Below are 54293 nucleotides of genomic sequence, written 5' to 3'. Positions count from 1 at the left end.
CTTTGCTACCGTGTACGTCCCGCCCGGCAACCGCCGGGCTTTTCGTGTCGCCGTTTGCACAACAGCGACCGCCTTTGCTGACAGGAAACAAACATGGCTGGTAGTAGCCTGCTAATGCTGATTGATGACATCGCCACTATTCTGGACGACGTGGCGGTAATGACCAAAGTGGCCGCCAAGAAAACCGCCGGCGTACTGGGTGACGACCTGGCGCTGAACGCGCAACAGGTGGCCGGCGTGCAAGCCGACCGCGAGCTGCCGGTGGTCTGGGCCGTAGCGCTGGGCTCGCTGCGTAACAAGGCCATTCTGGTGCCGCTGGCGCTGGCCATCAGCGCCTTTGCACCCATCCTGATCACCCCGCTACTGATGATAGGCGGCGCCTTCCTGTGCTTTGAAGGCGTGGAAAAACTGGCGCACAAATACCTGCACGCCGCCGAGGAAGACGCCGAGCACAACGACAGGTTGGCCGCACTGACCAACCCCGACGTGGACATGGTGGCTTACGAGAAAGACAAGATCAAAGGCGCCATCACCACCGACTTCATCCTGTCCGCCGAGATCATCGCCATCACGCTGGGCACCGTCGCCACGCAGCCGTTCCTGTCGCAGCTGGTGGTGCTGACCGGCATCTCGCTGATCATGACTGTCGGCGTGTACGGCCTGGTAGCCGGCATCGTCAAGCTGGACGACATCGGCCTGTACCTGACACGCAAACCGGGCGCTGCCAGCCAGCAACTGGGCCGTGCGCTGGTAAACGCCGCCCCGCCGCTGATGCGCTTTCTGGCCGTGGCCGGCACCATCGCGATGTTCCTGGTTGGCGGTGGCATCCTTACCCACGGCCTGCCGTTCGCCCACCACGCCATCGAAGCCGCCGCTCACAGCGTGGCCGGCGTCGCCGGCATCGGCGCGCTGCTGGCGGCCATTGTACCGGCGGTGCTGGACGGGCTGTTCGGCGTGGTAGCCGGCGCACTGGTACTGGCCGTGGTGATGGCAATCGGCAAGCTGCGCGGGAAAAAAGCGCACTGACGCGCAGCCTTCTGCTCCACCAAACACAAACCCCGCCAACTGGTGTAATGCCAGTCAGTTAACGCTGACTGGCGTTTTTTTTTGGCTAGGGAGTTGTTGTGTTTGAAGAGTGCTAATGTGTCCGCGATGCGGACGATGATTAGATGCCGGTTCCGCCCGGCAGACGGGAAAGGGGGCGGATTGCCGCCCCCTTTTCATTCCCCCGCAACCCGGGGCTGCTCGAAACCCCGATCAAAACGGCACGCCCCAGGCGCCGCCGAACTCGCCCCTCGCTAACGGCTCGGAGCTCAAACAAATCGGCGTCTTAAAACCCGGGGCGCACCATTTTGCCCGGCTCGCGCCAACGGGATGGGGCGCTTTACTCACGCCCTACTGCTTAAAGGCCAAGCACATTCCCTTAACTGACTGGTATTAGCCAACTAGCGGGGTTTGCTTTTACGGCTGGCACCTGCGGCCAACCTGCTGGCGGTGCACTCAGCCAAAGCGGCGCGAAGCGTCCAAAGCCAGGCCGCTACCGATACTGCCGTAGCGGTCGCCCTCCACGGCCTGCGCGGCAGGGAACATGGCGGCAATGCGCTGGCGCAGCAGCGGCACGCCGCTGGAGCCACCGGTAAAGAACACGGTATCCACCTCGCCGGCCTGCAGCTGCGCGTCGGCCAGCAGCCGCGTGACCGTAGTTTCGATGCTGACAATCTGCTTCTCGATCGCCTCGTCGAAATCGCTGCGCAATACCTCGTGCCACAGATCGCGCTCGATCTCGCCCATGTCCAGCCGCGTGCTGGCCACGTCGGACAAGGCAATCTTGGCCGCTTCCACCTGGATGGCCAGCCAGTGGCCGGCGCGCTTGTCGATCAGCGAGAACAAGCGGTCCAGCTTGCGCTGCTCCAGCGCGTCCGGGTAAATGCCCTGCAGGTCGTTCAGGGCCTTGCGGGTGTAGGCAAAGTTGATGGTGTGCCAGGTGGCCAGGTTGAAGTAGAAACCGGACGGCACCTCGGCGTTGTTCTTCAGGCGCGTGCGGTAGCCCAGCTGCGGCATCACCGCGTGCAGGCTGAGCTGCTTGTCGAAGTCGGTGCCGCCGATATGCACACCGCCGTTGGCCAGAATGTCGGCGCGACGGTCCAGCAGATGGGCACGCTCCGGCGACAGGCGCAGCAGCGAAAAGTCGGAGGTACCGCCACCGATATCGACGATCAGCACCAGCTCCTCGCGCTGCACGCGGCTTTCGTAGTCGAACGCGGCGGCAATCGGCTCGAACTGGAACGCCACTTCCTTGAAACCGACACGGCGGGCGATGTCGCCCAGCGTGTCTTGCGCCAGGCGGTCGGCCACCGGGTCGTCGTCCACAAAGAACACCGGGCGGCCGAACACGGCCTGCTCGAAAGCGCGGCCAGCCTGACGCTCGGCACGCTGCTTGAGCTCGCCGATGAACAGCGTCAGCAAGTCCAGAAAACGCAGTGGGCGACCCTGCACTTCGGTCTGCCCGTTCATCAGGCTGGTGCCCAGAATGCTCTTCAGCGAGCGCATCAGGCGGCCTTCGTAGCCATCCAGATACTCGGCGATGGCGGCGCGGCCAACCGCCGTGCTTTCTTCCTCGGCATTGAAGAACACTACCGACGGCAGCGTGGTCTTGCCGTCTTCCAGCGCCAGCAGGCTGGGCTCACCGGGGCGGCACCAGCCCACGGTCGAATTGGACGTACCAAAGTCCACGCCACAGGCTTTTACGGTCATGCTTATCCACCCCCTCAGGCAAAAGGAGCGGGATTATAGCGAAACTTCAGTGACCTGCAGCGACTTTCTGCACGCCGCGCAGCGGGCCGGCACCGGCAGTGATGGCCGCCTGCAACGGTTGGCACAAGCCCAGCAGAAACAGCCACTCCACCACCACGAACAGCGGCCCCACCAGCAGGCCCAGCAAATCGTCGACAAACGCCGGCTTGCGGCCTTCGTACCAATGGCCGACAAACTGGATGACCCAGCCCAGCGCAAACAGCAGCAGCCCCAGCCACAGGGCACCAGGCTGCGCCGCCAGCAGCGTACCGGCCCAGCCGGTCAGCAGCATCAGTACCGTCATCAGCAGGCCCAGCGGGCGGCTTAGCGCCAGATAGAACGCACACGACGCCAGCAGCACCGGCGCCAGCAGCGTCAGCCCGCCGCCCAGCGGCACTTGCGCCAGCAACTGCGCCACCGCCAGCACAATCAGCGGAATGCCGACAAAGTGGGTGCGGATATTGCGCACGTCGCGGTGGTAGCTGGCGTAATTGACTAAATGTTGTTCTAGCGTTTTCATGGTAGCCCTCCATCAGGTTGAGGCTCCATCATGCCCTTGCGCCCGGATTCACTCTGTCAAGCAGACGACAGAAGCCACGCTTTGCAGCGACTGGCGGCCGACCCCTGGTTTGCCGGCCTGCCGGATACCATGCAGGCCGCACTGCAGGCACTGGGCCAGCCACGACGCTTGCCGGCGGGCGGCTTCCTGTTTTTGCGCGAAGACGCGCCTGACGGCCTGTACGGCATTCTGGAAGGCAGCATGGTGATCGGCAGCAGCTCGCTCACCGGCAAACACAGCGTGCTGACCCGGCTGGGCGCCGGCCACTGGTTTGGCGAGGTGGCACTGTTCGACCACGGGCCGCGCACCCACGACGCCGGCAGCGACCGCGGCTGCCTGCTATGGCACGTCCCGCAAGCCGCGCTGCTGGGCTGGCTGCAAGGTTGGCCGCACGGCTGGCTGCCGCTGGGGCAGCTGATGGCTGCCAAAACGCGCAAGCTGATGCAAGGCCTGGCCCAGCAAACGCTGCTGTCGCCAGAGGCGCGCCTGGCCCAGCGCCTGTTGCTGCTGGCGGATGGCGACGGCCGCATCCGGCTTAGCCAGGAAGCGTTGGCCAGCGCCACGGGCATCAGCCGCCAAACCTGCAATGCCATCTTGCGCCAGCTGGCGGATGGCGGCTTCTTGACTATCGGGCGTGGCCACTTGCAACTGCTGGACAAACGGGCGCTCGGCCAGCTGGGGGGCGATGGCCACTGAACAGCCCGACCCAGAATGGAAAAAGGTTGGCCGCAGCCAACCTTTTTGCTTGCTACCGCGCTTAGCCGAAGTGGCAGACGTAATGCAGGGTGTCGGTCACTTCGATCTGAAACGAGCTCTCGCCAGGCACCGAGAACGAGTCGCCACCACGGTAGGTACGGGCTTCGGTTTCGCCGGCCAGCGTGACTTTGCACTCGCCAGCGATCAGCTCCATCACCTCCGGCGCACCGGTACTGAACAGCAGCTTGGACGGCAGGATCACGCCTACCGACTTGCGGGTACCATCCTGCAGGATGACGGTGTGGCTGACGCACTTGCCGTCAAAGTAAACGTTGGCTTGCTTGACCACGCTGACATTATCGAACTGACTCATGATTTCTCCTTGTTTGGGCACGGCCGTTACACGGCTCTTGCCCAGCATCATGCCCGCAGCCGATTTGCAGCGTCAACCTAGTTGCCACATCGGGCACTAGCGCACGTGCGGCAACACCATGCCGCGCTCGATCATGTCGCGCACCACCAGGTTGAAACAATTGATCCACGCCGCATCAAACTGCGACTCGCAAGCGTTGATTTCGGCCACGGCACGCAATAGCGAGCGCACCTGGCGGCGCTGGCCGTGCTTGAGAATGACGGCTTCGAAGGTATCGATGATGGCCAGCAGCTTGGCACCTTCCATGATCAACCCGGCCGGCTTGCCCGCCGGATAGCCGGTGCCATCGATACGCTCGTGGTGGTCGCGCACGATGCTGGCTGCCTCCTCCCACCCCTTCATCCGCATCAGCATGTCGGCCGCCCAGCCCGGGTGCGCCGCCAGCTGCAGCCGCTCCTCGGCGCTGAGCTTGCCCTGTTTCAGCCACAGCTCCTCAGGCAAGTACATCATGCCCACATCGTGCATGTAGACGGCGGCCTCCAGCTGCAGCGGGTCCACCTTCCAGCCCGCCGCCTCGTTACAGGCCGCCGCCAGCACCAGATTGCGCTCGGTACGGCCCTGAAACAGCACCGAGCGCTGCTCGAACTGCAACGCCAGGCTGCGGAAATACTGCAGATCCGCCTCCTGCTGCGGGTTGCGTGCCGGCAACGGCGCCACCGGCTGCTGCGGCAGGAAACCGGTAAGGCGCTTGATGACCAGCCAGGCCTGCGCCTCCACCAGCGCCGGCGGCTGCGCGGCCAGCTGGGTCATTTCGTCCACCATGCGGTTGAAGTCGGCCAGCGAGATTTCACGCCCGGTTTCCAGCTCGCTGACCAACAGCTCCAGCCGGTCCAGCGCCAGCAACAGCAGCTGCTCCAGTGCCGCCGTAAACGGCAGCGACCCGGCGCGTACCATGCCCAGCAGGTCTTCTGCCGCGTGCACCATCGGCTCGACAAACGGCAGCCGGCACAGGCCGGCATCACCCTTGATGGTGTGAAAAAGCCGCATCAGCTCGCCCAGCATGGCGATATCCTGCGGGCTCTGCCGCAAGGCGGCCAACAGGTTGGCAATACGCGGCGCGTAGTCATCGAGCGCGTACTGGAAGTCGGAAAAACTTTCTTCATCTTCAATGCGATATCGATCCATGCCGGTCTCCGTCATTAGCCTGCGTACTATTTACTGTGCCTGTGTGAACTATAGTTTGCGCCACCACTACGCTGCGAGCTTTTCCAGCCAATACCCTGACGCATGCCAGCAAAGACCCTGATGCCAGTGGTTTTTTATCAGGGCACCACAAAAAACACTTGCCGACATTTGTAAGCGCAGGCAGACTGCGTGCTGCAGTTTTTCAAGTCGTGATCTGTCAGTTGTTGTAGTGGCGTTGCCCGTACCACAGTTTGTCATTTCCCTTGATTGACATGCGCTTTTCTCATACTCAACGCTATTCCATAAGGGAACAGAACATGGCAACCGGTACCGTTAAATGGTTCAATGACTCCAAGGGCTTCGGCTTCATCACTCCGGACAACGGCGGTGACGACGTATTCGCTCACTTCTCCCAGATCAACGCTAAAGGCTTCCGCACCCTGGCTGAAAACCAGCGTGTAAGCTTCGACATCGTGGAAGGCCCGAAAGGCAAACAGGCTTCCAACATCCAGGGTCTGTAATCCAGATACCCGGCTGTACGCCTGAAAAGAAACCCGGATGCCCGCATCCGGGTTTTTTGCATTAACCGCCCCGGAGCAAAACATGGAACTGACCCACGACGATATCATTGCCGCTACCCGCAATTGGCTGGAAAAGGCCGTGATCGGCCTCAACCTGTGCCCGTTTGCCAAGGCGGTGTACGTCAAAGACCAGGTGCGCATCATCGTCAGCGACGCCAAAGACCCGGCCGCGCTGCTGGAGCACCTGATGACCGAGCTGCGCCTGCTGGCCGACAGCGACCCGGAAGAAATCGATACCACGCTGCTGGTGCACCCGTACGTGCTGCAGCGCTTCCTGGACTTCAACGACTTCCTCGAAATTGCCGACGCAGCGCTGGCCGACATGGGCCTGGAGGGGGAATTGCAGGTGGCCGACTTCCACCCCAAATTCCAGTTTGCCGGCACCACGCTGAACGACGTCAGCAACAATACCAACCGCTCGCCATTCCCCACCCTGCACCTGATTCGCGAGAGCAGTATCGACCGCGCCGTGGAAGCCTTTCCCGACGCTGCCACTATTTATGAGCGCAATATTGCCCTGATGCAGGAACTGGGCCGCGAAGGCTGGGAAGCGCTGAATGTCGGCGCCCCGAAAGCCAAATAAGCGACCACCCGGCATTCAGTTTCCATGCCGGCTGCAACACGGCCGCAAGCCAATAAAAAAACCGGCACAGCGCCGGTTTTTTTATTGAGACATTTAAATACTACTGGTTATACGGGCATTTGCCGCGCACATCACGGTAACGCGCCCGGATTAACGGCATGTCGTGTGCAATATCGCCGGTGGGCTGAAACAGACCCATTACCCCGCCCTGTTTACGGGAAAAATCCAGATACCCCAGCGCGATGGGCACCTGTGCACCGCAGGCAATATGGTAAAAGCCGGTCTTCCATTCGCTGACCCGCGAACGGGTGCCTTCCGGCGGCACTGCGACCACCAGGCTGTCGCTGCGCTGGTAGACCTCGATCATCTGCTCTACTAACGAGTTTTTCTGCCGACGATCGACAGAAATGCCACCCAACCAACGCATCATCGGGCCGGCAGGGCCACTGAACAGGGTGTGCTTGCCCATCCAGTACAGTTTGGCACCGCCGGCAAAGCAGAACATCAGCGTAAACGGAAAATCCCAGTTACTGGTATGCGGTGCACCGATCAGCACGTATTTCTTGTCACGCGGGAAATCCCCTACCAGGCGCCAGCCCAGCAGGCGCAGCATGATCAGGGAAAACCAGCGCAACAAAGTGCGCAGCACAGGGGTATCGAAAATGGTGTAGTGCATCCAGAGCAACCGCTAGATAAAAAACGGCGCACTATAACACGTCGCGACCTGCACCAAGCCGGCATTGAAAAGAATACTCGCCGCGGCACATTCGATAGATTTTTCCAGACGAATACAACACTTAAGCAAGCGATTTGCGTCTGCGGCAGCGCAACATGCAATTGGGGCTTGCCAGCCGGCTTGCAGCGGCGTAATAAAGCAGTAATGCAAAGCGGTCAGATTGCTAGATAGAGCAGCATCCCTTACGAAGGAGAAGCCGTCATGTCCCAGTATCAGTCCAAATCTGCTTACTACGAAGTGCGCGCCGAAGTGCGCAGCAACATCCTGGCTGGCAAGCCGATGCCGCGCAGTCGCCCATGTGACATCCGCAATGCCGCCGCCCGACGCGAGATCGAGCGCCGGCGTATCGAACGCGAGTCACAAGAATAAGCGCCATCATCCATTGCGCAAAGCTGCCAGTATGCAGTTTGCGTCACGCTGGCCAGCATTATTAGCTGGCCACATGCTTCTTACGCGCAACAGCCTGCCAGCAGCCTCACCGCAGCAGGCTGCAATAGCAGTCAAGCCTGATCCTTGCCTGCATCCCAGCGGTAGTAAATATCCCACTCCTCCTCATGCGTCAGCATAAATCCGTGACGCAAATAAAACCGGTTGGCCGCGCTGCCGCGCAGCGCCCCCAGCTTGATGGGCACCCCCAGTGCCGCCGCCTCGGCCTGCATTTGCTGCAGTACCGCGCTGCCTACGCCCTGCCCTTGCTGCGCCGGCAGCAGGTAAAAGTGGTCGAGATAGTGGTGGTCGCTTTGCCGGCGACACGCCAGAAAGCCGATACGCTGCCCGGCGCGCACGATCCAGCGGGTAATGGCCGGCTGGTAACTGGCGGCCAAGCGTTCGCGGGCGCGCTGCGGGTCGAAGCGGCCGATGGCGCTGAGGCTGGGCTGCATTGCCGCCAGCCGCAGCGCCAGCAAGGCCTCGAAGTCGTCATCGACACACGGCGCCAGCTGATAGCCCGCCGCTGCCACCGTAGCAGCCAGCGGCTTGCGCATGAACACGCTCAGCGGGTGGTTGGGGTAGTCACCAAACGCTGCGCAGCGCTCAAAACCCTGCGCCGCGTAGAAGGCCAGCGCCGCCGGCTGCAGCGGGCCGGTTTCCAGCATCAACGCCGGGCAGCCTGCTGCCTGCGCGGCGGCGGTCAGCTGCTGCAGCAATAGCGCGGCAACGCCCTGCCGGCGCAACGCCGGCTGCACGTACATGCGCTTGATCTCGCCATAATCGCCGCCCAGCACCACAGCGGCGCAGCCACGCGCCACGCCGTCTGCGTCGCGCGCCACGGCAAAACGCACCTGCGGCTGGGCCAGCGCGGCGATGTCCAAGGTATAGCAGGCTTCGGGCGGGTACAGGCTGCCCTGGTAGGCGTCCAGCTCGGCAATGAGGGCAATGATGTCGGCTTGGTCCGGGTCTTCGAAGGCGATGTGCATGGCAGGCGTCCGGCTGGCGAAAGGTTGGCCGCAAAGAAAAATGGCAGGGTTTTCACCCTGCCATGCCGCAACGCCAATGGCAAGCGTCAAGCGCCCGCTTCCAGTTGGCGCACACGCTCGAACAGACAAACAGTCGCCGCCATCGCCACGTTCAGCGACTCGGCGTGGCCCGGCATCGGAATGCGCACCCGCACGTCGGCGGCGGCCAGCACGGCGGCACTGACGCCGGCGCCTTCATTACCAAAAACGAACGCCACATCGCCGGCCAGCTGCTGGCTGTACAGCGACACGCTGCCTTCCAGATGCGTGACCAGCTTGCGCCCCGGCCAGGCGGCCAGCACGGCGGGCAGATCGGCCGCTTCGTGGATATTGAGTGCAAAGTGCGCGCCCATACCGGCGCGCAATACCTTGGGCGAGTACACGTCGACGCAGCCTTTGGACAGGTAGACATCCCGCACGTTGGCCGCAGCGGCGCAGCGCAGGATGGTGCCCAGGTTGCCCGGGTCTTGCACGTCGTCCAGCATCACGCACGGCGCGCCACTGGCGGTGGCGTGCGCTGCCGGGCGCTGACAGACGGTGAGCACTTCGGACGGCGTGGCCAGCGCGGTGACTTTGGCCAGCACCGGCGTGGACACCAACACCAGGCGGCGGGTATCGAGGCGCGACAACAGCGGCAACAGCTCGCCGTGGTGCTGCGCGCTTTCGTTGACGTAGACGGTGTCGATGGCGAGGCCGGCGTCCAGTGCTGATTGCAGCAGATGGATGCCTTCCAGCACCAGCTGACCGTGTTTGCGGCGGTCGCGGGCATTGGCGAGCAGGCGGCCCAGATGTTTGAGGTCATCGTTGGCCGCCGAAGTCAGAATCTTGTGGAATGTCATGCTTTACAGGGTTATTTGCGACACCCGCGCTACGGTTTCCTTGAAGCGCTGGTAGGTGTCGTCGTCGATCGGTTTGTTGCTGCGGAAGTTGTCGACGTAGAACACCCCGGCCAGCGTATGGCCGGTAAACACCGACATGCTGGCAAAGGCGCTCTCGCCAATGTGATTGAAAAATTCGTCGCCGTATTTGCGCGCCAGCTGGATGCGGGTGGCCATCGGCGCGTGGAAGCTTTGCGGCTTGCTGGCCAGCAGGTTGAAAAAGCTGCCCGGCTCCAGCGATACCGCCAGCTTGCGCAGCGGGTCTTTGTCGTCCAGCCCCACCTGGTAGCGCAGGCGCAAGGTATGGCTGGGCTGGTCGTAACGCAGGAAGAAAATGCGCTCCAGCTTGAGGTCGTTGGCAAAGTGGCGGATGGACTCGCGCAGCGCCAGGTCCAGCTGCTCGGCGCTGCTGAGCGTGGAAACCGGGTTTTGCTGCAGCACGCTGGGGAACGGGCCTTCCATGTACATATAGGCTCGGGCGCTGTAGGTGTAGCCGGTAGCACGCGGGTTGCGCGCAATCTGCAGGATGGCCTGCTGCACCACGCGGTGCGCGTCTTCCGGGCTGCAACCCATCAGCTTGGCGGCCGCCTCGATGCCGACGTTCCACTGCGGTCGCCACCAACCCTGGTCCACGCCGTTGGCGGTGGCAATGGCCAACTTCAGCAACTGCTTGCGGCGGTTGCCCGGGCCGGTACCCAGGTTGGCCAGCAAACCGCTGGGCAGCGGCATCTTCTGGATGAACTGCTCCAGCAGCTTGGGGTATTCGGTCTTGAATACCTCGGACACTTCCTGCAGCAGCGGGCCTTGCGGGACGCGGTTGCGGTAAATCAGGTACAGGCAGGCCGGCAGGTTGTACACCAGCGCCGCCAGGAAGCAGTCTTCCACCTTGTAGTCGTCCAGCATCGCCAGCCAGCCCTTGATGGTGAAGGCGGCAATGCGGCTGCGGCCCAGCCAGTCACCCAGCGCGTCCATCACGTCTTCATCCAGCTTGCCACGGCTGACTTCCAGCACCGGGATATTGCGAAAGCGGGTATTGACCGCTTCCAGCCCCAGCATCATCAGCATCTGCTCGACGGTGGGGTTGGCCTCGCTGCGTTGCAGCGCCTTGCTGGCGCCCACTACCCGCAGCAGGTCCAGCAACAGGAAGGGGTCGGACAGCGTCAGGTTGGACAGATCGGCAAACGCGATCTGGTCGGGGTGCTGGCCCATCATCTGGCGCACCTTCTGCGCGGTGCCAGGCAGTATCGGCCAGCGGTTTTCTGCCAGGGAAGACAACCAGTTAGCAAGTTCCATGCGGATGACGCCAGATCAAGAGTTCTTTTTGCAATACGCCCTGCAGCGGCAGGCGCTGGTCGGGCTCTTGGGCATTGATGGTGAAAGTATTACTTATCAGCCAGCTATTTGCGCAGCATTTGTTTAAGAACTGCTGCCACACCCTGTCCATCGGGACAGGGGACAGAAACGCATGCACCACATCGAACGCGGCCCAGTCCTGCTGCCAAAAGTTGCCGTAACACAGGCGAGCGTTGCCGGGGCGGCCAGCCAGCACATGGCGCAGGCGGCTGTACAGCCAGGGCAGCACGGCGTTTTCCACGCCGGTTACCTGTACATCCGGCCGCAGTTGCGCCAAGCGCAGCACCACGCGACCGTCGCCGCTGCCCAGGTCCAGCACGCGGGCGCCGTGTGGCAGCCAAGCGGCCAACGCGGCCGTACTTTCACGCGACGACAGGTACAGCGGCACTTGCTCGGTTAGCGCATTGCGTGACACGGCATAGGTGAGCACGAAGGCCAACAGGTATACCCACGGTGGCAGCGCCAGCCACAAGGCCAGCATCAGCAAGGGGCCGAACGCCGCGTGTTGCCAGCGCGCCAAGCCGCGCTGACGTGCCAGTGCCGCCAACAGCAAGGCCAGCGCCGCCTGCAGCAGCGCCCAATATAACGGCTGCGCCAGCGGCGCTATAAAGTAAAACGCCAGCAAGGCGGCCAGCAGCTGGATAAGCAGCGTACGCAGAACTACGCGCAGCATTACTGGCCGCCAGCCGGGGCGACGGCAGCTGCAGCTTGTTGCGGCGTACTGACGCTAGCACCGCTTAAGTCTGCATCCTGCGAAATCAGACCATCACCGCGAATGCGGGCTTCCGCTTCCTTATTGAGGATAACAATGGCGATACGGCGGTTTTCCGGGCTGAACACGTTCTGCTTGTTAAACGGGTCGGCCGCACCCAGGCCCACCACGCGCAGCACTTTCTCGTCCAGCATGCCACCAGCCACCATTTCACGGCGCGCCGCGTTGGCACGGTCGGACGACAGTTCCCAGTTGGTGTAACCGGCGTCGCTCCCAGAGAAACGATTGGCATCGGTATGGCCGGAAATGCTGATCTTGTTATCGAGTTCGTTCAACTCGCGGCCGATCGACTGCAAAATCTCGCGGGTATGGCCCAACGGTGCAATACCGCCAGACTGGAACATCGGCCGGTTCTGCTCATCGATGATCATGATGCGCAGGCCGTCCGGCGTCATTTCCATTTTCACCTGATTCTTGAACTGCTTCATCAGCTCGGTCTTGTTCAGGCTTTCGTCCAGCTTGTTCTGCAGACGTTGCTGCAGCTTGTTAAGTTTTTGCGCCTCTTCTTCAGCCTTGGCCGGGTCGGGGTTACCCTTGCGTACCAAGCCGGCCGATTTGGTCAGGTCGGTACCGCCACCCTTGATCACAGACGTGGACGCACCGGCACCCTCACCGCCTTGCAATGCAGTCTTGAGCGGTGACTTGAAGAAATCGGAGATGCCGCTCAGGGTACCCTGCGAGGTGGAACCCAGCAGCCACATCAACAGGAAAAAGGCCATCATGGCGGTAACGAAGTCGGCATAAGCAATCTTCCATGCCCCGCCATGGTGACCATGGCCACCTTTCTTGATCTTTTTGACGACTATGGGGCGTTGTGATTCGTCAGCCATGCTTGCAGCCCTTGTTAGCTCGGTGTTTGGGGCCGGCGCCTGCGGGCACCTGCCTGTATACGGACAGGCGCCATCGGGATCACAAGCTGCAGCATAGCGTGCAGCGGGCGGCGCCAGGGTTGGCCGCACAATGGGCGCGGCCAACCCTTATCTTACTACATGACCTGCAGCTTCGGCAGGCCGGCTCGCCTGCCATCCGGCATGGCGCGGGCCGCTGCCGGCAAAGAAAAACCCCTTCCGGGCGGAAGGGGTTGGTCTTGGCGTGCCGGGCGGCAGGGTCAGGCCAGACCTTTTTCCTTCAGCTTGCGCTCGAAGGTTTCCATGCAGCGGGCGGCGGTGGCCAGCATCTGGTCGATCTCGTCCTTGCTGATCACCAGCGGCGGCGCCGACACGATGTGGTCGCCGCAGGCCCGCATGATCAGGTTGTTGGCAAAGAAGATGTCACGGCACATCAGGCCGATCTCGCCCCAGTTGTCGAACAGCTCGCGCGTTTGCTTGTTTTTCACCAAGGTGAACGCCTGGATCAGGCCCACACCGCGGATGTCGTCCACGTGATCGAACTGGCTGAAGGTTTCGCGCCAGCGCTGCTGCATGTACGGGCCGATGTCTTCCTTCACGCGCTGCACGATGCCTTCGTCGCGCAGTGCCTTCACGTTGGCGTGCGCCACGGCGGCGGCTACCGGGTGGCCGGAATAGGTAAAGCCATGGTTGAAGTCACCGCCGGCCGCCAGCGTGGCGGCCACTTCGTCGTTGACGAACACCGCGCCGATCGGCAGGTAGCCGGAAGACAGACCCTTGGCCGTGGTGTAGATGGCCGGCTGGAAGCCGAAATGGGTCTGACCGAACCACTCGCCGGTACGGCCAAAGCCGCAGATCACTTCGTCGGCCACCAGCAGGATGTCGTACTTGCGGCAGATGCGCTCCACTTCCGGCCAGTAGGTGGACGGCGGCACAATCACGCCACCAGCGCCCTGGATCGGCTCGCCGACGAAAGCGGCTACCTTGTCGGCGCCGATTTCCAGAATCTTTTCTTCGATCCAGCGCGCCGCAGCCACGCCGAATTCTTCCGGCGTCATGTCTTTGCCGTGTTTGTAGTACCACGGCTGCTCAACGTGGGCGATGCCCGGAATCGGCAGGTCGCCCTGTTCGTGCATATAGCTCATGCCACCCAGGCTGGCACCGCCGATGGTGGAGCCGTGGTAGCCGTTCCAGCGACCGATCAGGGTTTTCTTCTGCGGCTTGCCTTTGACGTCCCAGTAGCGGCGCACCATGCGGATCATGGTGTCTACCGACTCGGAGCCGGAGTTGGTGTAGAACACGTGGTCGAAACCCTGCGGCGCCACCTCGGCCAGCAGGTGCGACAACTCCACCACCGCCGGGTGGGAAGTCTTGAAGAAGGTGTTGTAGTAGGCCAGTTCGTCCATCTGGCGCTTGGCCACATCGGACAGGTCCTTGCGGCCGTAGCCGATGTTCACGCACCACAGGCCGGCCATGCCGTCCATGATCTTGTTGCCTTCGCTATCCCACAGGTAAATACCATCGGCACGGGTGATCATGCGTACACCCTGCTCGTTCAGCGAAGCGGTATCGGTAAAGGGGTGCAGGTGGTGGGCGGCATCCATGTCGCGCCAGGCTGCGGTATTGCGTTGCTGCGTCATTTCTACTCTCCAGTTGACGCCGCCTGCGGGGCCAGGGTTGGCCGCAGGCGGGTGCACATTATCGTTATGGGATTACACGTGCAGCAGCAGGAATTTGCGTTCCCACGGGCTGATCACGCGGAAGTACTCGGAGAATTCTTTCTCTTTCATACCCACATACATCTTCACGAAGCGCGGGCCAAGGATCTCGGCGATGTCGCTGCAGTTCTTCAGGCGCACCAGCGCTTCTTCGGTGCCGTGCGGGAACTGGAACGGCAGTTCGTAGGCGTCGCTGGACAGCGGGTCACGCGGCTTGATCTTGTTGACCATACCGAGGTAGCCGCAGGCCAGGGTGGCGGCCATGGCGATGTACGGGTTGACGTCCACGCCCGGTACGCGGTTTTCCACGCGGCGGGCAGCCGGCGACGAGTGCGGTACGCGCAGGCCGACGGTGCGGTTGTCGTAGCCCCACTCCACGTTGGTCGGCGCGGCGGTGTAGCGCGACAGACGGCGATAGCTGTTCACATACGGGGCAAAGAACGGCATGCACTCCGGCAGGTAGTGCTGCAAGCCGCCGATGAAGTGCAGGAAGTCGTCCGACGGGCTGCCATCGGCGTTGCTGAAGATGTTCTTGCCGGTTTCGATGCTGCACACGCTCTGGTGCACGTGCATGGCGCTGCCCGGCTCGCCTTCCATCGGCTTGGCCATGAAAGTGGCATACATGTTATGACGGAATGCAGCCTCGCGCACTGTCCGCTTGAACAGGAACACCTGGTCACATAAGTCCAGCGCATTGCCGTGCAGGAAGTTGATTTCCATCTGCGCGGTGCCGATCTCGTGAATCAGGGTGTCCACTTCCAGGTTCTGGGCGTGGCAGTAGTCATAAATGTCTTCGAACAGCGGGTCGAACTCGTTGACCGCATCGATGGCGTAGGAGCGACGGCCGAATTCGGCGCGACCGGTACGGCCTACCGGCGGTGCCAGCGGGATGTCCGGATCGGGGTTCGGCGACAGCAGGTAGAACTCCATCTCGGGTGCCACAACCGGCGCCCAGCCCTTGTCTTCGTACATTTTCAGTACGCGACGCAGCACGTTACGCGGTGCCACTTCCACCGGCTGGCCGTCGGCGCGGAAGGCGTCGTAAATCAGCTGGGCGGTAGGGTCGGTAGCCCACGGTACGTAGCGCAGGGTGTTGGGGTCGGGCAGCAGGACCATGTCTGGGTCGGTCAGGTCCAGCATGCTGTCGTCGGGGTAGTCGCCGGTAACGGTCTGGATCAGTACCGCTTCCGGCAGGCGCATTTCCGACTCGGAAACAAACTTGTCCTTCGGTACGATCTTGCCGCGTGCAACGCCGGTCATGTCCGGCACAATGCACTCCATCTCGGTAATACGGTGCTCGCGCAGCCATTCAAACATTTGGTGACTCATGATGCATTTCCTCTATTTTCCGGTCTGTGCCGGAAGGTTTTGCCGAGTACGCGTCTATTGGTTTCGACGCATACGGCGCTCCCGGCAAGCGTCGCCGAAAGCCTTCAAAATTGCCTGGGAGACTTTGTTGTCCCAGTACTTCCACTCCGGGTGCCACTGCACGGCGTAGGCAAAACCCGGCGCCTTGGCAAAGCGGTAGGCCTCCACCAAGCCATCCTCGGCGCGGGCTTCCACTTCCAGGCCGTCGGCCAGGCGCTTGATGCCCTGCTGGTGGATGGAGTTGACCATCGCGTTGTCACAGCCCAGCCAGCCGCGCAGCCAGCTGCCCTCAGCCAGCTGCACCGGGTGCGCCGGGCCGTACATGTGCTCCACGTCCTGGGTATCCGGCTCGCGATGGTCGTGCAGCCCCGGCACTTCCTGCACGTGCTGATGCAGCTCGCCCCCCATCGCCACGTTAATCTCCTGGAAGCCGCGGCAAATGCCCAGCAAGGGCACGCCTTCGGCAACCAGCATGTCGATCAGCGGCAACGTGGTAGCATCGCGCGCCTTGTCGTGCAGCGTGCCCTCACGGCTGGGCTCGCCCTGATAGTGGTGCGGTTCCACATTGGAAGGCGAGCCTGGCAGCAGCACGCCGTCGACCAGGTCGACAATGGCGCGCAGCTGGCTGGCATCGCCCAACGAAGGGATAAGGATGGCAACGCCCCCGGCCCCGCCCACCGCGGCGGTGATGTACTTCTCACCCACCGCGTGGAACGGAAACAGGCCGATCTGCTTGACGTCGCAGGGAATCCCGATAATGGGTTGCTGCATAGTGTCCTCGTTTGCTCAGCCTGCCGCCCCGGCGGCCACCAGCGGGTCTACGTACGGGTAGCCCAGGTCGCGCGCCACGGCGGCGTAAGTAATCTTGCCACGGCACACATTCAGGCCGTGACGCAGGTGCACGTTATCGGTAATGGCCTGCACCCAGCCCTTGCCTGCCAGTTCCAGCGCGTACGGCAAGGTGGCATTGGTCAGTGCCATGGTGGAGGTCCGCGCCACGCCGCCCGGCATGTTGGCCACGCAGTAGTGCACGATACCGTCCACGATGTAAGTCGGGTCCTGGTGCGTGGTAGCGCGGCTGGTTTCGAAACAGCCGCCCTGGTCGATTGCCACGTCCACCAGTACCGCACCCGGTTTCAGGTGCTTCAGCATGGCGCGGCTCACCAGCTTGGGCGCCGCCGCACCCGGGATCAGCACGGCGCCGACGATCATGTCGGCTTCGCGGATGCTGTCCTCGATGTTGGCCGCATTCGACATCAGCGTCTTGATGCGGCCACCGAATACCATGTCTATCTCTTTCAGGCGCGCCAACGACTTGTCCAGCAGCGTGACGTCGGCGCCCAGTCCCATCGCCATGCGGGCGGCATTCAACCCTACCACACCGCCCCCGATCACCACCACCCGGGCCGGTGCCACGCCAGGCACACCGCCCAGCAGCACGCCGCGGCCGCCTTGCGCTTTTTCCAGCGCGTGCGCCCCGGCCTGCACCGCCATGCGGCCGGCCACTTCGGACATCGGCGCCAGCAGCGGCAGCCCGCCGCGCTCGTCGGTAACCGTCTCGTAGGCGATGGCGACAGCACCCGATTCCACCAGCAGACGGGTCTGCTCCGGGTCCGGCGCCAGGTGCAGGTAGGTAAACAGCAGCTGGCCGGGGCGCAGCATGCGGCACTCTACCGGTTGCGGCTCTTTCACCTTGATGATCATCTCGGCCTGGGCGAACACCTCTTCGGCGTGGGCGGCAATACCGGCCCCAGCCTGCAGGTAGTGTTCGTCGGTAAAACCGATCGCCAGACCGGCCTGCGTCTGCACCATCACCTTGTGGCCAGCGGCCACCAGCTCACGCACACCGGAGGGGGTAAGGCCCACGCGGTACTCATGATTTTTGATCTCCTTCGGAACGCCGATTAACATAGCTGTCTCCTTTGGTGGTGTCGTGAATATTTAGCATCAGTTGTTTAAAAAAATCTACAACAAGCTTGCAGTCACACAGGGATTTTGACTATAACTTGCACACCTTGCAAAGAAATTTCGTTATTGCAGCGCAGCAGCTGAGCAGAAACTGGTCAAAATCCTTATCATCGCACGTCTAAAATTATTAACATTTGGATTGGACAGGAACATATGGATGTTGGTGCACGACTCAGGATGGTTCGCGAACGCATGGGGCTTTCCCAACGCGAACTCGCCAAAAGGGCCGGCGTGACAAACGGCACGATCTCGCTGATCGAGCAAAACCGCGTCAGCCCCTCCATCAGCTCGCTGCGCAAGGTACTGGAAGGCTTGCCGATGACGTTGTCGGATTTCTTTACCTTCGATACCGAGCCGCAACAGGCTCATGTGTTTTATAGCAGCGAAGAGCTTCCCAATCTGGGCAACGACCAGATCCAGCTGCTGCTGGTGGGCACCGCCCATCCACGACGCGACATTGCCATCCTGCGCGAGGTATACCAGCCCGGTGCCGACACCGGCCCTGACATGCTGGTACATGAAGGGCAGGAAGGCGGCGTGGTATTGAAAGGGAATATGGAAATCACTGTGGGCAACGAAGTACGCGTACTGGGCCCGGGCGATTCCTACTATTTCGACAGCAAGCAGCCGCACCGTTTCCGCAACGTTGGCACCGACACCTGTGAAATCGTGAGCGCGAGCTCGCCGCCAACGTTCTAAGCCGCTCCGCCAGGCGGGGCGCACCCGACACCACAAAGGAGAAACACCATGGCTCGCACCCATGCAGAATGGCAGGCTCTGGCCAGCCAGCTCACCATCGAAGGCCGCGCATTTATCGACGGCCAGTACGTCACGGCTGCAGACGGGCGCACGTTTGACTGTATCAACCCGGCAACCGGCGCCAAGCTGGCCGACATCAGCTGGGCCGGCGACGCCGAGGTGGAGCAGGCGGTCGCCGCCGCCCGCCGCGTATTCGACAGCGGCAAGTGGTCGGGCCTGGCCCCGCTGGTGCGCGGCCGCATCCTGAAGCGCTTTGCCGCCCTGATCCGCGAACACAAGGACGAGCTGTCGCTGCTGGAAACACTGGACGCCGGCAAGCCGATCGGCGACACCACCACCGTGGACGTACCGGGCGCTGCCTACTGCGTGGAATGGTTTGCCGAAGCCATCGACAAGATCGGCGGCGAAGTCGCCCCGGTGGATCCGAAACTGGTTGGCCTGGTGACCCGCGAAGCCATCGGTGTGGTGGCAGCCATCGTGCCGTGGAACTTCCCCATCCTGATGGCCAGCTGGAAGTTCGGCCCGGCGCTGGCCGCCGGCAACGCTGTCATCGTCAAGCCGTCGGAAAAATCGCCGCTCACCGCCATCAGGTTGGCCGCACTGGCCAAAGAAGCCGGCATGCCGGACGGCGTGTTCCAGGTGTTGCCGGGTGCCGGCGACGTGGGCAAGGCACTGGCCATGCACATGGATATCGACTGCGTCGCCTTTACCGGCTCCACCGGCGTGGGCAAGCTGATCGCTACCTACGCCGCGCAGTCCAACCTCAAGCGCGCCTGGCTGGAGCTGGGCGGCAAGTCGCCCAACATCATCCTGCCGGACTGCCCGGACCTGGCCCGCGCCGCCAACACCGCCGCCGGCGCCATCTTCTACAACATGGGTGAGATGTGCACCGCCGGTTCGCGCCTGCTGGTACACAAGGATATCAAGGACGCCTTCCTGGCCGAGTTCAAGAAAGCCGCTGCCGCCTACCAGCCGGCCGACCCGCTGGACCCGGCTACCAGCATGGGCGCCATTGTTGACCGCATCCAGTACGACAAGGTGCTGGGCTACATCGCCAAAGCGCGCGAGGAAAACTGCGAACTGGTGTGTGGCGGCAACGCTACCCGCACCGACGAAGGCCTGTTCATCGAACCTACTGCCTTCGTGTGCCCGCGCCCGGACATGACCATCTGCCGCGAGGAAATCTTCGGCCCGGTGCTGTCCATCATCACCTTCAGCGACGTGGAAGAAGCCATCCGCATCGCCAACGACACCGAATACGGCCTGGCCGCCGCGGTGTGGACTAGCAACGTCACCACCGCACACCAGGTGTCGCGCCGCCTGCGCGCCGGTACCGTGTGGGTGAACTGCTACGACGAAGGCGGCGACATGAACTTCCCGTTCGGCGGCTTCAAGCAGTCCGGCAATGGCCGCGACAAATCGCTGCACGCGCTGGAAAAATACACCGAGCTGAAGTCGACGCTGATCAAGCTGTAAGCCCGCGCCCTACCCAGCCAAGCCTGCCGCGTGCAGGCTTTTTTCATGTCTGGCCGGCACCCGCACACGGACAAAATGTCCCAGCACGGTGCCGGCAAGACAGAAAGTCGCACTTGGCGTGTAAGCCGGCACCCCGTTTGTGCGACTGACTCGCCAGAAGCGTAAGCCAGGCCACGCTGCGGCCAACCTTGCGGCGCCGTTGCGGGGCTGGCAAGCTGCTTGCTTGTTACCCCCTTGTCTGAACGCTAACCCGGGACCTCCCCATGCTGTCCGATCGCTTTGGCCGCACCATCGACTACCTGCGCATCTCGGTAACCGACCGCTGCGACCTGCGCTGCAGTTATTGCATCCCCAAAGGCTTCAAGGGCTTCGAGGAGCCGGCCAACTGGCTGACCTTCGACGAAATCGAACGTGTCATCGCGGCGTTTGCCCGCCTGGGCACCCGCCGCTACCGCCTTACTGGTGGCGAGCCGCTGCTGCGCCGCCACCTGCCACAGTTGGCCGCCAGGCTGGCCGCACTGCCTGGCGTGGACGACCTGTCGCTCTCCACCAACGGCACCCAGCTGGCGAGCCAGGCCGATGCGCTGTACGCCGCCGGCGTGCGCCGCTTGAATGTGAGCCTGGATTCGCTGCGCGAAGACTGCGTGCACGACATCACCGGCAGCCGCAACCTGGACCAGGTGCTGGCCGGCCTGCGCGCCGCCCGCGACGCCGGCTTTGCCAGCATCAAGATCAATATGGTGCCGCTGGCCGGCGTCAACGAAGCCGACATCGAACCGATGGTGGCCTATTGCATCGACAACGGCCTGATCCTGCGCCTGATCGAGGCCATGCCGATGGGCAGTACCGGCCAGCAAACTCGCGGTGTGGACCTGCAACCGGTGCTGGCGCGCCTGCAACAGCGCTTTGGCCTGCGGCCAACGTGCAAGACGCTGGGCGGTGGCCCGGCCCGCTACTGGGAAAGCGCCGACGGCCAGTTCACGCTAGGGCTGATCACGCCGATCTCGCAACACTTCTGCGCCACCTGCAACCGCGTGCGGCTGTCGGTGGATGGCACGCTCTACATGTGCCTGGGGCAGGAGGAGCGCTTTGAGCTGCGCCCGCTGCTGCGCGCCGGCTGCAGCGACGCCGAGCTGGAAGCCGCCATCCGCGCTGCCATCGAACTGAAACCGGAAAAGCACGAATTCATCGAGCAACCACAGCGCGTGGTGCGCTTCATGTCGATGACCGGCGGCTGAGCCACTGTTGGTGGTAAGGTAGTCAGGCATGCAGGCACCCCGGCACGGCGAGCAGCCGTGCTTACCCGGCAGCAACCGTCAACACCACGACATGAAAGGTAATCGATATGGCTGGCTGGTTTGAACTGAGTAAAAGCAGTGATGAGCAGTTCCGTTTCGTACTGAAGGCAGGTAATGCCGAAACCATTCTGACAAGCGAGTTGTACAAGACGCGAGCCTCGGCAGAAAACGGCATCGCCTCGGTGCAGACCAATAGCGGCAATGCCGAGCGTTACGACAGCAAAGAGGCAGCCAACGGCAAGTTTTACTTCAACCTGAAGGCGGCCAACCATCAGATCATCGGCAGTAGCCAGATGTACGCCAGCGCAGCATCACGCGACAAAGGCATCGCTTCGGTGATGAGTAATGGCAGCAGTACCGTGATCAAAGACCTGACCTGAGCCTGCCCTCGCCATGACAAAGCCCCGCCTGCCGTGCAAGCGGGGCTTTTCACATCAAGCCGGTACGCGCAGAAGCCAGCCACCCGCCCCTGCATCGACCACCCCGGCGTCAAACCAGCACGGCGCGAACAGGTAAGCAATCATTCCACATCAGAATCAAAACCATAAAAATGATTCATTTCACGAATGAGATGACCATCCCTATACTGTAATCACTCTCTGTGTTGTGTTGTGGCTCGTAAGCGCAATGCCCTGATTTCACTTGTCCGCCCCACCCATCGGGTGCCGCGTGGCAAGCCAAGATGAGCATCCTTATACGAGCGTTGTGCCGGCTATATGCCGGCCATTTTTTTGCCTGCTCGCCGCGCAACACGCCCCCCTCTGGCCTTGCGGCCAAGCTAGCCTGCCCGGCTCATGGCGATTTCAAGCTGTGCCAGCGCGGCGGCATCATTGGCATTGGCAAAAGCCATGTCGTCAAAATCCACCGTCACCACGTTCAACCCTGCCAGCCAGCCGCGTATGCTGCGCCCACCTGCCGCCAGATAGGCTGGCAAACCGGCCAGTGCCGTCACGCGCAGCAACAGGCACGCCGGCTGCGGCCCGTGCGCCGTCACCGGCATGGCGGCGTCGGCATCGCCCAGCGCCTGCGCCAGGCGGCTTACCAGGTCAGCGGGCAGTAGCGGCGTGTCGCACGGGGCGGTTTGCAACAGTGTCACGGCAGGCGGCAAGCTGGCCGCTGCCGTCGCCAAGGCCGCCAGCGGGCCCATGCCCTGCCAGTGCGGCGCATCCAGCCACACCGGCTGCCCGCTGGCCGCATAGTCATCGAGGTGGCGATTAGCGCTGATCGCCAGCCAACCCACTTGCGGCAACAGGGCCTGCAATACATGACGGTATAAAGGTTGGCCGCACAATCGCTGCAAGCCCTTGTCTACCCCGCCCATACGGCGGCCTTCGCCGCCCGCCAGAATCAGCGCACCGATCATGCTTGCTCCTCCGGCCAGCGCAGCTGGCGCTGGCTGCAAAAGTGGCGGGGGCGTCCATCCACCGGGTCGGTAAACGCGATGCTGCGCGCCAGCAGCGCCAATGGCTGGCTGAAGTCGTCGTCGGCCTTGTCGTGGCGGAACACCGGGTACCACGGGTCGTGCCGGATGGGCACGCCCAGCGCCGCCATATGCGCCCGCAGCTGGTGCTTCTTGCCGCTGGACGGCTGCAGCCGGTAGTGCGCCCAGCCGCCCTGCTGCCGGATCAGGCTGATGCGGGTATGGCTGTTCGACTCGCCCGGCACCACGCTCATCACGAACTCGCCGGGGCGCTCCTGCAACCGGCAGGCGTAGTCCAGCGGTAGCGGCTGCGCCGGCGGCCACGGTGCGATGGCCTCGTACTCCTTGCTAACCTGCTGCTGCTCGAACAGGCGCTGATAGGCACCACGGCAGGCCGGGTCCACGCAGAACACCAGCACGCCGGCGGTTTCGCGATCCAGCCGGTGGATGGGGCTGACGGCGGCCAGCCCCGGCTGCTGCCGCAGCCGCGTCAGCACCGTTTGCTGCAGGTGGCGTCCACCCGGCACACAGGCCAGAAAGTGCGGCTTGTCCACCACCAGCAAGCGATCGTCACGAAACAGGATGGGTGCCTCGAACGGTACCGTTACCTCGCCCGCCACCTGACGGAAGTACCAGATACGTTGCCCGGCGCGGTACGGCGCCGGCGAGGGCAACGGTTGGCCGCCATCGTCCCACAGCTGGCCAGCGGCCAGCCGCTGCGCCCAGCTGGCCGCCACATGCGGAAAGCGGGCTTGCAGGAAAGCAAGCAAATCCGGCCACGGGCCGGCGGGCAATACCAGACAGCTGGCGGCCACGCCGTCACGCGGCGGCACGGGGGAAACGGGAGCAGACATCAAAGATTGGTGTACGGGTTGCCGCAAAGCGGGCATTTTACCGGATAATGCCGGCTTTCCATGACGAAAGCCTTGTCTGCCATGAAACACGTCGCCCTTAGCGAGCAGGACTACCAGCGCCTGTCCGCCACCCTGACCCGCCTGGCCCCGCAAGGCGCGATGAGCCTGGAAAAACTGGACGGCTTCTTTGCCGCCCTGCTGTGCGGCCCGGAAGCAATCAAGCCGGTAGAGTGCCTGCCCGCCATCCTGGGCGCCGCTTTCGACGACGAAGAGGCGTTCCGCACGCCCAAGGCGATGGACCAGTTCGTGCGCCAGCTCAGCGGCCACTGGCTGGACATCGCCCACACGCTGCAGCAAGGCCTGCCGTTCCAGCCGTGGCTGGACGAAGACGAACACGGCCAGGTGCACGGCAATGCCTGGGCCGAGGGCTTCAGCGAAGGCATGCAGCTGATGCACGAAGACTGGACCTTGCTGTTCGACGATGCCGACGCCGCCCCGGCGCTGGCGCCGATCATGGCACTGGCGTTCGAGCACCACCCCGACCCCGACATGCGCCCGTTCCTGGCCGGCGTCAGCGACGCGCAGCGCGAACTGTGGCTGGGCGAAATCAGCGACGCGGTAGCGCGCATCCACGCTTTCTTTGCCCGCTTGCGCGCCGAAATTGCCGCCGCCGAGGCCGACGCGGAGGACGAAGCATGAGCAGCCAGGCCGCCCTGTTCTGGAACCCGCGCTTTGCCGGCGAACAGTACGCCTACGGCAGCGCGCCCAACGACTTCCTGAAGGCGCAGGCCAGCCGGCTGGCCGCCGGCAGCCGCGTGCTGAGCCTGGGCGAAGGCGAAGGCCGCAACGCCATCCACCTGGCCAGCCTGGGGCACGACGTCACCGCGGTTGACGCCGCCCACACCGGCCTGATCAAGCTGCTGCAGCGGGCGGCGCGCGAGAGCCTGACCGTCACCGCCACACTGGCCGACCTGGCCGATTACGCCATCCCCCCGGCGCACTGGCACGCCATCGTGTCCATCTTCTGCCACCTGCCACCCGCGCTGCGCCGTACGGTACTGCGCGACTGCGTGCGCGGCCTGGCGCCTGGCGGGCTGTTCATTCTGGAAGGCTACACCCCGCGCCAGCTGGGCTTCGGCACCGGCGGCCCCAAGGATGTGGCACTGCTGCTGGAGCCGGACGATATCCGCGCCGAACTGGACGGGCTGGAGCTGCTGCACTTTGCCGAAGTACAGCGCGAGGTGGTGGAAGGCAGCCTGCACACCGGCATGGCCGCCGTGCTGCAGGTGGTGGCGCGCAAACCGGGCCCCACCGCAGCCTGAGCGGCAGCCAAACCACAACGCCCTGCCAGGCTGGCCCGGCAGGGCGTTTGCGTGACACCGCCTTAGCTACGGCGTCGCTGCCTGGTGGCGCGCCAGTAGCGTAGCCAGTTGGCCGCTTTGTGCCAGCTGAGACAACTGCGTATCCAACTGCCGCAACAGCACCTCCGCGCCGGGATAACGCCGCGATACCATGAAATGCAGCGGCACCGGCACCAAGCCAGGCAGCAGCCGCAACTGCAAACGGCTGCCCTCCACACCCAACAAACCCAGTAGTTGCAGCCCGCGGCCAACCTCGGCGTATTCGGCAAAGCCGCGACAGCGGCCGGCCTGCAGTTTCTTCATCACCAGCAGATAGCTGGACGAGCCCTCGTCCACGTCTTCCGGCTTCAACCCGAATGGTGCGTAGTTGAAACCGGTCAGCCCGCACAATGGCAAGCTGGCGGCGGCGCCAGGCCACAGGAAAACTGCCGGACGCAGATGCAGGTATTGGCGCGAAAACAAAAACTGCCGCGCCCGCTCCGGCGAAAAGGTCGCCCCCATCACGATTTGCACCTGGCGCCCCTGCTCGGCCAGACTCAGGCAGCGGCGGAACGGCAGCAGCGCAAACTCGGGGCGGAAAGCACTGCTGGCCAGCGCGGCGTGCAGCACGTCGGGCGAATAACCCAGCACCGGGCGGGCATTGTTGTGCTGCGGCGGGCCAAAGTAGGAAGACGGCGGCCAACCGTTTTCGCCACCGCAGGCCACCACGGTTTCGGCCCTCGCTGCCGGCCACATCAGCAGCAGCGCTATCGCCAATATCAGCCGTTTCATTGCACCCTTTCTTATCGAGACCCGCAGCCTAGCAGCGCCCTTCGCACGCCACAAGCCTGACATGCCCGACCTGGGCCGGAACGCACCATTTCTATAAAACAACACAAAAACAACACCCTGCATCCGGAACGAAAATCGCGCTTGCCTTTGCTTTTGAATACGTACAAAATCAGAAGCAAGGAGATCACAGACATGACACAAGGTGGAAAACGCGAAGGCGCAGGCCGCAAATCGCGCTTCGGCGGCGACAAAACCGTGGCCATGCGCGTGCCGGAACCGCTAAAGCCGGTACTGGAAAGCTGGCTGGACGAATACCGCACGCTGCGTTCGCTGCGCAACAACGGCGCTGGCGATATCGCCCTGCTGGGCGAAGCGCTGAAAAACCTGTCGCTGCCGCTGTTTGCCAGCCGCGTGCCGGCCGGCTCGCCCGTCGCCGCCGACGACCTGAAAGAAGCCGACATCGACCTCAACGAGCACCTGGTGCGCAAACCGGCTGCTACCTTTCTGGTCACCGTCAAAGGCGACTCCATGCTCAATGCCGGCATCCACGACGGCGACCTGCTGGTAGTAGACCGCTCGCTGGAACCGCGTAACGGCAAGGTAGTGGTGGCCGTGATCAACGACGAGCTGACGGTGAAACGGCTGGAGCGCTCGGCCGGCCGCATCCGCCTGCTGCCGGAAAACCCGGACTACAAACCGATAGAAGTACCCGAAGACGCCAGCTTCTTCATCTGGGGCGTCGTCACCAATGTCATTCATGCAGTTGACTGATCAGGAGCCCGCACCATGAACAAGCAACATGACACCGTGAAAATGATGTTTCGCGACTGGAAGCGCCTGCCGCGCGCCTTCCGCGCCGTGATCGAAGGCCAGCCGCAAGTACTGCTGACCCGCACCGGCCGCAGCTACTACGCGCCGGTAGAGTTTGTCGGCTAAGCTTTTGCCCCGCGTGCACGGCCCGTACCGCTGCCACGCGGCTTACCGCGTCCGCCCCGCCCCGGCCCCTTACAGGCCCGATGTTGGCCGCCATCCAGCCCCTGCCAGCCGGCGGGGGCTTTGCCTTGGCAGTGACGACCCAATCGCATCCCCTACGGCAAAAGCAGCGCGCCGTCTGAATACCAGCCACACCCGGGCCCTGCTTTTTTAAAACATATCACATAGAATTCGTGCAATATCTGTCGTAGACAAACTGGGTGCACACGCGCCGTGCCCACCCGCCCGCCACGGAGTTGCCCCATGCTGCCCGACCACCCTGTCATCCGTCGCAACCATGTTACCGAACTGCCCGGCCCCGGCCCCACCCTGCTTTACGCGCATGGTTTTGGCTGTAACCAGACCATGTGGCAACGGGTCACGCCTGCATTCCGTCACAGCCATCGCCAGGTGCTGTTCGACTATGTCGGCAGCGGGCAGTCGGACTGGTCGGCGTTTGATGCCGGCAGGTACGCCACCCTGGCCGGCTACGCGCAGGACGTGATCGATGTCGGCGATGTGCTATCGCTGGAAGGGGCGGTGTTTGTCGGCCACTCGGTCAGCTGCAGCATCGGCATGCTGGCCAGCATTGCGCGACCAAAGCTGTTCAGCAAGATGATCCTGATCGGCCCGTCGCCTTGCTTCCTGAACCATCCGCCAGACTATCTGGGCGGGTTTGACGCCAGCGACCTGGAAGGCCTGCTCGACCTGATGGACCAGAACTACATCGGCTGGGCCAGCTACCTGGCGCCGGTCGTCATCGCGGCCAACCCGGACGCGCCGCACGACGAGGTCACCACCGAGCTCAACGACAGTTTCTGCTCCACCGACCCGCACATCGCACGGGTGTTTGCCCGCGCCACCTTCTTTGCCGACAACCGCGCCGACCTGGCACAGGTGCGTTGCCCGTCGCTGATCCTGCAACACCGCAGCGACGCGCTGGCGCCGCTGGCGGTAGGCGACTACCTGCACCACCACCTGGCCGACAGCACGCTGGAAGTGCTGGACGTACAAGGCCACTGCGCCCACATGAGCCGGCCAGACCTGGTGGTGGCCGCCATGCAGCGTTACCTATGCTGAGCACGGCCTGCCACGGGCAGACACAGCTGGACGCCACCCTGCTGCCATGCCCGGTACTGGTTACCGACCGCCACGGTACGGTGCTAGCGATCAACCACCAGGCCCTGCAGCTGGCTGGCGGCAGCGAGCACGACTGGCTGCAGCAGCCGATGGAACGGCTGTTCCCGCTGCCCAGCCGTATCTTCCTGCAAACCCACGTCTGGCCGATGCTGTGGCGTGACGGCGCAGTATTTGAGATCAGGCTGCAGCTGGCAAACCCCGATGGCCCGCCACTGCCGGTGCTGGTGAACTGCCAGCGCCACCCCGACGCCCAGCAGGACTGCTACCACTGGGTGCTGTTTGTCACCCACCAGCGCACCCGCTACGAGGCGGAACTGTTGGCCGCACGCAAGCGCGCTGACGAGCTGGCGGCCCGCTACGCCCGCGGCGAACACTTTCTGCGCGAGATCACCGACGCAGTGCCGGCGCTGATTGCCTACTGGGACCGCAGCCTGCACTGCCGCTTTTCCAACAGCCAGTACCAGGCTTGGTTCGGCCGCAACGCTACCGACATGCAAGGTATTGCAATGCCCGATCTACTGGGAGACACGCTATTCGCACTGAGCCGCCCGCACATTACCGCCGTGCTGGCCGGTGAAACGCAGGAATTCGAACGCCAACTGGCCATGCCGGACGGCAGCGTGGTGCATACACTGACGCAGTACGTGCCCGACTACAACGCAGCAGGTGATATAGAAGGCTTTTATGCGGTAACAGCCAATGTGACACGCATCAAAGAGGCCGACGAGGCCATCCAGCTCAGCGCCAGCATGTTTGACGCGGTGTCGGAAGCCATCATGCTTGTCGCTGCAGACGGCAACCTGCTATCGGTTAACCCGGCGTTCAGCCGTCTTACCGGCTACGCAGCCCAGAACGTGGCCACCCGCCAGCCCGGCTTTTTGCAAGATGAAGATGGTGTGGCCATCGACTGGCAGGCACTGCTGGCGCAAGCCAACTGGCGTGGCGACCTGTGGTGCCAACGCCGTGACGGCAGCCGCTGCCCGGTATCGCTGTCGCTCAGCCGCATTGGCGACAAGCAGCTGGCAACGCAACGCTATGTGGCGGTATTCAGCGATATTACCCACCGCCACCGGCGCGAAGCACAAATCCGTCACCAGGCCCTGCACGATGGCCTGACCGGGTTGGCTAACCGCCGCCTAATGCTGGAGCGGCTGCAGCAATTGCTGGTGCTATCGGTACGCCAGCCACAACATATTGCCGTGCTGTTTCTGGATCTGGACGGTTTCAAGGCTGTCAACGACCAGCACGGGCACGAGACTGGTGATCGCGTACTGCAAACAGTCGCCAGCCGTCTGCAGGGCCTGCTGCGCGCCGGGGATACCGTAGCCCGCATTGGCGGCGACGAGTTCGTGATCGTACTGCACCAGGCCGATAGCCCGGCAGCGGCGGCAAGCATCGCCGATCGCATCATGACAGCGGTAGCGCAGCCCATCAGCCACAAGGCAGTGAGCGTGACAGTTGGCGTGTCGATCGGCATTGCACTGCACCCGCAGCACGGTAGCCAGGCCGAGCAGTTGCTGACGCTGGCCGATCAGGCAATGTACCGCGCCAAGCATCTGGGCAAGCAGCGTTATTGCCTGGCAGACACGCCGGTGCCGGGTAAAAGCGGCTAGGCCCTGTTAACTTTCTTTTGATGCGGCGGCGCTTGGCAGGCCATGGCACCTGGCCCGAAGGGCAGGCAAGGCGCCGCCTGCCGTTTACTGCGGGCGTGGCCGGTAACCTGCGACGCCGTAGTAGAAGATGAACAGGTAACACAGCAGCGGAATGCCAAACGAAGCCAGCAGGCTGACGTGGTCCGCCACGGCCGCTTGCAGCAAGGGCAGCAAGGCACCGCCAACAATTGCCATGCACAGCACGCCAGAGCCGGCACCAGTCAGGCGCCCCAGGCCGTTCAACGCCAGCGAAAAGATGGTAGGGAACATTATCGAATTACACAGCCCCACCGCCAGCAAGCTCCACATCGCCAGTTTGCCACCCGCCAGCATGGCCAGCGAAATCAGCAACACCGACAGCAAAGCAGCACAAGCCAATACCTTGCTGGCAGCCACATGACGCATCAGCGCGCTACCAAAGAAGCGGCCAACCATGGCGCCGCCCCAATACAGCGCCAGCATTTTGCCGGCATCCACTTGGCTGAGGCCGCCAACATCCGGCTGCTCCATCAGGCTGACCAAGAAGCTGCCAATACCCACTTCGGCACCGACATACACAAAAATGCCCAGCGCCCCCAATACCAGGTGGCGATGCTGCCAGACGCTGCCATCAGCTTTGTTGGCTGCCGGTGCTTCTTCTGCAATGACCGGCAGGCGTAGTGTGGCAAACACAGCCGCAATCACGAACAGGGCGGCAGCCAGCATCAGATAGGGGCCTTGCACCGAGGCAGCTTCAGCCAGCGCCTTGTCAGCTGCGCTACCGGCGGTGACATGCTGGGCGCCGGCCAGGATCAGCATGGACCCCAGCAAAGGCGCCACCGTGGTACCCAGCGAGTTGAACGCCTGGGTGAGGTTCAGGCGGCTGGAGGCGGTTTTTACCGGGCCCAGGCGGGTCACGTAAGGGTTGGCCGCCACTTGCAAGATGGTGATACCGGAAGCCAGCACGAACAGCGCGGCCAGGAAGGCCGGGTAGGACAGCATGGCCGCCGCCGGGTAGAACAGCAGACAGCCAATACCGGCAATGCCCAAACCGGTAACGATACCGCGCTGGTAGCCCAGCACATGCACCAGGCGCCCGGCTGGCAGCGATACCACGAAATAAGCGGTAAAGAAACTGAACTGGATTAGTGCGGCCTGCACATAGCTCAGCGAAAACACCCCCTTGAGGTGCGGAATCAAGATGTCGTTCAGCGAGGTAATCAGGCCCCACATGAAAAACAAGGTGGTCAGGACGGCAAGCGGCTTGCCGTATTGCGTCTGTTCAGGCGCGTGCATGGTGTACCGGCTCCGGTTTGTGTGCGAAGGACGCGCAGTCTAATTTCAAGCGGCGTTGTACTCGACTGTTTTCACACATGCGGCGGCAACAAAGGCCAGCGGCGGCAGAACATTGCTGCAATAACAAGCACTTGCGAGCCAGGCAATGACTGAGCGTGCCAATGCCGGCGATCTGATGCTATTTTTTCATGTAAGTTTCAAGTAAGAAAACTACATGGCAACATTAGCATCCGCCAGATAGACGCCATTCTTGCCGGCCAGCTTGACCCGGTACATCGCGGCATCGGCCTGCTGCAGTACCTGCTCCAGCGTGGGTGCCGGACCAGCGGCATGAGACAGCAAACCGATACTGACCGATACCGTTGCCGCCGGCACCGTATCCGCAGACAAGCGCTCGATATCGCTCACCAGGCACTGCATGTCATGCAGCAAGCTGTCGGCATCGCCCAGCAACAATAATACGAACTCGTCGCCACCCATACGGGCAGCACAGAGCAAGGACGGCCGCAACATCACCAGCTGGCCTGCCACCGCCTGTAGCAAGGTATCGCCTACCGCGTGGCCATGGCGATCGTTTACTTGCTTGAAACCGTCCAGATCGAGATAGGCCAGGCCCCAAGCCTGTGTCGGCGGCAAAAGCAGCCAATCCTGCAACTGCTGCAGCAGCGCACGACGATTGGCCAAGCCAGTAAGCGCATCCGTGTTCGCCTGGCGCGTCAGTTGCTGTTGCACCTGCTCTTGCTCCTGCGCCAGCTGACGCAGACGGGTGTCGGTACGTACCAGCCAGCCCAGCACGGTATCTTGCCCGCCCGTAGCAACCGGCACCGGCGGTGGCGGCTGGCTGCCCAGGCGCACGATATAGCTGTACAGCTGTCGCAAACTGCAGCCCAGCACCTCACGGCTGTAACGGCGCATACGCAACAGCAACAGACACAAGCCAATGGCTACCAGCATGAAAGCCGCCCGCACCAGCCGGGATTGCTGTGCAGCCTGGGCGACTTCGAACACAGTGCGCTGCTCGATCAAGGCATATACCTCGTCGATGGGGCGCATGATGCGCGCTTTGGCCAGAAAGTAGGCCTCATCATTCAGCATCAGGCTGGCCGCTGCCCGCAGCGGTGCAGCCTCGCGCTCGGGCAAGCTGTCGGCGCGGTCTACCATCGCCATCGCTTCGCGCTCGACACCACTAAGCGAGTCAGAATGCTGTTTGGCCTTTGCCAGCCTGGCAAACTCCTGCGGGGCAAAGCCGGCTGCCTGCATCAGCGACAACAGGCTGGCGGCCTCGGCTCGAGGCTGCGGCCTTGCCTGGCGCGGGAAGACGAGGTCCCAGTAGATGCGGTTGTAATGCAGAGGCCGCGCCATGCGACCATCACGAATGGCGAGAATCTCGTCGTAGTAAGCGCGGTATTTGGGATTGCCGCTGGCAATGTAACTGCGCGCCATGCGGGTAAGGTCGTCGGACGACTGCCGCAACTCATCGGCCAGCAGGTAAGACTGATAGCGCCGTTCGTTGGCACGGTCCAGACGCCATTCGGTGTACAGCGACAAGGCAAACAGCGCCGCGAACACGGCAAACAGCAGCAAGGTAGCCACAAACAGCCAATGCAGGCGATCGAGATTCTGCTGCGGAACGTTGGCCGCCATCATCAGGCTCCGGTTAGACGTGTCGGCTGGCGCGGGCTACACAGGTGCCAACGCATTAGCGCATCGCGTGACGCAACAGTTGCACGCAGGCAAGACCCAGCGCCGTCATCAGCAGGGAGCCACCCAGATGGCTGGCCATGTGCGCCAGGCTCCAGCCCCAGCGCCCCTGCTGCAACAGGGTGACGGCCTCTGCTGAAAAAGTGGAAAACGTGGTCAGGCCACCCAGAAAGCCTGTTACCACAAACAGCCGCCATTCGGGCGCCAGCTGCGGGTTGGCCGCAAACAGCGCCAGCGCGACGCCGACCAAGTAGCCCCCGATCAGGTTGGCTAACAGCGTGCCGGGCGGTAATGCCGGAAAAAGCAGATTGAGCGACAACGACAACAGCCAGCGCAAGACCGCACCCAAGGCGGCACCCACGCTGATGGAAAGAATGGCTAACACAAACGAGATACCAACAGAATGCAAGCAGTTGCCACTTTAGCCCAGCCATAGCTGCTGCGCCAAGTGGCTGAATTGACAGTAGGTCTACGCTGCGCGCAATAAAACCGGCTGGCACAGCAGGCGCTTTGACTTGCCGAGCGCAAGGCTGCCGATACAAGGGGCAAGGTGAAGCAGCATGGCTTTGCCGGGGCCGGTAATAATCAGAAGCATCGAGTGTTGGCAGGCCCGGAAAGATAACCGACCCAGCCTGCACGGCAAACCGGGTCTGTCTTGCCCCACCCGAACCAAAGGCTGCACTAGGTGCGGTCGCGGTACTGAGCTTTCTCACCGGTCACGGCCGCCATCACCGCCAGCTGGATGTCTTCCGACATCAGCATGGCCGCGTTCCAGTTGGCCACATGCTGCAGGCCGTCAGCCACGCTGTGGTCGCGGCTGTAGTTCAGCACTTCCTTGGTGCCCTGCACCGCCAATGGCGACTTGGCGGCGATGGCGGCGGCCAACGCCAGCGCCTCGGTCAGTACCGCGTCGGCATCCGGCAGCACGCGGTTCACCAGATGCATGCGCTCGGCTTCGGCGGCTTTTACGTCGCGGGCGGTCAGCGCCATCTCGCGCGCATTGCCCTCGCCCACCACGCGGCCCAGCCGCTGCAGGGTGCCCACGTCGGCCACCATGCCGACGTCCACTTCGCGCACGCTGAACAGCGCATTTTCCGCCGCTAGACGGATGTCGGCGGCCAGTACGATGTCCAGCGCACCGCCGACACAGGCGCCGTGGATGGCGGCGATAACCGGCTTGCGGCACAGCTCCAGGCTGTTCACGTTGGCTTGCAGGCCCAGGATGATGCGGCGCAGCTTGTCTCGCTTGCGGGCTTCGCAGTCTTCCTCGATGGCCTTTTGCATGTTCATCAGCATGGTCAGGTCGATGCCGGCACAGAAATGCTTGCCGTTGCCGGACAGCACCACGGCGCGTACGCCGGGCTCGGCGTCGCACCATTCCATGGCTTGCTGCAGTTCCTGCCACATCGCCTCATTGAGCGAGTTAGCCTTGTCCGGGCGGTTCAGCGCCACGTGCGCCACGGCGCCGTGCAGGGTCAATTGCAGGGTGGTATAGCTGCTCATCGCTGCCTCCTAGCGCTTCTTGGGCACCCAGGCCCAGACCATTTCGCACACGATCGGCGATTCGCCCGATTCGTCGGTCACTACCACGTCCACCAGCACGTCGCCCTTGTCTTCGGTGAGCATGCGCTGCACCTGTGCTGCCGGCAGCGTGGCTACCGCGCGCATATTGCCCTGCGCCCGCTTGTAGTAGCTGACTTTCATCGACTTGAGCAGCATCAGCTTGTCGTCCGGCACGTTCATGCCCACCACGAAGCCGGTGGCGGTTTCGGCCAGCAGCGCCATGGCGGCGGCGTGCAGGCCCTTGATGTGGTTCTGCACCTTCTTGCGGTTCTTGACGCTGACCACCATGCGTTCGCGGCTGACTTCCTCGAACACCAGGCCGGCCGTACCCAGGAACGGGACGAACTTGCCGAACATGCGGGTAATTACCCAGGAGCGCAGGCCGGTCGGCAGGCTGGCGGTCTTGTCCACCATGCGGCACATGCTGTTTTTCGGTGTAGTCATGAATTGCCCTTCTCGTGTCGTTGCTGGCTGCTTGAGCAGCCTTATGGTTGATTGGCAAGGTTGGCCGCAAGCAGCCCCCCTGCCGGGTCAGGATGCTGTGATCCCCAGCAGCAGACGAATCTGCTGCTTCACTTCGTCCAGCGCGCCACCGTCCAGCCGTGCCAGCTGCAGGCTGCCCTGCATGGCGGCAAATACGATGGTGCCCATGCCTTCCGGCGTACCGGCAAACTGCATGGCGCCGGCTAGCTGGCCACGGCGCACGATGTCCACCGCCCAGGCACGCATTTCTTCCACGAACTGCGCGGTGCACTGCTGCATCTCCGGCGGCAGCGTGTGCAGCTCGGCAGACAGGATGCCGCTGGGGCAAATCTGCTGCTTGTCGTAATAGTTGTCGGTGAGTTCGAAATAGCGTGCCAGCTGTACCACAGGCGACAGGCCGGCTTGCGCTTCCACGTAGCGGGCAAAGCGGCGCCGGTAGCGCTCGATCAGGGCCACGCCCAGGTCGGTTTTCTTGGGAAAGTGGTAATGGATGGCGGCGTTACGCACGCCCAGCTCGCCGCTAATGTGCTGATAGCTAAAGGCATTGAACCCGCGCGAGAGCATCAGCACCTCGGCCAGGTCCAGGATCTTCTTGCGCGTATCGGTGCGCGCGTCGGTTTCAGGCTTCATGCCGCGACTCTACTTACTGGTCAGTAAGGTGTCAATGCGCCCCCGCTTGCGCATGGACAGCCATGCCGAATACGTTATGATGGAGGCCGAAACGGCCCCAGAACACGCGGTAAATTCAATGAAACTCAAGTTCAGCAAGATGCACGGCCTGGGCAATGACTTCGTAGTCATCGATGGCGTCAGACAAACCGTTACCCTCAGCGCAGAACGCCTGCGCCAGCTGGGCGACCGCCATCTGGGCGTCGGCTTCGACCAGCTGCTGCTGGTAGAGGCCCCGCAGTCACAGGAAAACGACTTCCGCTACCGCATCTTCAACAACGACGGCAGCGAAGTGGAACAATGCGGCAACGGCGCACGCTGCTTCGTCAAGTTCGTCACCGAACAACGCCTGACCAACAAGCGCGCCATCCGCGTGGAAACCGCCCGCGGCGTCATCGTGCCGGAGCTGGGCGAAGGCGGCCTGATCACCGTCGACATGGGCGCGCCGCGCTTTGCCCCGCTGGACATTCCGTTCATCGCAGAGGGCGATGCCATCACCCATCCGCTGCAAGTAGGCGACGATTCCATCGACATCAGCGTGGTATCGATGGGGAACCCGCACGCGGTGCAAGTAGTCAGCAATGTGGACACCGCGCCGGTGGCGCAGCAAGGCCCGCTGATCGAGCAGCACAGCCGCTTTCCGGAACGCGTCAACGCCGGCTTCCTGCAGATTGTCAGCCGCCGCGAAGTGCGGCTGCGCGTGTACGAGCGCGGTGCTGGCGAAACCCTGGCCTGCGGCACCGGCGCCTGCGCCGCTGTAGTAGCCGGCATCCGTCGCGGCCTGCTGGACAGCAAGGTTACCGTCCACACCCGCGGTGGCGACCTGCAGATCGAATGGCAAGGCGACGGCCAGCCGGTACGCATGACCGGTCCGGCCGTTACCGTGTTCAACGGCGAAATCGAGGTCTGAGCGGCTGCGCGTGCCCGGCACGTCAGCAGCCTCAGGCTTGCGTTTGTTCAAGGCGCCTGCCCTGTGGCAGGCGCATGCTTTATCCAACCCCATGCAAGAGGAGCTGCGTAGTGGAAGCTGATGACGTACTGGCGTATCTGGATAGCCATCCGGACTTCTTGTCCGAACACGCCCAACGCTACGGCCTGAGGCCGGTGCAAGAGCGCGTGGTATCGTTTGCCGACCGCCAGCTGCTGGACCTGAAGGACCGCAACCGCCAGCTGGAAGCACGCTTGGCGCAGCTGGTACGCCACGGCGAGCAGAACGACCAGACCCTGGCGCGCACTCACAAGCTGAGCCTGGCCCTGATGAAGGCCGCCACGCTAAGCGATGTGCACGCCGCCATCCTGCAGGTGTTTGCCGAGCACTTCGGCCTCAACCGCGTGGCGGTACGGCTGTGGCACGACGCGGCCAGCGATACCCAGCTGTACAACGCTCGCCAGGATGTACGCCTGCTGGCCGGCAACCTGTCTGCCCCCTACTGCGGCCCGTACGCCAACGACGAGATCATCAGCTGGTTCCCGGCGGTGCCGGTGTTGCAATCGTTCGCCCAGCTGGCGCTGCGCGAAGGCACCGAGCCATTCGGCATCGTGGTGATCGCCAGCGACGACGCCCAGCGCTTTAGCTTCGACATGCAAACTCACTACCTGGCGCAAATGGGCGAGCTGATTTCGCTGGCCATGCTGCGCGTACTCAAAGCATGAATCCTGCCTTTTCCAGTGCCTTGTTACTACTGCCGCTGGTGCTGTACACGCTGCACGCGCTGTGGCGGCTGATCGCCAGCGACAACCTCACCGCCGCGCTGGCGTTTGCCCTGGCCTTCCTGATGGTCGGCATCGTCTGCCGGCTGGCACTGCCCACGCTGCCCATGGTGCCGGTCTGGCTGCCCCTGCTCTACCCCTACGCCTGGGTCGGCACCGGCGCGCTGCTGCTAGCGCTAGCCACGCTGAAGGTTGGCCGCAACGGCCTGTCGCTGGACGGCATACCACCGCTATTGCGCGTCTATGTGCTATCGCAGCTGTGCCTGCACGCCGGCGTACTGCTGCTGACGCCGCTGCTGTCCGGCCGCCCGGCGCAAGCCTACGCCATGCTGCCGCCACTGGTAGCGGCGGGTGCCTACCTGATCTACCGCGTCTGCCTGTGGCTGTCGCGCCGCCAAGGCGGCTTCAGCTGGCTGGCGGTCCTGGTGGCCACGCTGGCCGCACCGCTGCTGCTGGGCTGGATGGCCGAGCTGAGCGTGCCGCTGCTGCTGCGCCACCTGTAAGCCCGCCGGCAACAGACAAAACAAAACCCGCCAACCGGCGGGTTTTGTTTTGGGCTCGGCATAGAATCAGCTGCTCTTTAGCACACTGCCGTCCGCATCCAGCACGGTTAGCGACACCGGAATGGCCGCCGCCACGCTCTGGGTAACGGTGCAGAAATCCTCGAAGCTGTCGAGCAGGCGCTGCAGCTGCGGGTGGCCTGCCGGCGAACTGCCGCAGCGCAGCGTCACGCTGATGCCGGTCACGCGCATACGGTTACGCTCGTTACGCCCGATGGTAGCGCTGGCCTCACACGCCAGCGGTTCCAGCACGATGTGAAACTTGCGGGCGGCAAACAGCAGGCTGGCGCTGAGACAGTTGGCCACTGCCCCCACCAGCAGTTGCGACGGCGACGGGCCGGTATCGCTACCCAGCGGCGCCGGCTCGTCGGTGATCAGCACGTGGCCGCCGTCAAAATGGTTTTCAAAACGGTAATCCTGCAGTTGGGCCAGTGCCACGCGGGCGGTATCGCTCATGCCGGTTCTCCCTTGTTGCTACAGCGTGCGTCCCACTGCGGCCGCCAGTGGCCGCAATGTCGCCAGCAGTTCATCCAGTGCGTCGGGCGTGATCGCCTGTTCGGCATCGCACAGCGCGTGCTGTGGCGCGTCGTGTACTTCCAGCAGCAGGCCATCGGCACCCGCCGCAATCGCCGCGCAGGCCAGCGGTGCCACCAGGCTGGCGCGACCACCGGCGTGGCTGGGGTCTACCAGCACCGGCAAGTGGGTTTCGCGCTTCAACAGCGGGATGGCGCTGATGTCCAGCGCGTGGCGGCTGGCAGTGTCGAAACTGCGCACGCCGCGCTCGCAAAACACGATGTTGTGGTTACCGCCGATAGCGATGTACTCGGCCGCCATCAGCCACTCGCTGAGGGTGGACGCCACGCCACGGTGCAACAGCACCGGTTTGTTGATGCGGCCAACCTCTTTCAGCAACTCCACGTTCTGCATATTGCGCGGGCCGATCTGGATCACGTCCACGTCGTGCTCAAGGAAGGTATCCAGCAGGCGGATATCCAGCAGCTCGCTCACCATCGGCATGCCGTAACGGCGCGCCGCGTCGCGCAGATAACCGAGGCCGGCCTCGCCCACGCCCTGAAAGGAGTAGGGGCTGGTGCGCGGCTTGTAGGCACCACCACGCAGCAAGCGGATGCCGCTTTGCTGCAGGCGCGCGGCCAGCGCCAGCATGTGCGGCTCGCTTTCGATGGCGCTGGGGCCGGCGATCAGCTGGATGGCCGCGCCACCGATCTGTACGCCGCGCACCGACACCACGGTGTTGTCGGGCCGTACCTCGCGCGACACCATGCGGTAGTCTTTCAGCACCCGCATGGCACGCTCGACACCGGGCATGGTTTCGAACATGTCGGCCGACAGCACGCGCTCGTCGCCCACGGCGCCAATGATGGTGCGCTCGGTACCGCGCGACAGGTGCTCGCTGAGGCCGGCGGCGCGGATCTTGGCCACCACGGCATCGATATGGGCAGGGCTGGCCTGCGCCGCCATCACGATGATCATGCCGCGCTCCGGCTAGATGTTGTCATGCGACAGCCACTTGCCTTCCGGCGCACCACGGTAGTGGTTCATGGCGTCCAGCAGGTCCGGCAGGTTATCGGCCACCACAAACAGGTCGAGGTGCCCCGGGCGCACGAAGCCTTCGTTGACGCCGTGTTTCACCATTGTCAGCAGCGGGTCGAAGAAACCGTCCACATTCAAGAGGCCGATCGGCTTGCTGTGTACCGACAGCTGCGCCCAGGTCAGCATCTCGAACAGCTCGTCGTAGGTGCCAAAACCGCCTGGCAAAGCAATGAAGCCGCCGGACAGGTCTTCCATCAGCGCCTTGCGCTCGTGCATGGTGCGCGTGACGTGCAGCTCGGACAGGCCCTGGTGAGCGACTTCTTTCTCTTTCAGGAAGCCCGGAATCACACCGATGACACGGCCACCGGCGGCCAGCGCGGCGTCGGCGGCCTCGCCCATCAGGCCGATATTGCCGCCACCGTACACCAGGGTAATGGCGCGGGCGGCCAGGGTACGGCCCAGCTCTTGCGCGGCCAGCTTGTAAGCCAGGCGCACGCCGCTATTGGAGCCGCAAAACAGGCAAACGGATTGAATGCTCATGATGGTCTTTCTGGCAGCCGCCGGCTGGCGGCCGCCGATGCGTTACAGTACGGCTTGCGGGTAGGCGCCCAGCACCTTCACGAAGGAGGTGCGCTCGCCCAGTTCGCGCAAGGCCTGCGCAATATTGTCGCTGCTGTGGTGGCCTTCCATGTCGATGAAGAACACGTAGTCCCACAGGCCGGCACGCGACGGCCGCGACTCCAGCTTGGTCATCGAGACACCGTTGGCCGCCAGCGGTTCCAGCAGCGAATGCACGGCACCGGGGCGGTTAGGGGCAGACACGATGATGGAGGTCTTGTCTTGCGCCGTGGGGCCCACTTCCTGATGGCCCAGCACCAGGAAACGCGTGGTGTTGTTCGGCTCGTCTTCGATGTTTTCGGCCAGCTTGGTCAGGTTGTAGCGTTCGGCTGCAGCCTGGCCGGCAATGGCGGCGCAGTCGGCGTCTTCTGCGGCCAACCTGGCGGCTTCGGCGTTGCTGGCCACCGAAATGCGCTCCACATTGGCCGGCAGGTTCTTGTTCAGCCATTCGTGACATTGCGCCAGCGCCTGCGCGTGGGCGTACACGCGGCGGATGCCGTCCAGCGACGGCGTATTGCGCAGCAAGTGGTGATGAATGCGCAGTACCACCTCGCCGCAGATTTTCAGCGGCGTGCTCACCATCAGGTCCAGCGTGCGGCCCACCGCACCCTCGGTGGAGTTTTCCACCGGCGCTACCACGTAATCCAGCGCGCGCGATTCCACCAGCCGGAATGCCTCGTCGATCGAGCTGCACGCCACAGTACGCGCGGCGTGGCCAAAGTGCTTCAGCGTGGCCAGCTGGGTAAAGCTGCCCTCCGGGCCCAGATAGGCGATAGACAGCGGCTTTTCCAGCGCCAGGCATTCGGACATGATCTCGCGGAACAGCCGCGCCACCGACTCGCCCGGCAGCGGGCCGGGGTTCAGTGCCTTGATGCGGCGCAGCACCTGCGCTTCGCGTTCCGGCCGGTAGATGATGCCGCCGCCCTTGATCTCGCCGATATCGCGAGCGTGCTGGGCGCGCTGGTTAAGAAGATGGAGGATATCGACGTCGATCTGGTCGATGGCGTCACGATGCTGCTTGAGGAGGTCGTCTGACACGATTCAGAGGTCTTTCAGGATGACAAATTGGCCTTTTCCGATAGGGTAAGTTTCCGCGAGATAGCCATGCGTCGCAAGCACCGCAGCAATAAAATCGGCACACTCGGCGGCATGCGACACGGCATTATCCATCACCACTAGCCCACCCGGCGCCATGATGCGCGTGATTTCCGGCCAATAGCCTGCATATCTTGCGCGATCGGCGTCCAGGAACAGCATATCCACCGACTCGTCGTCGGCGTCGGCCAGCAGGGAAAACGCGTCGCCGGTGCGGGCATTCACCACATCGCTGACGCCAAACGCCTCCAGCGTGGCGTGCGCCAGCGCCGTTTTGTGCGCCGAGACATCAATGGTGAACACCCTGCCCTTGTGCGCCTTGGCCGCCAGCGCCAGCCACACAGTAGAAAACCCGTTGCTGGTGCCGATTTCCAGTACGGTGCGGGCACGGCGGCTGCGCGACAGCTGGTACAGGAACTTGCCGGTATCCGGCGTGATGTTGAGGCGCTTTTCGCGCCGCTCGCTGTGGCTGGCGTCAAACTGCTCGCCCTGTTGCCACAACAGCTGCAATTGCTGCAAATGGGTTTGCGTCAGCATGCTGGCCTCCTGTGCGATGCTTTTGTCGTGCACAGTGTACGGCAGCGATGCCATGCGGCCAACCCGGCCGCCGGGCTGCCGCGCTAGAAACAGCCAGCTATCGTATTGCCCAGGCCCACAATAAAGTCCGGCCGGCTGTAAGCCCACAGGCCGGCCGCCAGCGCCAGCAGCAAGGCCGCTGCCAGCAACCACTTCACGCCTTGGCCCCTTGCACCGCCACCGGCACTTCCTTCACCGGCAGGTTGGCCGCCGCCGCCATCACGCCCAGCACCATCGCCATGCCCCATACAATGTCGTAGCTGCCGGTGTGGTCGTAGATCAGCCCGCCCAGCCACACGCCCAGAAAGCTGCCGACCTGGTGCGAGAAAAACACCGCGCCCGACAGCATGCCCAGGTTACGCACGCCAAACAGGCTGACGATGACGCCGTTGGTCAGCGGCACCGTGGACAGCCACAAAAAGCCGATGGCGGCAGCAAACAGCGCCACCGACAGCGACGACAGCGGCAGCAGCAGGAACAAGCCGATCACCACGGTGCGGGCAAAGTAGATACCGGCCAGCAGGTACGGTTTGGCGTAGCGGCCGCCCAGCTTGCCGGCAGTATAGGTACCGCCGATATTGAACAGCCCGATCAGCGCCAGCGCCATGCTGGCCACGCCGCCGGCCAGACCGTGATCGCGCAGGTAAGCGGGCAAGTGCACACCGATGAACACCACCTGGAAACCGCACACGAAATAACCGGCCATCAGCAGGCGGAACGAGCGCTGCTGCCAGGCCTGGCCAAAGGCGCCGACCATGCCCTGCCAGATGCTGCCCGTGGCGGCCGGCACCGGCGGCGCCTCGCGGTAGGCGCGCGCCATCGGCGCGGCCAACGGCAGCAGCAGCGTGGCCATGGCCGCCAGGATGAACAAGGCCGGCAGCCAGCCCAGGCTATCGATCAGGCCGCGCTCAATCGGCACCATCATGAACTGGCCGAACGACCCCGCCGCCGCGGTAATGCCCATCGCGCCGGAACGCTGCGCGTCCGGTACTGCGCGCACGATGACGCAGAACACCACGCTATAGGTGGTACACGACAGCGCCAGCCCCAGCAGCAAACCGGCCGAGCCAGACAACAGCCAGCCGGTGCTGGACACCGTCATCAGCAGCAAGCCCAGCGCGTACAGCGCCCCGCCGGCCAGCAGCACCCTGCCCGGCCCGTGGCGGTCGGCAAAGGCGCCGGCAAACGGCTGCGTGGCACCCCACACCAGGTTTTGCAGGCCCAGCGCCAGTGCAAAGGTCTCGCGGCTCCAGCCAAAGGCCTGCGTCATCGGTGGCAGGAAAAAACCGAAACCATGGCGAATGCCCATGCTGAGCGACACGATGGCGCCAGCGGCCAGCAATAACAGGGTAAGCGGGGACAGCGTGCGCATCGGCATTTTCCTCACGTCAAGCCAACATCATGCGACACATTGCTGCAACAAAGCCAGCACTGCAGCAGCAAACAGTCTTGTCAGCCACGCGAACAGCGGCCAGCAAAAAGCCCCTACCAGGCGGAAGGGGCTTTGACACGTAGTTGGCCGCGATGCGGCCAACCTGGCGCGATCAACCGTGCTGCCGGGCAAAATCCAGCATGAAATGCACCAGCGCCTTCACGCCTTCGATCGGCATGGCGTTGTAGATGGACGCGCGCATGCCGCCCACCGAACGGTGGCCTTTCAGCTGCACCAGGCCGTTTTTCTTGGCTTCGGACAGGAACAGATCTTCCAGCGCCTCGTCTTTCAGGCGGAATACCACGTTCATCTTGGAGCGGTACGGCGCGTCGATATGGCTGTAGTAGAAGCCGTTGCTGCTATCGATGGCGTGGTACAGCAGGCCGGCCTTCTCTTCGTTACGCGCCGCCATGCCCTTGATGCCGCCCTGGGTCTTCAGCCATTTGAACACCAAACCCGCGATGTAGATCGGGTAGGTGGCCGGCGTGTTGTACATGGAGTTGGCGTCGGCGTGCACCTGGTAGTTCAGCATGGTGGGCGTTTGCGGCTGGGCGCGGCCCAGCAGGTCTTCGCGCACGATCACCACGGTCAGGCCGGACGGGCCGATGTTCTTCTGCGCGCCGGCGTAGATCAAGCCGAACTTCGACACGTCGATCTCGCGCGACAGGAAGTCGGACGACATATCGCACACCAGCGGCACGCTGCCGGTATCGGGGATGGCGCTGTACTGCAGGCCGCCGATGGTTTCGTTGGAGGTGTAGTGGAAGTACGCGGCGTCGGCGCGGCACTGCCAGCTCTCCACCGCCGGCACGGTGGCGTAGTTGCTGTCGGCGCTGCTGGCCACCACGTTAACGCTGGTATAGCGTTTGGCTTCTTTCACCGCCAGGCGCGACCAGTGGCCGGTATCCAGCACGTCGATCACGCCGTCGGCCGGCGCCAGGTTCAGCGGCACCATCGAAAACTGCTGCGACGCCCCGCCCTGCATGAACAGCACCTTGTAGCCGGCCGGAATCTGCAGCAGCTCGCGCAGGTCCTGCTCGGCGTCGTGGATGATTTCCATGAACTCCTTGCCGCGGTGGCTCATTTCCATCACCGACATGCCGGAGCCGTGCCAGTCCAGCAGCTCGGTTTGCGCCGTAGCCAGTACTTCGTGGGGCAGAACGGCGGGGCCGGCCGAAAAGTTGTACACCTTTGCCATGTCAGACCTCTGTCTCTTTGTCTCTAGTCGTCAAAAAGCCACGCTGGCAGCGTGGCTTGGTGTGTTTAGCTGCCGGTGCTGAGCAGGAAGTGCGCCCGCGCCACCGCTACCGGTTTCTTGCGGTCTTCCTGCCATGCCTCGATCAGGACGTGCGCCACGCGCTTGCCCTGCTTAGTGATCTCGCACTGGGCGTACAGCGTCTGGGCCTTGCCCGAGCGCAGGTAGTCCAGCGAGAAATCGACAATCTTGGGGGCTTCCAGCGACTCGCGGTTCCACATCAGGTGCAACAGCGCGGCGTTTTCCAGAAAGCCGCCGATCAGGCCACCGTGCAGCGCCGGCAAGGTGGTGTTACCCACGTTGCGCTCGTAGAACGGCAGCGAAAACAGCAGCTCGCCCGCCGCGTCCTCGCCGCACTCCACGCCCATCAGGCGGGCGTACGGCACAGCGGCGATCACCTCGGCAAAACGCTTTTCGTCGCGCAGGCGGTTGAAGGTTTCCATGAAGTCGCTCACGGCTTGTCCTCCACCTGCAGCATCGGTTTGGGGTTGGAATCGCGCATGAAGGTGGCCACACCGTGGGCGATCGGGTCGTCCGGTGACTCGTGATAGCACACGGCACGGGTAAAAGCGATCTGGCTGGCCATGCGGTAGCACTCCGCGGTGCAGTAGATGGCCTTGCCCGGGGTGGCGGCTTTCAGGTAGTCGATACGCAGGTCCAGCGTGGCGATGGTTTCGTAGTCCTGCATATTGGCCGCCACCGATACCGCGCTGGTGGTGTCGACGATGGAGGTGATCACCCCGCCGTGCACCACGCCGGTAGCCGGGTTGCCCACTAGGTCTTCCCGCCACGCCACCCGCAGCGTCGGCTTGCGGCCAACGGTACCCAGGTATTCAAAACCCAGCGTGCGGCAATGCGGCAAGCTGACAAACAGCTCGCCCATTGCCTTCAGCACTTCAGGGTTGGCCGCGTCGGCGTGACTCATTCGGCTGCGCCCTCGCCTGCTTCGGAGGCGCCAGCGTCCACGGCAACGTCGGTCACCTCACCTGCTTCGGCTTCGGCGCTGTCTTCGCTCTCGGCCACTTTCACCAGGCATACCAGCTGTTCGCCTTCGTCCAGGTTGATCAGGCGCACGCCCTGGGCCGAACGGCCAGTTTCGCGGATCTGGTCTACCTTGGTACGGATCAGCACGCCGCCGGTGGTGATCAGCATCACGTCGTCGCTGTCTTCCACCAGGCTGGCGGACACCAGGTTCAGGCCGGTCTTGTCGGTGAGGTCCATGGCGATCACGCCCTGGGTGCCACGGCTGGTCTGGCGGAATTCGCCAACACGGGTACGTTTGCCGTAGCCGCCGTCGCTGGCGGTCAGCACTTGTTGCTCGTCGCTGTTGGCCACCAGCAGCGAAATCACCTGCTGGCCTTCTGCCAGCGCCATGCCGCGTACGCCACCTGCGGTACGGCCCATCGGGCGCACATTGGTTTCGTCAAAACGCACCGCCTTGCCGGCGTTGCTGAACAGCATGACCTGGTCGCTGCCGCTGGTCAGCGCGACGCCTACCAGGGTGTCGCCTTCGTCCAGTTTCACCGCGATGATGCCGGCGGTGCGCGGGCGGCTGAACGCCTCCAGCGGGGTTTTCTTCACGGTGCCGTTGCCGGTACACATGAACACGAACGGGCCTTTGACCTTGTCGCTAACCTCGGCGTCGTCGTCCAGCTCCGGCTCGTTACCGGTAAAGGCTTTCACCGGCAGCATGGCGCTGATCTTCTCCCCGTCCTGCAGCGGCAGCACGTTGACAACGGGTTTGCCACGGCTGGTACGGCCACCCTGCGGCATGTCGTATACCTTGATCCAGTAGCAACGGCCAAAGCTGGAGAAGCACAGCACGTAGTCGTGGGTATTGGCCACGAACAGCGTATTGATGAAATCGTCGTCCTTGGTGGCGGCGGCTTGCTTGCCACGGCCGCCACGGCGCTGCGCCTGGTAGTCGCCCACCGGTTGCGCTTTCAGGTAGCCGCTGTGGGACAGGGTAACCACCATTTCCTGCGGCGTGATCAGGTCTTCGATGTTGATGTCGCCACCGAACGGCTCGATCTCGGAGCGGCGCTTGTCGCCGTATTGCAGGCGGATGGCGGCCAACTCGTCGTGGATGATCTGGTTGATGCGTTCCGGGCGCGCCAGGATGTCGATCAGGTCGAGGATGATTTCCATGATGTCGCGGTACTCGCCGACGATCTTGTCCTGTTCCAGGCCGGTCAGGCGCTGCAGGCGCAGGTCCAGAATGGCCTGGGCCTGGGTTTCGGACAGGAAGTAGCCATCGCCGTGCAGCCCGTAGTTGGCCGCCAGCCCGTCCGGACGCGCCTGGGTCTGGTCCACGCGCGCCAGCATGCTTTCCACCAGCTCGGAGCGCCAGGCGCGGCCCATCAGCGCGGCCTTGGCTTGCGGCGGCGCTTCGGAGGCCTTGATCAGCGCGATGATCTCGTCCACGTTGGACAGCGCCACTGCCAGGCCTTCCAGGATATGGCCGCGTTCGCGCGCCTTGCGCAGTTCGTAGATGGTGCGACGGGTCACCACTTCGCGGCGGTGGCGCAGGAATTCTTCGATGATCTGCTTCAGGTTCAGCAGGCGCGGCTGGCCGTCGACCAGCGCCACCATATTGATGCCGAAGCTGTCTTGCAGCTGGGTCAGCTTGTACAGGTGGTTCAGTACCACCTCCGGCATTTCGCCGCGCTTGAGCTCGATCACCACGCGCATGCCGGACTTGTCCGACTCGTCGCGCAGGTCGGAAATGCCTTCGATCAGCTTGTCGCGTACCAGCTCGCTGATGCGTTCCAGCAGGCGAGCCTTGTTCACCTGGTACGGGATTTCGTCCACGATGATGGCCTGGCGGTCGCCCTTGCCGATGTCTTCAAAGTGCACGCGGGCGCGCATGATGGCACGGCCACGGCCGGTACGGTACGCCTCTTTGATGCCGGCGGTACCGTAGATGATGCCAGCGGTGGGAAAGTCCGGCGCCGGAATGATGTCGATCAGCTCGTCGATGGTCATGTCGCTATTGGCCAGCAGGGCCAGGCAGCCGTCGATGACTTCGCTGATGTTGTGCGGCGGAATATTGGTGGCCATGCCCACCGCAATACCCGAGCTGCCATTGATCAGCAGGTTCGGGATGCGTGCCGGCAGGATCAGCGGTTCGTGCTCGGAGCCGTCGTAGTTGGGGCCGAAGTCGACGGTTTCCTTGTCGATGTCGGCCAGCAGTTCGTGCGCAATACGCGCCATGCGGATCTCGGTGTAACGCATGGCGGCGGCATTGTCGCCATCGACCGAACCGAAGTTACCCTGACCATCCACCAGCGGGTAGCGCAGGCTGAAATCCTGCGCCATGCGCACGATGGTGTCGTACACCGCGCTATCGCCGTGCGGGTGGTATTTACCAATCACGTCACCCACGATACGCGCCGACTTCTTGTAGGCCCGGTTCCAGTCGTTCGACAGTTCGTGCATGGCAAACAGCACGCGGCGATGTACCGGCTTGAGGCCGTCGCGCACGTCCGGCAGGGCACGGCCGACGATCACGCTCATGGCGTAATCGAGATAAGAACGACGCATCTCCTCTTCGAGGCTGATGGGAAGCGTTTCCTTGGCAAAAAGCTGGTCGGTCATGGAAATCCGTATCAGAGACAAAAATTATGCCCCATTCTACCACAAAGCCCTGTCCGGCATGCCCCTGTGCAATGCGGCCCGCCCATGAAAAAAGCCGGCAAAGCCGGCCTTTTTCGGTGCTGCACCCTCGCACTTAACGTGCGCCGATGTGCAGTTTTTTCTCCAGACGCGAAATCCCCCACGCCATCAGCATGGTCAGCGCCAGGTAGATGAAGGAAATGGTCAGATACGGCTCCCAGTAACGCGAGTACACACCGGCCACGGTGCGCGCCGCGTAAGCCAGCTCGGCGAGGCCGATGGCCGACACCAGCGAGCTGTCTTTCAGCAGCATGATGGCCTCGTTGCCCAGCGGCGGTAGCATGCGGCGGAACGCCTGCGGCACGATGACGAACTTCATGGTCTGGCCGTAGCTCAGGCCCAGCGAGCGCGCGGCTTCCATCTGACCCTTGTCGATGGATTGGATACCGGCGCGGAAAATTTCGGTAATGTAGGCCCCCGCGTTCAGCGTCAGCGCCACCAGGCCCGACAGGAAGGCCCCGTAGTTCTGGCGCAGCTCGCGCGCCAGCTCACCGTCGATCAGCATGCCATCCATCGGATGAATCAGCATCGGCATCAACGCAAAGTGCACCAGCAGGATCTGCACGAACAGCGGCGTGCCGCGAAAGAAGGCCACATAGGCCGCTGACGGCCAGCGCACGCCAAACTTCAACACATACTTGGCCGCGCCGTGCTTGGCCTCGGCCAGCCGCGCCATCCCCATGAACAGACCGATCAGCGTCCCCAGCACTACAGCTACCAGGGTAATCCCAACGGTCATCTTGGCGCCCTCGATAAACAAGGGTGCGTAATCGGCAATCATGCCCCAACGGAAATCCATGCTCTGCTCCCGGCTTTAAAATAGAAAGCGGCGGATCTGCCCGCAGACCCGCCGCTGATCTTGTTGTTATTTGGCGCCGAAGTATTTATTGAAAATCTGGTCGTACGTGCCGTCAGCCTTGATGGCTTTCAGGCCTTCATTCACCTTGCCCAGCAATTCGACATTACCTTTCTTCACAACAAAGCCGTAGTACTCGGGGGCGAAACTCTTGGTATCTTCCACCGTGGTCATGCCGTGCTGCGGGTTGTTCTTGACGTAATTGACCACCACGCCATTGTCACCCACCGCCGCATCCACACCACCGGTTTCCAGCTCTTTGAGTGCCAGCGGCATGTTCTCGAAGCGCTTGATATTGGGGTTGGTCTTACCCAGCAGCTTCTGCACTACTTCATCACCAGTGGTACCGGTCTGCACGGCCACTTTCTTGTTTTTCAGATCCTGGAACGACTTCACGTCGGACACGCCCTTGGCCACCGCAATCAGCTGACGCGCTTCAAAGTACGGATCGGAAAAATCCATGCTCTGCTTGCGTTCGTCGGTGATGGTGATGGCAGAGGCCAGAATGTCGCGGTCGCCTTGATCCACAGTGGCGAACATGCCTTCCCACGGCGTATTGACGAACTTGACCTTGAAGCCACCCTTGGCCGCTACCGCGCTCAACACCTCGATATCGAAGCCGACGATTTCACCGGTATCAGTCTGGAATTCGAACGGCGCATAGCTAGCGTCAGTGCCGACAACGTATTCTTTCAGATCCCCCCCGGCTGACGATGCCTCGGCCTGCGGAGCAGAGGACGGCGCGGCGGTTTCCGGCGCTTTCTGGCCGCAACCTGCCAGTGCAAAAGCAGACAACAGCATACCTGCCAGCAATGTTCTTCTCGTTTGTTTCATCCCTATTCTCCTTGATTTTCGGCGCTTAACCCTTTTCCTTGTGGGAACGGGCTGCGTGCTAATATAGCAACCTCGTTCAGGGGCCACAATGCGAAAAACCGCATGGCCAAAACCACAGAATCATTCACATGCAATTAACTCGCACCATTGCATCCATCCTGGCGCTCGGGCTGGCACTTTCTGCCATACCAGTGCACGCCGAGGGTGAAGATGCACCCCTGCCGGGCGACTTCCAGCTGGCACCAACACCCAAGCCGCCCAAGGCCAAACCACTCAATCTGCCCCCGGTCAACACCAGCGCCGACAAACCGCAAGCGGCAAAATCAAGCGGGCAAGCAGCCACCAGTGCCAAGCGCCATAACAAAAAGACCGCGACCGAGGCACGCAAACCTACCCGCCGCGCGGTACAGGCGCCTCGCCAGGCTACGCGCAACAAGGCCGGCAAACGGGTGCAGGCAACACGCGCCAGTCAGCGCCAGACAGCTACTCCGCGCACCAAACGGGCGCAAGCCAAAGCCGCCAATATGGCACGTAGTAAAAAAGCAACGATGGCCAAGCGTAGCAGCGCGCGCAACGGCAAGGCGATAAAACCCAGCCAGAACAGCCTCAAACGAAAAAAAGCCACGCGACAAACGGCCCAACTGAAAAAATCGGTAAAAAAGCCCCAGGCGATTAAAAAACCGCTGCGCAAGGTTGCCAAGCAAAAAAAGTGACGGCATAATTCGCCTCCTTCGCCGGTGTAGCTCAGTTGGTAGAGCAGCTGACTTGTAATCAGAAGGTCGAGGGTTCGACTCCTTTCTCCGGCACCAGACACGCAAAAGCCCCGCACGACACCGTGCGGGGCTTTTGTCATTCAGGCTGCGCCACAGCCCCACGCGACGCCAGCGCCGCACACAAGACAAAGCCTGCTTGCAAGGCAAGCAGGCTTTATTTACACGCAGCCGCCACGTCAGGGCTGCCTGCCCTACGCCTCCAGCACCTCGCCCTCCTGCTGCAGCCGCCACATCTCGGCATAGCGGCCGCCAGCGGCCAGCAGCTCGCGATGAGTGCCGCGCTCGATGATACGGCCGGCATCCATCACCAGGATGCAGTCTGCCTCGGCAATGGTGGACAAGCGGTGCGCGATGATCAGCGTGGTACGGTTGGCCGCAATACTCAACAGTTCGGCCTGGATGGCTTTTTCGGTACGCGAATCCAGCGCACTGGTGGCCTCGTCGAACACCAGCACCGGCGGGTTTTTCAGGATGGTGCGCGCAATCGCCACCCGCTGCTTTTCACCGCCGGACAGCTTCAGGCCGCGCTCGCCCACTGTGGTGTCGTAACCGTCCGGCAAGCCCATCACGAAATCGTGGATATGCGCCGAACGCGCCGCCTCGATCACTTCCTCGCGACTGGCGTCGGGCCGGCCGTAGGCGATGTTGTAGTAGATGCTGTCGTTGAACAGCACCGTATCCTGCGGCACGATGCCGATATGGGCGCGCAGGCTGTCCTGGCTTAGCTGGCGGATGTCGTGGCCATTGAAGGTGATGCGCCCGGCGCTGGCGTCATAAAAACGGAACAGCAAACGCGACAGCGTGGACTTGCCGGCGCCGCTGGCACCGACCACCGCCACAGTATGGCCGGCCGGAATCTCGAAGCTGACGTCGTGCAATATCTGCCGCTTGGCGTCGTAGCCAAACGCCACCTGTTCGAAAGCAATGCTCACCTGGCGCGCATCCAGCGCCACCGCACCGGCGCTATCTGCCACCTCGGCCCCAACTTTCAGCAAGGTGAACATGCGCTCCATGTCGGCCAGCGCGTGACGAATCTCGCGGTAGACAAAGCCCAGGAAGTGCAGTGGCGACCACAGCTGGGTGATGAAGGTGGCCACCAGCACCACGTCGCCCACCGTCATTTCGCCACGCGTCACACCGCGTGCGGCCAACCACATGATCAGCGTCACTCCTACCGCAATGATGACGCCCTGTCCGGCATTCAGCATCGACAGCGACACCTGGTTCTTGATCGCCGATTGCTCCCACGACGCCAGGTTGCCGTCGTAACGCTGCGTTTCGAAACGCTCGTTACCGAAGTACTTGACCGTTTCGTAGTTGATCAGCGCATCGATGGCCTTGCTGTTGGCGCGCGAATCCAGCTCGTTCATGCTGCGGCGGAACACGGTGCGCCACTCGGTCACCGTTAGCGTAAAGGCGATGTAAATGGCAATCGTGCCGAAGGTGACGATGGCAAACCAGGCGTCGTAGCGGCTGAGCAGAATGCCCACCACCAGCGCAATCTCGATCAGCGTCGGCAGGATGTTGAACACGGTGAAGTTCAGCAAGAAGCCGATACCCTTGGTGCCGCGTTCAATATCGCGGCTCATGCCGCCAGTCTGGCGCTCCAGGTGAAAACGCAGGCTAAGGCGGAACAGGTGCGAAAACACCTCGCGCGCCACGTTGCGCACCGCGCCCTGCACCACGCGGGCAAAGATCGCGTCGCGCAGCTCGCCCAGCACGCTGGACAGCAAGCGCGCCAGGCCGTAGCCGGCAAGCGCCAGCAATGGCACCATCGCCGCCGTGGCCGGCAGCGACAGCTGGTCGACGATGTCCTTCAGGTATAGGGGTGTGGTCACCCCCGCCACCTTGGCCGCAATCAGGCAGCCCAGCGCCAGCACCACGCGGTGCTTGAAGCGCCACAGGTAAGGCAGCAGCGTTTTCAGGGTTTTCAGATCGTTGCGATCGGCCGGGGGCGGGGTACTGCCGGAAACATAAGGACGCATGCAGGCTTTCGGTCAGGCTGGTTCAGTGCAGTACGCGCGGCGCCAGCAGGTGGAATTCGGGGATATCGGCATCAAAGGCGTGGCCGTCGTCGGCCTCCATGCGGTAGCTGCCCTTCATGCTGCCGTACGGGGTGTTCAGCATGGCACCGCTGGTGTAGCTATAGCTCTCTCCCGGCTGCAGGTGCGGGTGCTCGCCGATCACGCCCATGCCGCGCACTTCCTGCACCCGGCCGTTGGCGTCGGTAATGATCCAGTGCCGCGACAGCAGCCTGGCCGGCGCACTGCCGGTATTGCGGATGGTAATGCGGTAGGCAAAAGCGTAGCGGTCTTCGGCTACGCTGGATTCGGCTTCCTGGTAGAAGGCTTCGGCACTCACGGTAATGTGGTAGGTCTGGCTCACGGCAACTCCCGGTAACAACGCAGTCTGGCGCGCCGATGACACGGCGGCATGTGACAATTCAAGCTCGCATTGTAAGCCATCGCCCCCCGCGCCGCGATGGCTTACAATGCCGCCTTTCCCAGCCTTGCCACCGTACACCGCCATGAGCCAATACCGTATTGCACCGTCCATCCTGTCCGCCGACTTTGCCCGCCTGGGCGAGGAAGTGCGCAATGTGATCGCCGCCGGCGCCGACATCATCCACTTCGACGTGATGGACAACCACTACGTACCCAACCTCACCATGGGCCCGATGTTCTGCGAAGCCATCCGCCCGCACAGCAGCGCGCCGATCGACGTGCACCTGATGGTGAAACCGGTAGACGCGCTGGCAGCCGCCTTTGCCAAGGCCGGTGCCGACATCATCACCTTCCACCCGGAAGGCTCCGAGCACATCGACCGTACGCTGGGCCTGATCAAGGAAGCCGGCTGTAAAGCCGGCCTGGTGTTCAACCCGGCCACCCCGCTGAGCTACCTGGACCACGTGATGGACAAAATCGACATGGTGCTGATCATGTCGGTGAACCCAGGCTTTGGCGGCCAGAAGTTCATCCCGCACGCGCTGGAAAAAGTGCGCGCCGCACGCCAGCGCATTGACGAATACACCGCCAAGCACGGCGGCGAGATCTGGCTGGAAGTGGACGGCGGCGTGAAGATCGACAACATCGCCGAGATCGCCGCCGCCGGTGCCGACACCTTCGTCGCCGGCAGCGCCATCTACAACACGCCGGACTACAAGGCCACCATCGATGCCATGCGCGCCGAACTGGCCAAGGTTGGCCGCGCGTGAACGGCTATCTGGTCACCGGCGCCTCGCGCGGGCTGGGCGCCGCGCTGGTGGCGCAGCTGCTGGCCGATGGCGGCCGCGTGGTAGCGATCGCGCGTGACTGCAGCCCGCTGCCGGCGCACCCGCAACTGGCCACCATCGACGCCGACCTGGCCGACAGCCAGCTGCTGCCGCTGCTGGCCGAGCGCGCGCTGGCCCAGTTGGCCGGCTGTACCAGCCTGACGCTGATCAACAACGCTGGCACCGTGCAGCCCATCGCCAGCGTCGGCAGTTTTGCCGACGGCGCCGCCGAGCAGGCGCTGGCGCTGAACCTCACCGCCCCCGTGGTGCTGTGCAACGCTTTTGTGGCGCACAGCGCCGGCTTTACCGGCCCGCGCCGCGTGCTGAATATTTCGTCCGGCGCTGCGGCCAACCCTTACCCGGGCTGGGCGGTGTACTGCGCCAGCAAGGCCGGACTGGACCACTTCACCCGCACGCTGGCGGTGGAGCAACAAACGGCGACCAACCCGGTACTGGCGGTGTCGCTGTACCCCGGCGTGGTGGATACCGGCATGCAGAGCGAGATCCGCGCCGCCGACCCGGCGCACTTCCCCAACCTGCCGCGCTTCACGGCGCTAAAGGCCGACGGCCAGCTGACGCAGCCCGCCGACTGCGCCGCGGCCATCTGCCGCTACCTGGCCAGCCCGGCGTTCGGCAGCCAGCCGGTGGTAGACATCCGCCAGCTGTAAACCCGGCCGCCAGCACGTAAAAAAGCCAGCCCGAGGGCTTAATGCCAGTCAGTTAAGACTTGCGACTGCAAATCCAGTAAAAGGGAACATGTTCATCATGTTCCCTTTTTTGCTGTATGAGCCTGCTACAACACGCATTAAATGACACGCTGCCACACAC

The 54293-nt window shown here is 63.1% G+C and carries 58 protein-coding genes and 1 tRNA gene; 22 read left to right on the top strand and 37 right to left on the bottom strand.

Going from position 1 to position 54293, the window contains the following annotated elements; translation table 11 throughout:
• The first annotated feature begins 93 nt into the window (after nucleotides 1-93).
• Entirely contained in the window at nucleotides 94-1026 is a 933-nt protein-coding gene (locus ACK4FZ_RS00295; protein ID WP_409817772.1) for a DUF808 domain-containing protein, read from the top strand.
• A 474-nt stretch (nucleotides 1027-1500) separates the two neighbouring features.
• On the opposite strand, the gene ACK4FZ_RS00290 is transcribed toward ACK4FZ_RS00295, so the two are convergent.
• Both ACK4FZ_RS00290 and ACK4FZ_RS00285 read right to left on the bottom strand, forming a co-directional pair.
• Entirely contained in the window at nucleotides 1501-2754 is a 1254-nt protein-coding gene (locus tag ACK4FZ_RS00290; RefSeq protein WP_409817771.1) for an Hsp70 family protein, read from the bottom strand.
• 46 nt (nucleotides 2755-2800) lie between these two features.
• Nucleotides 2801-3313 (bottom strand): DUF962 domain-containing protein, encoded by a 513-nt coding sequence (locus ACK4FZ_RS00285; RefSeq protein WP_409817770.1) that lies wholly within the window; start codon nucleotides 3311-3313, stop codon nucleotides 2801-2803.
• Nucleotides 3314-3394: 81 nt separating this feature from the next.
• Between ACK4FZ_RS00285 and ACK4FZ_RS00280 the strand changes: the two genes are divergently transcribed.
• Entirely contained in the window at nucleotides 3395-4048 is a 654-nt protein-coding gene (locus ACK4FZ_RS00280) for a Crp/Fnr family transcriptional regulator (RefSeq protein WP_409817769.1), read from the top strand.
• Nucleotides 4049-4109: 61 nt separating this feature from the next.
• Here ACK4FZ_RS00280 and ACK4FZ_RS00275 read toward each other — a convergent pair whose 3' ends face one another.
• Together ACK4FZ_RS00275 and ACK4FZ_RS00270 are read right to left on the bottom strand one after the other, a co-directional pair.
• Nucleotides 4110-4421, bottom strand: coding sequence for a pyrimidine/purine nucleoside phosphorylase (locus ACK4FZ_RS00275; protein WP_409817768.1), 312 nt, complete (start codon nucleotides 4419-4421; stop codon nucleotides 4110-4112).
• A 96-nt stretch (nucleotides 4422-4517) separates the two neighbouring features.
• Nucleotides 4518-5606 carry an HD domain-containing phosphohydrolase gene (locus ACK4FZ_RS00270; protein WP_170252438.1) on the bottom strand — a complete coding sequence of 363 codons (1089 nt, stop codon included), beginning with the start codon at nucleotides 5604-5606 and terminating at the stop codon, nucleotides 4518-4520.
• Nucleotides 5607-5923: 317 nt separating this feature from the next.
• Here ACK4FZ_RS00270 and ACK4FZ_RS00265 point away from each other — a divergent pair, with 317 nt between their 5' ends.
• On the top strand, nucleotides 5924-6127 hold the full coding sequence (locus ACK4FZ_RS00265) for a cold-shock protein (RefSeq protein WP_144371729.1): 204 nt from the start codon (nucleotides 5924-5926) through the stop codon (nucleotides 6125-6127).
• Nucleotides 6128-6209: 82 nt separating this feature from the next.
• Entirely contained in the window at nucleotides 6210-6770 is a 561-nt protein-coding gene (locus tag ACK4FZ_RS00260) for a DUF1415 domain-containing protein (protein WP_409817767.1), read from the top strand.
• Nucleotides 6771-6870: 100 nt separating this feature from the next.
• Here the strand turns inward: ACK4FZ_RS00260 and ACK4FZ_RS00255 are convergent, their stop codons facing one another.
• Nucleotides 6871-7446: a lysophospholipid acyltransferase family protein gene (locus ACK4FZ_RS00255; RefSeq protein ID WP_409817766.1), complete on the bottom strand. Its 576-nt coding sequence runs from the start codon at nucleotides 7444-7446 to the stop codon at nucleotides 6871-6873.
• 261 nt (nucleotides 7447-7707) lie between these two features.
• Between ACK4FZ_RS00255 and ACK4FZ_RS00250 the strand changes: the two genes are divergently transcribed.
• Nucleotides 7708-7875, top strand: coding sequence for a hypothetical protein (locus ACK4FZ_RS00250; protein WP_409817765.1), 168 nt, complete (start codon nucleotides 7708-7710; stop codon nucleotides 7873-7875).
• A 131-nt stretch (nucleotides 7876-8006) separates the two neighbouring features.
• Here ACK4FZ_RS00250 and ACK4FZ_RS00245 read toward each other — a convergent pair whose 3' ends face one another.
• The 9 genes from ACK4FZ_RS00245 to ald all read right to left on the bottom strand — a co-directional run bounded on the left by ACK4FZ_RS00245 (nucleotide 8007) and on the right by ald (nucleotide 17808).
• Nucleotides 8007-8921: a GNAT family N-acetyltransferase gene (locus ACK4FZ_RS00245; RefSeq protein ID WP_409817764.1), complete on the bottom strand. Its 915-nt coding sequence runs from the start codon at nucleotides 8919-8921 to the stop codon at nucleotides 8007-8009.
• An 86-nt stretch (nucleotides 8922-9007) separates the two neighbouring features.
• Entirely contained in the window at nucleotides 9008-9799 is a 792-nt protein-coding gene (locus ACK4FZ_RS00240) for a TrmH family RNA methyltransferase (RefSeq protein WP_409817763.1), read from the bottom strand.
• Between the two features lie 3 nt (nucleotides 9800-9802).
• Complete coding sequence (locus tag ACK4FZ_RS00235; RefSeq protein ID WP_409817762.1) at nucleotides 9803-11131, bottom strand: histidine kinase; 1329 nt, start codon at nucleotides 11129-11131, stop codon at nucleotides 9803-9805.
• Nucleotides 11118-11864: a class I SAM-dependent methyltransferase gene (locus ACK4FZ_RS00230; RefSeq protein ID WP_409817761.1), complete on the bottom strand. Its 747-nt coding sequence runs from the start codon at nucleotides 11862-11864 to the stop codon at nucleotides 11118-11120. The genes ACK4FZ_RS00235 and ACK4FZ_RS00230 overlap by 14 nt, the downstream gene beginning before the upstream one ends.
• Nucleotides 11864-12793, bottom strand: coding sequence for a flagellar motor protein MotB (gene motB / locus ACK4FZ_RS00225; protein ID WP_409817760.1), 930 nt, complete (start codon nucleotides 12791-12793; stop codon nucleotides 11864-11866). Before motB ends, ACK4FZ_RS00230 begins: the two co-directional genes overlap by 1 nt.
• Nucleotides 12794-13071: 278 nt before the next feature.
• Complete coding sequence (locus tag ACK4FZ_RS00220; RefSeq protein ID WP_409817759.1) at nucleotides 13072-14451, bottom strand: aspartate aminotransferase family protein; 1380 nt, start codon at nucleotides 14449-14451, stop codon at nucleotides 13072-13074.
• 72 nt (nucleotides 14452-14523) lie between these two features.
• Nucleotides 14524-15858 carry a glutamine synthetase family protein gene (locus tag ACK4FZ_RS00215; protein ID WP_409817758.1) on the bottom strand — a complete coding sequence of 445 codons (1335 nt, stop codon included), beginning with the start codon at nucleotides 15856-15858 and terminating at the stop codon, nucleotides 14524-14526.
• Nucleotides 15859-15912: 54 nt separating this feature from the next.
• Nucleotides 15913-16668, bottom strand: coding sequence for a gamma-glutamyl-gamma-aminobutyrate hydrolase family protein (locus tag ACK4FZ_RS00210; protein ID WP_409817757.1), 756 nt, complete (start codon nucleotides 16666-16668; stop codon nucleotides 15913-15915).
• Nucleotides 16669-16683: 15 nt separating this feature from the next.
• Nucleotides 16684-17808, bottom strand: coding sequence for an alanine dehydrogenase (gene ald / locus ACK4FZ_RS00205; protein ID WP_409817756.1), 1125 nt, complete (start codon nucleotides 17806-17808; stop codon nucleotides 16684-16686).
• A gap of 210 nt (nucleotides 17809-18018) precedes the next feature.
• Between ald and ACK4FZ_RS00200 the strand changes: the two genes are divergently transcribed.
• The 4 genes from ACK4FZ_RS00200 to ACK4FZ_RS00185 all read left to right on the top strand — a co-directional run bounded on the left by ACK4FZ_RS00200 (nucleotide 18019) and on the right by ACK4FZ_RS00185 (nucleotide 21778).
• Nucleotides 18019-18564 carry a cupin domain-containing protein gene (locus ACK4FZ_RS00200; RefSeq protein ID WP_409817755.1) on the top strand — a complete coding sequence of 182 codons (546 nt, stop codon included), beginning with the start codon at nucleotides 18019-18021 and terminating at the stop codon, nucleotides 18562-18564.
• A gap of 48 nt (nucleotides 18565-18612) precedes the next feature.
• Nucleotides 18613-20100 carry an aldehyde dehydrogenase gene (locus ACK4FZ_RS00195; protein WP_409817754.1) on the top strand — a complete coding sequence of 496 codons (1488 nt, stop codon included), beginning with the start codon at nucleotides 18613-18615 and terminating at the stop codon, nucleotides 20098-20100.
• A gap of 263 nt (nucleotides 20101-20363) precedes the next feature.
• Nucleotides 20364-21338: a GTP 3',8-cyclase MoaA gene (gene moaA / locus ACK4FZ_RS00190; RefSeq protein ID WP_409817753.1), complete on the top strand. Its 975-nt coding sequence runs from the start codon at nucleotides 20364-20366 to the stop codon at nucleotides 21336-21338.
• 107 nt (nucleotides 21339-21445) lie between these two features.
• Nucleotides 21446-21778 carry a YegP family protein gene (locus tag ACK4FZ_RS00185; protein WP_409817752.1) on the top strand — a complete coding sequence of 111 codons (333 nt, stop codon included), beginning with the start codon at nucleotides 21446-21448 and terminating at the stop codon, nucleotides 21776-21778.
• Nucleotides 21779-22176: 398 nt separating this feature from the next.
• Here ACK4FZ_RS00185 and mobA read toward each other — a convergent pair whose 3' ends face one another.
• Nucleotides 22177-22761: a molybdenum cofactor guanylyltransferase MobA gene (mobA, locus tag ACK4FZ_RS00180; RefSeq protein ID WP_409817751.1), complete on the bottom strand. Its 585-nt coding sequence runs from the start codon at nucleotides 22759-22761 to the stop codon at nucleotides 22177-22179.
• Entirely contained in the window at nucleotides 22758-23672 is a 915-nt protein-coding gene (locus ACK4FZ_RS00175) for a pseudouridine synthase (protein ID WP_409817750.1), read from the bottom strand. The genes mobA and ACK4FZ_RS00175 overlap by 4 nt, the downstream gene beginning before the upstream one ends.
• Nucleotides 23673-23753: 81 nt before the next feature.
• Here ACK4FZ_RS00175 and ACK4FZ_RS00170 point away from each other — a divergent pair, with 81 nt between their 5' ends.
• Together ACK4FZ_RS00170 and ACK4FZ_RS00165 are read left to right on the top strand one after the other, a co-directional pair.
• Nucleotides 23754-24371, top strand: a complete 618-nt coding sequence (locus ACK4FZ_RS00170) for a UPF0149 family protein (protein WP_409817748.1) — start codon at nucleotides 23754-23756, stop codon at nucleotides 24369-24371.
• Nucleotides 24368-24994, top strand: coding sequence for an SAM-dependent methyltransferase (locus ACK4FZ_RS00165; RefSeq protein ID WP_409817747.1), 627 nt, complete (start codon nucleotides 24368-24370; stop codon nucleotides 24992-24994). Before ACK4FZ_RS00170 ends, ACK4FZ_RS00165 begins: the two co-directional genes overlap by 4 nt.
• 66 nt (nucleotides 24995-25060) lie before the next feature.
• Here the strand turns inward: ACK4FZ_RS00165 and ACK4FZ_RS00160 are convergent, their stop codons facing one another.
• The gene (locus ACK4FZ_RS00160) at nucleotides 25061-25804 is read right to left on the bottom strand and encodes a substrate-binding periplasmic protein (protein WP_409817745.1); all 744 of its coding nucleotides are present in this window, start codon (nucleotides 25802-25804) and stop codon (nucleotides 25061-25063) included.
• Between the two features lie 192 nt (nucleotides 25805-25996).
• Between ACK4FZ_RS00160 and ACK4FZ_RS00155 the strand changes: the two genes are divergently transcribed.
• The 4 genes from ACK4FZ_RS00155 (at nucleotide 25997) to ACK4FZ_RS00140 (ending at nucleotide 29529) form a co-directional block, all read left to right on the top strand.
• Nucleotides 25997-26575 carry a LexA family protein gene (locus tag ACK4FZ_RS00155; RefSeq protein ID WP_409817743.1) on the top strand — a complete coding sequence of 193 codons (579 nt, stop codon included), beginning with the start codon at nucleotides 25997-25999 and terminating at the stop codon, nucleotides 26573-26575.
• A gap of 15 nt (nucleotides 26576-26590) precedes the next feature.
• Entirely contained in the window at nucleotides 26591-26740 is a 150-nt protein-coding gene (locus ACK4FZ_RS00150; RefSeq protein ID WP_170252434.1) for a hypothetical protein, read from the top strand.
• A gap of 300 nt (nucleotides 26741-27040) precedes the next feature.
• Nucleotides 27041-27856, top strand: a complete 816-nt coding sequence (locus ACK4FZ_RS00145) for an alpha/beta fold hydrolase (protein WP_409817741.1) — start codon at nucleotides 27041-27043, stop codon at nucleotides 27854-27856.
• Complete coding sequence (locus tag ACK4FZ_RS00140) at nucleotides 27850-29529, top strand: diguanylate cyclase domain-containing protein (protein WP_409817739.1); 1680 nt, start codon at nucleotides 27850-27852, stop codon at nucleotides 29527-29529. Before ACK4FZ_RS00145 ends, ACK4FZ_RS00140 begins: the two co-directional genes overlap by 7 nt.
• A gap of 84 nt (nucleotides 29530-29613) precedes the next feature.
• On the opposite strand, the gene ACK4FZ_RS00135 is transcribed toward ACK4FZ_RS00140, so the two are convergent.
• The 6 genes from ACK4FZ_RS00135 to ACK4FZ_RS00110 form a co-directional block, all read right to left on the bottom strand.
• Nucleotides 29614-30843, bottom strand: a complete 1230-nt coding sequence (locus tag ACK4FZ_RS00135; protein ID WP_409817737.1) for a sugar MFS transporter — start codon at nucleotides 30841-30843, stop codon at nucleotides 29614-29616.
• Nucleotides 30844-31053: 210 nt separating this feature from the next.
• Nucleotides 31054-32487, bottom strand: a complete 1434-nt coding sequence (locus ACK4FZ_RS00130) for a diguanylate cyclase (protein ID WP_409817736.1) — start codon at nucleotides 32485-32487, stop codon at nucleotides 31054-31056.
• Nucleotides 32488-32542: 55 nt separating this feature from the next.
• A complete protein-coding gene (crcB, locus tag ACK4FZ_RS00125; protein ID WP_409817734.1) occupies nucleotides 32543-32929 on the bottom strand; it encodes a fluoride efflux transporter CrcB in 387 nt (128 codons plus the stop codon).
• Nucleotides 32930-33225: 296 nt separating this feature from the next.
• Nucleotides 33226-34047, bottom strand: a complete 822-nt coding sequence (locus ACK4FZ_RS00120; RefSeq protein WP_409817732.1) for a crotonase/enoyl-CoA hydratase family protein — start codon at nucleotides 34045-34047, stop codon at nucleotides 33226-33228.
• A 9-nt stretch (nucleotides 34048-34056) separates the two neighbouring features.
• Complete coding sequence (locus ACK4FZ_RS00115; protein ID WP_170252433.1) at nucleotides 34057-34551, bottom strand: DUF4442 domain-containing protein; 495 nt, start codon at nucleotides 34549-34551, stop codon at nucleotides 34057-34059.
• An 87-nt stretch (nucleotides 34552-34638) separates the two neighbouring features.
• Complete coding sequence (locus ACK4FZ_RS00110; protein ID WP_409817730.1) at nucleotides 34639-35220, bottom strand: TetR/AcrR family transcriptional regulator; 582 nt, start codon at nucleotides 35218-35220, stop codon at nucleotides 34639-34641.
• Nucleotides 35221-35338: 118 nt separating this feature from the next.
• Between ACK4FZ_RS00110 and dapF the strand changes: the two genes are divergently transcribed.
• From dapF to ACK4FZ_RS00095, 3 genes are all read left to right on the top strand, one after another.
• The gene (gene dapF, locus ACK4FZ_RS00105) at nucleotides 35339-36169 is read left to right on the top strand and encodes a diaminopimelate epimerase (RefSeq protein ID WP_409817729.1); all 831 of its coding nucleotides are present in this window, start codon (nucleotides 35339-35341) and stop codon (nucleotides 36167-36169) included.
• A 110-nt stretch (nucleotides 36170-36279) separates the two neighbouring features.
• Nucleotides 36280-36912, top strand: a complete 633-nt coding sequence (locus ACK4FZ_RS00100) for a DUF484 family protein (protein WP_409817727.1) — start codon at nucleotides 36280-36282, stop codon at nucleotides 36910-36912.
• Nucleotides 36909-37472 carry a hypothetical protein gene (locus ACK4FZ_RS00095; RefSeq protein WP_409817725.1) on the top strand — a complete coding sequence of 188 codons (564 nt, stop codon included), beginning with the start codon at nucleotides 36909-36911 and terminating at the stop codon, nucleotides 37470-37472. Before ACK4FZ_RS00100 ends, ACK4FZ_RS00095 begins: the two co-directional genes overlap by 4 nt.
• A 66-nt stretch (nucleotides 37473-37538) precedes the next feature.
• Here ACK4FZ_RS00095 and ACK4FZ_RS00090 read toward each other — a convergent pair whose 3' ends face one another.
• The 12 genes from ACK4FZ_RS00090 to ACK4FZ_RS00035 form a co-directional block, all read right to left on the bottom strand.
• Nucleotides 37539-37985, bottom strand: coding sequence for an OsmC family protein (locus tag ACK4FZ_RS00090; RefSeq protein ID WP_409817723.1), 447 nt, complete (start codon nucleotides 37983-37985; stop codon nucleotides 37539-37541).
• Nucleotides 37986-38003: 18 nt separating this feature from the next.
• Nucleotides 38004-39020 (bottom strand): 3-deoxy-7-phosphoheptulonate synthase, encoded by a 1017-nt coding sequence (gene aroF, locus ACK4FZ_RS00085; protein ID WP_409817721.1) that lies wholly within the window; start codon nucleotides 39018-39020, stop codon nucleotides 38004-38006.
• A 12-nt stretch (nucleotides 39021-39032) separates the two neighbouring features.
• The gene (locus ACK4FZ_RS00080) at nucleotides 39033-39620 is read right to left on the bottom strand and encodes a TIGR00730 family Rossman fold protein (RefSeq protein WP_409817720.1); all 588 of its coding nucleotides are present in this window, start codon (nucleotides 39618-39620) and stop codon (nucleotides 39033-39035) included.
• A 42-nt stretch (nucleotides 39621-39662) separates the two neighbouring features.
• The gene (gene pheA / locus ACK4FZ_RS00075; RefSeq protein WP_144371685.1) at nucleotides 39663-40736 is read right to left on the bottom strand and encodes a prephenate dehydratase; all 1074 of its coding nucleotides are present in this window, start codon (nucleotides 40734-40736) and stop codon (nucleotides 39663-39665) included.
• Between the two features lie 3 nt (nucleotides 40737-40739).
• Nucleotides 40740-41330 (bottom strand): O-methyltransferase, encoded by a 591-nt coding sequence (locus ACK4FZ_RS00070; protein ID WP_409817718.1) that lies wholly within the window; start codon nucleotides 41328-41330, stop codon nucleotides 40740-40742.
• A 193-nt stretch (nucleotides 41331-41523) separates the two neighbouring features.
• Complete coding sequence (locus tag ACK4FZ_RS00065; protein WP_409817716.1) at nucleotides 41524-42741, bottom strand: MFS transporter; 1218 nt, start codon at nucleotides 42739-42741, stop codon at nucleotides 41524-41526.
• A gap of 172 nt (nucleotides 42742-42913) precedes the next feature.
• Nucleotides 42914-43999, bottom strand: coding sequence for a 3-phosphoserine/phosphohydroxythreonine transaminase (gene serC, locus ACK4FZ_RS00060; protein WP_409817714.1), 1086 nt, complete (start codon nucleotides 43997-43999; stop codon nucleotides 42914-42916).
• A 65-nt stretch (nucleotides 44000-44064) separates the two neighbouring features.
• Entirely contained in the window at nucleotides 44065-44511 is a 447-nt protein-coding gene (locus ACK4FZ_RS00055; protein ID WP_409817712.1) for a PaaI family thioesterase, read from the bottom strand.
• Complete coding sequence (locus ACK4FZ_RS00050; RefSeq protein ID WP_144371680.1) at nucleotides 44508-44981, bottom strand: PaaI family thioesterase; 474 nt, start codon at nucleotides 44979-44981, stop codon at nucleotides 44508-44510. Before ACK4FZ_RS00050 ends, ACK4FZ_RS00055 begins: the two co-directional genes overlap by 4 nt.
• Nucleotides 44978-47653 (bottom strand): DNA gyrase subunit A, encoded by a 2676-nt coding sequence (gene gyrA / locus ACK4FZ_RS00045; RefSeq protein WP_409817710.1) that lies wholly within the window; start codon nucleotides 47651-47653, stop codon nucleotides 44978-44980. Before gyrA ends, ACK4FZ_RS00050 begins: the two co-directional genes overlap by 4 nt.
• Before the next feature lie 133 nt (nucleotides 47654-47786).
• Complete coding sequence (locus ACK4FZ_RS00040; RefSeq protein WP_409817709.1) at nucleotides 47787-48530, bottom strand: amino acid ABC transporter permease; 744 nt, start codon at nucleotides 48528-48530, stop codon at nucleotides 47787-47789.
• Between the two features lie 66 nt (nucleotides 48531-48596).
• Complete coding sequence (locus ACK4FZ_RS00035) at nucleotides 48597-49421, bottom strand: basic amino acid ABC transporter substrate-binding protein (RefSeq protein ID WP_409817707.1); 825 nt, start codon at nucleotides 49419-49421, stop codon at nucleotides 48597-48599.
• A 128-nt stretch (nucleotides 49422-49549) separates the two neighbouring features.
• Between ACK4FZ_RS00035 and ACK4FZ_RS00030 the strand changes: the two genes are divergently transcribed.
• Nucleotides 49550-50134, top strand: coding sequence for a hypothetical protein (locus ACK4FZ_RS00030; RefSeq protein WP_409817705.1), 585 nt, complete (start codon nucleotides 49550-49552; stop codon nucleotides 50132-50134).
• A gap of 20 nt (nucleotides 50135-50154) precedes the next feature.
• A tRNA-Thr gene (locus ACK4FZ_RS00025) sits at nucleotides 50155-50230 on the top strand.
• Nucleotides 50231-50385: 155 nt separating this feature from the next.
• Here ACK4FZ_RS00025 and ACK4FZ_RS00020 read toward each other — a convergent pair.
• Together ACK4FZ_RS00020 and apaG are read right to left on the bottom strand one after the other, a co-directional pair.
• Complete coding sequence (locus ACK4FZ_RS00020) at nucleotides 50386-52179, bottom strand: ABCB family ABC transporter ATP-binding protein/permease (RefSeq protein ID WP_409817704.1); 1794 nt, start codon at nucleotides 52177-52179, stop codon at nucleotides 50386-50388.
• Nucleotides 52180-52201: 22 nt separating this feature from the next.
• The gene (gene apaG / locus ACK4FZ_RS00015) at nucleotides 52202-52579 is read right to left on the bottom strand and encodes a Co2+/Mg2+ efflux protein ApaG (protein WP_409817702.1); all 378 of its coding nucleotides are present in this window, start codon (nucleotides 52577-52579) and stop codon (nucleotides 52202-52204) included.
• Nucleotides 52580-52721: 142 nt separating this feature from the next.
• Here apaG and rpe point away from each other — a divergent pair, with 142 nt between their 5' ends.
• Together rpe and ACK4FZ_RS00005 are read left to right on the top strand one after the other, a co-directional pair.
• A complete protein-coding gene (gene rpe / locus ACK4FZ_RS00010; RefSeq protein ID WP_409817700.1) occupies nucleotides 52722-53408 on the top strand; it encodes a ribulose-phosphate 3-epimerase in 687 nt (228 codons plus the stop codon).
• Nucleotides 53405-54133, top strand: a complete 729-nt coding sequence (locus ACK4FZ_RS00005) for an SDR family NAD(P)-dependent oxidoreductase (RefSeq protein WP_409817697.1) — start codon at nucleotides 53405-53407, stop codon at nucleotides 54131-54133. The genes rpe and ACK4FZ_RS00005 overlap by 4 nt, the downstream gene beginning before the upstream one ends.
• Nucleotides 54134-54293 lie beyond the last annotated feature (160 nt).

Origin of the sequence: Vogesella sp. (assembly GCF_046297735.1) — a bacterium.
Taxonomy (GTDB): Bacteria; Pseudomonadota; Gammaproteobacteria; order Burkholderiales; family Chromobacteriaceae; genus Vogesella; species Vogesella urethralis.
This window is presented reverse-complemented; position numbering and strand designations above follow the sequence as displayed.

What these genes read in the sequence shown, in the direction of transcription:
- ACK4FZ_RS00270 (WP_170252438.1), bottom strand. Translation starts at nt 5,606, where the DNA reads ATGGATCGATATCGCATTGAAGATGAAGAAAGTTTTTCCGACTTCCAG.
- dapF (WP_409817729.1), top strand. Translation starts at nt 35,339, where the DNA reads ATGAAACTCAAGTTCAGCAAGATGCACGGCCTGGGCAATGACTTCGTA.
- ACK4FZ_RS00160 (WP_409817745.1), bottom strand. Translation starts at nt 25,804, where the DNA reads ATGAAACGGCTGATATTGGCGATAGCGCTGCTGCTGATGTGGCCGGCA.
- ACK4FZ_RS00155 (WP_409817743.1), top strand. Translation starts at nt 25,997, where the DNA reads ATGACACAAGGTGGAAAACGCGAAGGCGCAGGCCGCAAATCGCGCTTC.
- ACK4FZ_RS00130 (WP_409817736.1), bottom strand. Translation starts at nt 32,487, where the DNA reads ATGGCGGCCAACGTTCCGCAGCAGAATCTCGATCGCCTGCATTGGCTG.
- ACK4FZ_RS00200 (WP_409817755.1), top strand. Translation starts at nt 18,019, where the DNA reads ATGGATGTTGGTGCACGACTCAGGATGGTTCGCGAACGCATGGGGCTT.
- ACK4FZ_RS00145 (WP_409817741.1), top strand. Translation starts at nt 27,041, where the DNA reads ATGCTGCCCGACCACCCTGTCATCCGTCGCAACCATGTTACCGAACTG.
- ald (WP_409817756.1), bottom strand. Translation starts at nt 17,808, where the DNA reads ATGTTAATCGGCGTTCCGAAGGAGATCAAAAATCATGAGTACCGCGTG.
- ACK4FZ_RS00140 (WP_409817739.1), top strand. Translation starts at nt 27,850, where the DNA reads ATGCTGAGCACGGCCTGCCACGGGCAGACACAGCTGGACGCCACCCTG.
- rpe (WP_409817700.1), top strand. Translation starts at nt 52,722, where the DNA reads ATGAGCCAATACCGTATTGCACCGTCCATCCTGTCCGCCGACTTTGCC.
- ACK4FZ_RS00065 (WP_409817716.1), bottom strand. Translation starts at nt 42,741, where the DNA reads ATGCGCACGCTGTCCCCGCTTACCCTGTTATTGCTGGCCGCTGGCGCC.
- ACK4FZ_RS00265 (WP_144371729.1), top strand. Translation starts at nt 5,924, where the DNA reads ATGGCAACCGGTACCGTTAAATGGTTCAATGACTCCAAGGGCTTCGGC.
- ACK4FZ_RS00245 (WP_409817764.1), bottom strand. Translation starts at nt 8,921, where the DNA reads ATGCACATCGCCTTCGAAGACCCGGACCAAGCCGACATCATTGCCCTC.
- gyrA (WP_409817710.1), bottom strand. Translation starts at nt 47,653, where the DNA reads ATGACCGACCAGCTTTTTGCCAAGGAAACGCTTCCCATCAGCCTCGAA.
- ACK4FZ_RS00175 (WP_409817750.1), bottom strand. Translation starts at nt 23,672, where the DNA reads ATGTCTGCTCCCGTTTCCCCCGTGCCGCCGCGTGACGGCGTGGCCGCC.
- ACK4FZ_RS00290 (WP_409817771.1), bottom strand. Translation starts at nt 2,754, where the DNA reads ATGACCGTAAAAGCCTGTGGCGTGGACTTTGGTACGTCCAATTCGACC.
- ACK4FZ_RS00220 (WP_409817759.1), bottom strand. Translation starts at nt 14,451, where the DNA reads ATGACGCAGCAACGCAATACCGCAGCCTGGCGCGACATGGATGCCGCC.
- ACK4FZ_RS00240 (WP_409817763.1), bottom strand. Translation starts at nt 9,799, where the DNA reads ATGACATTCCACAAGATTCTGACTTCGGCGGCCAACGATGACCTCAAA.
- ACK4FZ_RS00275 (WP_409817768.1), bottom strand. Translation starts at nt 4,421, where the DNA reads ATGAGTCAGTTCGATAATGTCAGCGTGGTCAAGCAAGCCAACGTTTAC.
- ACK4FZ_RS00090 (WP_409817723.1), bottom strand. Translation starts at nt 37,985, where the DNA reads ATGAGCGATACCGCCCGCGTGGCACTGGCCCAACTGCAGGATTACCGT.
- ACK4FZ_RS00070 (WP_409817718.1), bottom strand. Translation starts at nt 41,330, where the DNA reads ATGCTGACGCAAACCCATTTGCAGCAATTGCAGCTGTTGTGGCAACAG.
- ACK4FZ_RS00195 (WP_409817754.1), top strand. Translation starts at nt 18,613, where the DNA reads ATGGCTCGCACCCATGCAGAATGGCAGGCTCTGGCCAGCCAGCTCACC.
- moaA (WP_409817753.1), top strand. Translation starts at nt 20,364, where the DNA reads ATGCTGTCCGATCGCTTTGGCCGCACCATCGACTACCTGCGCATCTCG.
- ACK4FZ_RS00215 (WP_409817758.1), bottom strand. Translation starts at nt 15,858, where the DNA reads ATGAGTCACCAAATGTTTGAATGGCTGCGCGAGCACCGTATTACCGAG.
- ACK4FZ_RS00165 (WP_409817747.1), top strand. Translation starts at nt 24,368, where the DNA reads ATGAGCAGCCAGGCCGCCCTGTTCTGGAACCCGCGCTTTGCCGGCGAA.
- ACK4FZ_RS00050 (WP_144371680.1), bottom strand. Translation starts at nt 44,981, where the DNA reads ATGAGTCACGCCGACGCGGCCAACCCTGAAGTGCTGAAGGCAATGGGC.
- ACK4FZ_RS00250 (WP_409817765.1), top strand. Translation starts at nt 7,708, where the DNA reads ATGTCCCAGTATCAGTCCAAATCTGCTTACTACGAAGTGCGCGCCGAA.
- serC (WP_409817714.1), bottom strand. Translation starts at nt 43,999, where the DNA reads ATGGCAAAGGTGTACAACTTTTCGGCCGGCCCCGCCGTTCTGCCCCAC.
- ACK4FZ_RS00135 (WP_409817737.1), bottom strand. Translation starts at nt 30,843, where the DNA reads ATGCACGCGCCTGAACAGACGCAATACGGCAAGCCGCTTGCCGTCCTG.
- ACK4FZ_RS00230 (WP_409817761.1), bottom strand. Translation starts at nt 11,864, where the DNA reads ATGCTGCGCGTAGTTCTGCGTACGCTGCTTATCCAGCTGCTGGCCGCC.
- ACK4FZ_RS00040 (WP_409817709.1), bottom strand. Translation starts at nt 48,530, where the DNA reads ATGGATTTCCGTTGGGGCATGATTGCCGATTACGCACCCTTGTTTATC.
- ACK4FZ_RS00255 (WP_409817766.1), bottom strand. Translation starts at nt 7,446, where the DNA reads ATGCACTACACCATTTTCGATACCCCTGTGCTGCGCACTTTGTTGCGC.
- ACK4FZ_RS00170 (WP_409817748.1), top strand. Translation starts at nt 23,754, where the DNA reads ATGAAACACGTCGCCCTTAGCGAGCAGGACTACCAGCGCCTGTCCGCC.
- motB (WP_409817760.1), bottom strand. Translation starts at nt 12,793, where the DNA reads ATGGCTGACGAATCACAACGCCCCATAGTCGTCAAAAAGATCAAGAAA.
- ACK4FZ_RS00120 (WP_409817732.1), bottom strand. Translation starts at nt 34,047, where the DNA reads ATGAGCAGCTATACCACCCTGCAATTGACCCTGCACGGCGCCGTGGCG.
- ACK4FZ_RS00080 (WP_409817720.1), bottom strand. Translation starts at nt 39,620, where the DNA reads ATGAGCATTCAATCCGTTTGCCTGTTTTGCGGCTCCAATAGCGGCGTG.
- ACK4FZ_RS00210 (WP_409817757.1), bottom strand. Translation starts at nt 16,668, where the DNA reads ATGCAGCAACCCATTATCGGGATTCCCTGCGACGTCAAGCAGATCGGC.
- ACK4FZ_RS00035 (WP_409817707.1), bottom strand. Translation starts at nt 49,421, where the DNA reads ATGAAACAAACGAGAAGAACATTGCTGGCAGGTATGCTGTTGTCTGCT.
- ACK4FZ_RS00295 (WP_409817772.1), top strand. Translation starts at nt 94, where the DNA reads ATGGCTGGTAGTAGCCTGCTAATGCTGATTGATGACATCGCCACTATT.
- ACK4FZ_RS00020 (WP_409817704.1), bottom strand. Translation starts at nt 52,179, where the DNA reads ATGCGTCCTTATGTTTCCGGCAGTACCCCGCCCCCGGCCGATCGCAAC.
- ACK4FZ_RS00110 (WP_409817730.1), bottom strand. Translation starts at nt 35,220, where the DNA reads ATGAAGCCTGAAACCGACGCGCGCACCGATACGCGCAAGAAGATCCTG.
- ACK4FZ_RS00030 (WP_409817705.1), top strand. Translation starts at nt 49,550, where the DNA reads ATGCAATTAACTCGCACCATTGCATCCATCCTGGCGCTCGGGCTGGCA.
- ACK4FZ_RS00150 (WP_170252434.1), top strand. Translation starts at nt 26,591, where the DNA reads ATGAACAAGCAACATGACACCGTGAAAATGATGTTTCGCGACTGGAAG.
- ACK4FZ_RS00285 (WP_409817770.1), bottom strand. Translation starts at nt 3,313, where the DNA reads ATGAAAACGCTAGAACAACATTTAGTCAATTACGCCAGCTACCACCGC.
- ACK4FZ_RS00235 (WP_409817762.1), bottom strand. Translation starts at nt 11,131, where the DNA reads ATGGAACTTGCTAACTGGTTGTCTTCCCTGGCAGAAAACCGCTGGCCG.
- ACK4FZ_RS00185 (WP_409817752.1), top strand. Translation starts at nt 21,446, where the DNA reads ATGGCTGGCTGGTTTGAACTGAGTAAAAGCAGTGATGAGCAGTTCCGT.
- aroF (WP_409817721.1), bottom strand. Translation starts at nt 39,020, where the DNA reads ATGATCATCGTGATGGCGGCGCAGGCCAGCCCTGCCCATATCGATGCC.
- ACK4FZ_RS00115 (WP_170252433.1), bottom strand. Translation starts at nt 34,551, where the DNA reads ATGACTACACCGAAAAACAGCATGTGCCGCATGGTGGACAAGACCGCC.
- ACK4FZ_RS00095 (WP_409817725.1), top strand. Translation starts at nt 36,909, where the DNA reads ATGAATCCTGCCTTTTCCAGTGCCTTGTTACTACTGCCGCTGGTGCTG.
- ACK4FZ_RS00260 (WP_409817767.1), top strand. Translation starts at nt 6,210, where the DNA reads ATGGAACTGACCCACGACGATATCATTGCCGCTACCCGCAATTGGCTG.
- mobA (WP_409817751.1), bottom strand. Translation starts at nt 22,761, where the DNA reads ATGATCGGTGCGCTGATTCTGGCGGGCGGCGAAGGCCGCCGTATGGGC.